The sequence below is a fragment of the Paenibacillus terrae genome, assembly GCF_000943545.1.
GTDB classification, from domain to species: domain Bacteria; phylum Bacillota; class Bacilli; order Paenibacillales; family Paenibacillaceae; genus Paenibacillus; species Paenibacillus terrae_A.
Genome location: NZ_JTHP01000046.1, coordinates 1 through 54,463 on the forward strand (window position 1 = coordinate 1; position 54,463 = coordinate 54,463).

49 protein-coding genes and 4 pseudogenes are annotated in these 54,463 nt (G+C 46.7%); 43 read left to right on the forward strand and 10 right to left on the reverse strand.

What is annotated here, in order from left to right:
* From QD47_RS32190 to QD47_RS19965, 13 genes and pseudogenes are all read left to right on the forward strand, one after another.
* Positions 1-704: pseudogene (locus QD47_RS32190) on the forward strand (non-ribosomal peptide synthetase); the annotation flags it as partial.
* 12 nt (positions 705-716) lie between these two features.
* Positions 717-1,982 carry an MFS transporter gene (locus tag QD47_RS19910; RefSeq protein WP_044647763.1) on the forward strand — a complete coding sequence of 422 codons (1,266 nt, stop codon included), beginning with the start codon at positions 717-719 and terminating at the stop codon, positions 1,980-1,982.
* A 380-nt stretch (positions 1,983-2,362) separates the two neighbouring features.
* Positions 2,363-3,844, forward strand: coding sequence for an L-arabinose isomerase (gene araA, locus QD47_RS19915; protein WP_044647764.1), 1,482 nt, complete (start codon positions 2,363-2,365; stop codon positions 3,842-3,844).
* 210 nt (positions 3,845-4,054) lie between these two features.
* On the forward strand, positions 4,055-4,513 hold the full coding sequence (locus QD47_RS19920; protein ID WP_044647765.1) for a flavodoxin: 459 nt from the start codon (positions 4,055-4,057) through the stop codon (positions 4,511-4,513).
* A 20-nt stretch (positions 4,514-4,533) separates the two neighbouring features.
* Complete coding sequence (locus QD47_RS19925; RefSeq protein ID WP_044647766.1) at positions 4,534-5,352, forward strand: hypothetical protein; 819 nt, start codon at positions 4,534-4,536, stop codon at positions 5,350-5,352.
* Positions 5,353-5,713: 361 nt separating this feature from the next.
* The gene (locus QD47_RS19930) at positions 5,714-6,367 is read left to right on the forward strand and encodes an HlyD family efflux transporter periplasmic adaptor subunit (RefSeq protein WP_044647767.1); all 654 of its coding nucleotides are present in this window, start codon (positions 5,714-5,716) and stop codon (positions 6,365-6,367) included.
* A gap of 15 nt (positions 6,368-6,382) precedes the next feature.
* Positions 6,383-7,903 carry a DHA2 family efflux MFS transporter permease subunit gene (locus tag QD47_RS19935; RefSeq protein WP_044647768.1) on the forward strand — a complete coding sequence of 507 codons (1,521 nt, stop codon included), beginning with the start codon at positions 6,383-6,385 and terminating at the stop codon, positions 7,901-7,903.
* A gap of 65 nt (positions 7,904-7,968) precedes the next feature.
* Positions 7,969-9,435: an efflux RND transporter periplasmic adaptor subunit gene (locus QD47_RS19940; protein ID WP_044647769.1), complete on the forward strand. Its 1,467-nt coding sequence runs from the start codon at positions 7,969-7,971 to the stop codon at positions 9,433-9,435.
* Positions 9,436-9,684: 249 nt separating this feature from the next.
* Positions 9,685-10,527, forward strand: coding sequence for an STM4015 family protein (locus tag QD47_RS19945; RefSeq protein WP_044647770.1), 843 nt, complete (start codon positions 9,685-9,687; stop codon positions 10,525-10,527).
* An 18-nt stretch (positions 10,528-10,545) separates the two neighbouring features.
* Positions 10,546-11,883 carry an STM4014 family protein gene (locus QD47_RS19950; RefSeq protein ID WP_044647771.1) on the forward strand — a complete coding sequence of 446 codons (1,338 nt, stop codon included), beginning with the start codon at positions 10,546-10,548 and terminating at the stop codon, positions 11,881-11,883.
* Positions 11,880-12,662 carry an STM4013/SEN3800 family hydrolase gene (locus tag QD47_RS19955; protein ID WP_044647772.1) on the forward strand — a complete coding sequence of 261 codons (783 nt, stop codon included), beginning with the start codon at positions 11,880-11,882 and terminating at the stop codon, positions 12,660-12,662. Before QD47_RS19950 ends, QD47_RS19955 begins: the two co-directional genes overlap by 4 nt.
* A gap of 68 nt (positions 12,663-12,730) precedes the next feature.
* Positions 12,731-14,155: an STM4012 family radical SAM protein gene (locus QD47_RS19960; protein ID WP_044647773.1), complete on the forward strand. Its 1,425-nt coding sequence runs from the start codon at positions 12,731-12,733 to the stop codon at positions 14,153-14,155.
* The gene (locus QD47_RS19965; RefSeq protein WP_044647774.1) at positions 14,152-15,006 is read left to right on the forward strand and encodes an STM4011 family radical SAM protein; all 855 of its coding nucleotides are present in this window, start codon (positions 14,152-14,154) and stop codon (positions 15,004-15,006) included. The genes QD47_RS19960 and QD47_RS19965 overlap by 4 nt, the downstream gene beginning before the upstream one ends.
* A gap of 156 nt (positions 15,007-15,162) precedes the next feature.
* Here QD47_RS19965 and QD47_RS19970 read toward each other — a convergent pair whose 3' ends face one another.
* The 6 genes from QD47_RS19970 to QD47_RS19995 form a co-directional block, all read right to left on the reverse strand.
* Positions 15,163-15,984: an N-acyl homoserine lactonase family protein gene (locus QD47_RS19970; protein ID WP_044647803.1), complete on the reverse strand. Its 822-nt coding sequence runs from the start codon at positions 15,982-15,984 to the stop codon at positions 15,163-15,165.
* A gap of 84 nt (positions 15,985-16,068) precedes the next feature.
* A complete protein-coding gene (locus tag QD47_RS30145) occupies positions 16,069-16,698 on the reverse strand; it encodes a TetR/AcrR family transcriptional regulator (RefSeq protein ID WP_052646820.1) in 630 nt (209 codons plus the stop codon).
* Positions 16,699-16,973: 275 nt separating this feature from the next.
* The gene (locus QD47_RS19980; protein WP_044647775.1) at positions 16,974-17,252 is read right to left on the reverse strand and encodes a YxcD family protein; all 279 of its coding nucleotides are present in this window, start codon (positions 17,250-17,252) and stop codon (positions 16,974-16,976) included.
* Between the two features lie 3 nt (positions 17,253-17,255).
* Complete coding sequence (locus tag QD47_RS19985) at positions 17,256-17,711, reverse strand: hypothetical protein (protein WP_044647776.1); 456 nt, start codon at positions 17,709-17,711, stop codon at positions 17,256-17,258.
* A gap of 156 nt (positions 17,712-17,867) precedes the next feature.
* On the reverse strand, positions 17,868-18,434 hold the full coding sequence (locus QD47_RS19990) for a PadR family transcriptional regulator (protein ID WP_044647777.1): 567 nt from the start codon (positions 18,432-18,434) through the stop codon (positions 17,868-17,870).
* A 249-nt stretch (positions 18,435-18,683) separates the two neighbouring features.
* On the reverse strand, positions 18,684-19,247 hold the full coding sequence (locus QD47_RS19995) for a beta-class carbonic anhydrase (RefSeq protein ID WP_044647778.1): 564 nt from the start codon (positions 19,245-19,247) through the stop codon (positions 18,684-18,686).
* Between the two features lie 257 nt (positions 19,248-19,504).
* Here QD47_RS19995 and QD47_RS20000 point away from each other — a divergent pair, with 257 nt between their 5' ends.
* From QD47_RS20000 to QD47_RS20020, 5 genes are all read left to right on the forward strand, one after another.
* Positions 19,505-21,022: a carboxypeptidase M32 gene (locus tag QD47_RS20000; protein ID WP_044647779.1), complete on the forward strand. Its 1,518-nt coding sequence runs from the start codon at positions 19,505-19,507 to the stop codon at positions 21,020-21,022.
* Positions 21,023-21,167: 145 nt separating this feature from the next.
* On the forward strand, positions 21,168-22,256 hold the full coding sequence (locus QD47_RS20005; protein ID WP_044647780.1) for an ABC transporter substrate-binding protein: 1,089 nt from the start codon (positions 21,168-21,170) through the stop codon (positions 22,254-22,256).
* On the forward strand, positions 22,253-23,065 hold the full coding sequence (locus tag QD47_RS20010) for an ABC transporter ATP-binding protein (protein ID WP_044647781.1): 813 nt from the start codon (positions 22,253-22,255) through the stop codon (positions 23,063-23,065). The genes QD47_RS20005 and QD47_RS20010 overlap by 4 nt, the downstream gene beginning before the upstream one ends.
* 8 nt (positions 23,066-23,073) lie before the next feature.
* Positions 23,074-23,907 (forward strand): ABC transporter permease, encoded by an 834-nt coding sequence (locus QD47_RS20015; RefSeq protein ID WP_044647782.1) that lies wholly within the window; start codon positions 23,074-23,076, stop codon positions 23,905-23,907.
* Between the two features lie 136 nt (positions 23,908-24,043).
* Positions 24,044-25,000, forward strand: coding sequence for an aromatic acid exporter family protein (locus QD47_RS20020; protein WP_044647783.1), 957 nt, complete (start codon positions 24,044-24,046; stop codon positions 24,998-25,000).
* Between the two features lie 29 nt (positions 25,001-25,029).
* Here QD47_RS20020 and QD47_RS20025 read toward each other — a convergent pair whose 3' ends face one another.
* A complete protein-coding gene (locus QD47_RS20025; protein WP_044647784.1) occupies positions 25,030-26,340 on the reverse strand; it encodes an amino acid permease in 1,311 nt (436 codons plus the stop codon).
* 115 nt (positions 26,341-26,455) lie between these two features.
* Here QD47_RS20025 and QD47_RS20030 point away from each other — a divergent pair, with 115 nt between their 5' ends.
* The 16 genes from QD47_RS20030 (at position 26,456) to glnA (ending at position 46,718) form a co-directional block, all read left to right on the forward strand.
* On the forward strand, positions 26,456-27,352 hold the full coding sequence (locus QD47_RS20030; protein WP_044647805.1) for a LysR family transcriptional regulator: 897 nt from the start codon (positions 26,456-26,458) through the stop codon (positions 27,350-27,352).
* A gap of 126 nt (positions 27,353-27,478) precedes the next feature.
* Positions 27,479-28,036 carry an outer spore coat protein CotE gene (locus tag QD47_RS20035; RefSeq protein WP_014281435.1) on the forward strand — a complete coding sequence of 186 codons (558 nt, stop codon included), beginning with the start codon at positions 27,479-27,481 and terminating at the stop codon, positions 28,034-28,036.
* A 134-nt stretch (positions 28,037-28,170) separates the two neighbouring features.
* Positions 28,171-29,406 (forward strand): putative amidoligase domain-containing protein, encoded by a 1,236-nt coding sequence (locus tag QD47_RS20040; RefSeq protein WP_044647785.1) that lies wholly within the window; start codon positions 28,171-28,173, stop codon positions 29,404-29,406.
* A 108-nt stretch (positions 29,407-29,514) separates the two neighbouring features.
* The gene (gene mutS / locus QD47_RS20045) at positions 29,515-32,331 is read left to right on the forward strand and encodes a DNA mismatch repair protein MutS (RefSeq protein WP_044647786.1); all 2,817 of its coding nucleotides are present in this window, start codon (positions 29,515-29,517) and stop codon (positions 32,329-32,331) included.
* A gap of 73 nt (positions 32,332-32,404) precedes the next feature.
* A complete protein-coding gene (gene mutL, locus QD47_RS20050; RefSeq protein ID WP_044647787.1) occupies positions 32,405-34,516 on the forward strand; it encodes a DNA mismatch repair endonuclease MutL in 2,112 nt (703 codons plus the stop codon).
* A gap of 12 nt (positions 34,517-34,528) precedes the next feature.
* Positions 34,529-35,380, forward strand: a complete 852-nt coding sequence (locus QD47_RS20055; RefSeq protein WP_044647788.1) for a class I SAM-dependent methyltransferase — start codon at positions 34,529-34,531, stop codon at positions 35,378-35,380.
* Positions 35,364-36,344: a tRNA (adenosine(37)-N6)-dimethylallyltransferase MiaA gene (gene miaA, locus QD47_RS20060; RefSeq protein ID WP_044647789.1), complete on the forward strand. Its 981-nt coding sequence runs from the start codon at positions 35,364-35,366 to the stop codon at positions 36,342-36,344. The genes QD47_RS20055 and miaA overlap by 17 nt, the downstream gene beginning before the upstream one ends.
* Positions 36,345-36,364: 20 nt before the next feature.
* Positions 36,365-36,610: an RNA chaperone Hfq gene (gene hfq, locus QD47_RS20065; RefSeq protein WP_044647790.1), complete on the forward strand. Its 246-nt coding sequence runs from the start codon at positions 36,365-36,367 to the stop codon at positions 36,608-36,610.
* A gap of 188 nt (positions 36,611-36,798) precedes the next feature.
* Positions 36,799-39,459, forward strand: coding sequence for a PBP1A family penicillin-binding protein (locus QD47_RS20070; protein ID WP_044647791.1), 2,661 nt, complete (start codon positions 36,799-36,801; stop codon positions 39,457-39,459).
* A gap of 166 nt (positions 39,460-39,625) precedes the next feature.
* Positions 39,626-40,183 carry a ribonuclease FAU-1 family protein gene (locus QD47_RS20075; RefSeq protein WP_044647792.1) on the forward strand — a complete coding sequence of 186 codons (558 nt, stop codon included), beginning with the start codon at positions 39,626-39,628 and terminating at the stop codon, positions 40,181-40,183.
* Positions 40,180-40,875: a YdcF family protein gene (locus QD47_RS20080; RefSeq protein WP_200893477.1), complete on the forward strand. Its 696-nt coding sequence runs from the start codon at positions 40,180-40,182 to the stop codon at positions 40,873-40,875. Before QD47_RS20075 ends, QD47_RS20080 begins: the two co-directional genes overlap by 4 nt.
* 149 nt (positions 40,876-41,024) lie before the next feature.
* Complete coding sequence (locus QD47_RS20085) at positions 41,025-42,008, forward strand: AAA family ATPase (RefSeq protein WP_044647793.1); 984 nt, start codon at positions 41,025-41,027, stop codon at positions 42,006-42,008.
* 114 nt (positions 42,009-42,122) lie between these two features.
* On the forward strand, positions 42,123-43,409 hold the full coding sequence (hflX, locus tag QD47_RS20090; RefSeq protein ID WP_044647794.1) for a GTPase HflX: 1,287 nt from the start codon (positions 42,123-42,125) through the stop codon (positions 43,407-43,409).
* Positions 43,410-43,522: 113 nt separating this feature from the next.
* Complete coding sequence (locus tag QD47_RS20095) at positions 43,523-44,776, forward strand: methionine gamma-lyase family protein (RefSeq protein WP_044647795.1); 1,254 nt, start codon at positions 43,523-43,525, stop codon at positions 44,774-44,776.
* Between the two features lie 83 nt (positions 44,777-44,859).
* A complete protein-coding gene (locus tag QD47_RS20100; protein WP_007430683.1) occupies positions 44,860-45,273 on the forward strand; it encodes a MerR family transcriptional regulator in 414 nt (137 codons plus the stop codon).
* Between the two features lie 116 nt (positions 45,274-45,389).
* Positions 45,390-46,718: a type I glutamate--ammonia ligase gene (glnA, locus tag QD47_RS20105; RefSeq protein WP_044647796.1), complete on the forward strand. Its 1,329-nt coding sequence runs from the start codon at positions 45,390-45,392 to the stop codon at positions 46,716-46,718.
* Between the two features lie 110 nt (positions 46,719-46,828).
* Here the strand turns inward: glnA and QD47_RS31000 are convergent.
* The 3 genes and pseudogenes from QD47_RS31000 to QD47_RS20115 all read right to left on the reverse strand — a co-directional run.
* Positions 46,829-47,200: pseudogene (locus tag QD47_RS31000) on the reverse strand (tyrosine-type recombinase/integrase); the annotation flags it as partial.
* A 63-nt stretch (positions 47,201-47,263) separates the two neighbouring features.
* A pseudogene (locus QD47_RS20110) lies at positions 47,264-48,484 on the reverse strand (IS256 family transposase).
* A 225-nt stretch (positions 48,485-48,709) separates the two neighbouring features.
* Positions 48,710-49,132, reverse strand: coding sequence for a MerR family transcriptional regulator (locus QD47_RS20115; protein WP_044647797.1), 423 nt, complete (start codon positions 49,130-49,132; stop codon positions 48,710-48,712).
* A gap of 171 nt (positions 49,133-49,303) precedes the next feature.
* Between QD47_RS20115 and QD47_RS20120 the strand changes: the two genes are divergently transcribed.
* The 9 genes and pseudogenes from QD47_RS20120 to QD47_RS20150 all read left to right on the forward strand — a co-directional run bounded on the left by QD47_RS20120 (position 49,304) and on the right by QD47_RS20150 (position 54,260).
* Entirely contained in the window at positions 49,304-50,425 is a 1,122-nt protein-coding gene (locus tag QD47_RS20120) for an NADH-dependent flavin oxidoreductase (RefSeq protein ID WP_044647798.1), read from the forward strand.
* Positions 50,426-50,790: 365 nt separating this feature from the next.
* On the forward strand, positions 50,791-51,417 hold the full coding sequence (locus QD47_RS20125) for a hypothetical protein (RefSeq protein ID WP_235332310.1): 627 nt from the start codon (positions 50,791-50,793) through the stop codon (positions 51,415-51,417).
* Between the two features lie 14 nt (positions 51,418-51,431).
* On the forward strand, positions 51,432-51,815 hold the full coding sequence (locus QD47_RS32605; protein WP_044647800.1) for a hypothetical protein: 384 nt from the start codon (positions 51,432-51,434) through the stop codon (positions 51,813-51,815).
* Between the two features lie 81 nt (positions 51,816-51,896).
* The gene (locus QD47_RS34205; protein ID WP_082067250.1) at positions 51,897-51,941 is read left to right on the forward strand and encodes an excalibur calcium-binding domain-containing protein; all 45 of its coding nucleotides are present in this window, start codon (positions 51,897-51,899) and stop codon (positions 51,939-51,941) included.
* Between the two features lie 158 nt (positions 51,942-52,099).
* Positions 52,100-52,359: pseudogene (locus QD47_RS20135) on the forward strand (group-specific protein).
* Between the two features lie 152 nt (positions 52,360-52,511).
* Positions 52,512-53,225 (forward strand): hypothetical protein, encoded by a 714-nt coding sequence (locus QD47_RS20140; RefSeq protein ID WP_044647801.1) that lies wholly within the window; start codon positions 52,512-52,514, stop codon positions 53,223-53,225.
* Positions 53,176-53,724: an accessory gene regulator ArgB-like protein gene (locus tag QD47_RS20145; protein ID WP_044647802.1), complete on the forward strand. Its 549-nt coding sequence runs from the start codon at positions 53,176-53,178 to the stop codon at positions 53,722-53,724. Before QD47_RS20140 ends, QD47_RS20145 begins: the two co-directional genes overlap by 50 nt.
* Positions 53,697-53,843: a hypothetical protein gene (locus QD47_RS32610; RefSeq protein WP_200893479.1), complete on the forward strand. Its 147-nt coding sequence runs from the start codon at positions 53,697-53,699 to the stop codon at positions 53,841-53,843. Before QD47_RS20145 ends, QD47_RS32610 begins: the two co-directional genes overlap by 28 nt.
* A gap of 3 nt (positions 53,844-53,846) precedes the next feature.
* Positions 53,847-54,260, forward strand: coding sequence for a hypothetical protein (locus QD47_RS20150; protein WP_235332311.1), 414 nt, complete (start codon positions 53,847-53,849; stop codon positions 54,258-54,260).
* Positions 54,261-54,463: the final 203 nt, after the last annotated feature.

Below are 54,463 nucleotides of genomic sequence, written 5' to 3' on the forward strand. Positions count from 1 at the left end.
AAATTGTTGAGCAATATAAGCTCCAGTCATTTGTTGAGAGTACAAGTCAAATTTATAAGCTGACCCGGGAATTCAAATATGGACAAATGACAACGTATCAATGGGATATAGCACTACCGAGTATTTCAATGCAGAATGATTCTGTAAACCTATGGGATATTTCGCTACAAATGGCATTCCAATTTTTTGGTGTTTATTTCCGAAAATCCGAAATTCCGTTATGGTTAACGCAGTATGGAAGACAGTATGGGGATCGGAATTACTTTGAATCCGTGGGAGAATACATTGATCATATTCCCGTGTTACTCCATAAGGAAGAAATGCTATCTTATCATGCGGTGATCAAAAAACAATTAAGCGTTGCTGCAAATCATCATTTAAACTTCTTTAATTTAATTTTTAATGAAGAAATGGAGCCTATGTATCCACAAGCAAGCAGTATGCTAAAAAAGGGACTTGGACAATTACCGATCGTGTTCAATTACCTGGGAGAAATGCAAGAGGCCTCGAAGATGTTGAGCACCTTAAACAGAAGTACAACCTTAGTTGACGGAGAAGAAGTAATTTTCTTTGAAGCAGCCCATACTGGAGCAGTACTTCAAATATTCCTGCGCCTACCATATGAAGAGAAACATGAGGATATCTATCGAATATTGCAAGCTGCTAACGATAAGATTATTTCTGACCTAGCCATACGGCAGTAGGGAGCTGAAAACGTGAATCATTTGTTCAAAGACCATCGGTTTGTCCGCTTTTTTGCTTCACGTACCGTGGCAAATATAGCGGATAGCATTTATTCCATTGTGTTGTTATATTTTGTTCAGCAATCGACGCAGTCAGTGGCATTTACCAGCTTCACGTATGCGGCGGTATCTACAGCATCTATTTTCAGCTTTTTTGTTGGGCCACTCGTAGATCGTTATTCACCCGCACGCTTGGCCAGCATTGCTTTGTTTGCGCAGGCGATTCTAATTTCGATTGTCCCGTTTCTTATTCGAGACGGGATGACCAATTTGATAATTATCCTCGCGATCGTTTTTATAGCGTCTTGCTTCTCCATGCTGTTCTATCCGGCTAACAGTAAAATGCTGCCTCAACTTGTTCGTGCACCAGATTTAATTATTAGGGCGAACTCTATGATTTCATCGTCGGACCAGATCATTAATATCGCTGGTTATCTGGCTGGAGCTTCGCTCATTATCGCTATGGGCATGCAAAACACCTTTTTACTGGCTAGCGGTATGCTGTTCCTTGCAGGTGTCGTATATATTAGACTCAGCAAACAGCTCGACACTCATTCAACGGAAGGGACACATATCGAGGGCTCGCTAACATTAGGGCACTATTGGAGAGAACTGAAAGAAGGATATACCTTTGTAAAACGCCACACCTTTTTGCGAATTATGTTGCCATTCTTTGCTCTTGCTAACTTTTCAATGGCTTTTCTGATTATTACTATGCCCTCCATAGCTGTCGATTACGGTTCGCCAATCTATTACAGTTTGCTGTATATTTCTTATTTCATCGGCATTTTTGTAGGTTCTTTTCTGGTAAATGTGCTTAAAAGGAACGGTCTTACTATTGCAGCTGCATGGGTAGCTACAGGACTTGCCATTTTCCTGTTTTCCGTGATGCCCCAGATGTGGATGAAACTACTGGCGACTCTCCTAATAGGTGCTTTTACAGGCATAATTAATGTATTGCAAATGTCTTTGATCCAAATTATTACTCCCTTACCGCTGTTAGGACGTGTGATCGCCTTTACGAATACCCTCTCGAATGCGGCCCTTCCGCTGGGAGCTCTGATTGGCGGCGCGTTAGCTTTGCGATTCTCACTGCCTGAGGTCTTGTTTTTCAGCGCCCTGACTACCGTATTGTCTGGATTAATCATGTTCTTTATCAAGACAGTTCGTCAGTTTGAAATTCCATTAGAGAAGGCAGGTGGGTTGGAGCATCCTCATGCAACAAATGAAGTAAGTTAAAAGTTTTAATGCCTGTTTTTCATGTAAAATAGATGATCAACTTTGTGTGGAAGTTTCCTCACAACAATGCCAAGTCCTACTTATAGGGCTTGGCATTGTTTGATATGTCATGACTATTAGGGCTTACGTGCTTGTTTACCAGGATGCTTAGGACATTAACCTAGGAGAAGTGCTCAGTTTCCAGATGAAAAATATTTTTTGCCGAATACACTTGTAATTAGAGCGCTTCCATATTAAAATGAAGTCAATCCAACTTGTACGTACAACTAATCATTTTTCATCATAATATTGAGAAAAATATTAGATTGTACGTACATAATATTTTACCTATGAATACAGCTGCAACTATACTTATTTCCTGACAGGAGGAATTTTTAATTATGAAACCGTTTAAATTTTGGTTTGCTACAGGAAGTCAGCATTTGTATGGACCCGAGACGCTTGATCAGGTACAAGAGCATTCTCGTCAAATTGTAGAGGGATTGAACCGAAGTGGTCATTTACCATTTGAAGTGGTATTAAAGCCGGTTCTGACAAATTCTGACGCGATTCGCCGTCTTATTATTGATGCGAACGGGGATGACCTGTGCGCAGGGATTATTACCTGGATGCATACATTTTCTCCGGCGAAAATGTGGATTGCTGGCTTGACGCGTTTGGCAAAGCCTTTATTGCACCTGCATACTCAATTTAACCGTGATATCCCTTGGGATAGTATTGATATGGACTTTATGAACCTGAACCAATCCGCGCATGGTGACCGTGAATTTGGCTTTATCGGTGCCCGTCTGGGTGTAACTCGCAAAGTCGTCGTAGGCTATTGGGAGGAAGAAGGCGTTCAGAAACGCATCGGCGGTTGGATGTCCACGGCTGCTGCTTATAGCGAAAGCCAAAATCTCAAAGTAGCCCGTTTTGGTGACAATATGCGTGAAGTAGCTGTAACCGACGGCAACAAAGTATCTGCTCAGGCCCAGTTGGGCTGGTCGATCAACGGCTATGGTGTGGGTGATCTGGTTGAGGTCGTTAATAGCGTGTCAGAGGGGGATATCAACTCTCTGTTCGAGGAGTATAACGACCTGTATGAGTTGTCCGCAGAAGCCAAGCAACCGGGTACAGTACGTGATTCCATTTTGGAGCAGGCCCGTATTGAGCTGGGCTTGAAAAAGTTTTTACAGGACGGAGAATTCGGAGCCTTTACGACAACGTTTGAAGACCTGCATGGTCTGAAACAACTGCCTGGTTTGGCTGTTCAGCGATTGATGGCTCAAGGCTACGGATTCGGTGGCGAGGGTGACTGGAAAACGGCAGCGTTGACGCGCCTGATGAAGCTGATGGCGAATAATGTGGATACTTCCTTTATGGAAGATTACACATATCATTTGGAGCCGGGCAATGAACTGAATTTGGGTTCTCATATGCTGGAGGTATGTCCGACGATTGCTGTGAACAAACCGCGTATTGATGTTCAACCGTTGGGTATTGGCGGCAAAGCCGATCCGGCTCGTCTTATTTTTGAAGGCAAACCGGGTAAAGCGCTCGTAGCATCCATCATTGAGCTGGGAGGACGTTACCGTCTGATCATTAACCAAATCCATGCTGTGGAAAATAAAAACCAAATGCCGAAACTGCCTGTAGCCAGCGTTTTGTGGAAACCAGAGCCTTCGCTGGAAGTGTCCGCAGAAGCATGGATTCATGCGGGTGGAGCGCATCATACGGTGTTGTCCTATGCTGTAACCACTGAGCAATTGCTGGATTACGCAGAGCTGACAGGCATAGAAGCCGTCGTCATTGACAACAACACGAACATCCGTCAGTTCCGTCAGGAGCTGCAATGGAATGAACTGTACTGGCGTAATAAATAATGGATGCAATAAATAAACAAGCTGCTTGTTGAAGCAGCTTACTCATAGGGTTTATCAGCGAACAGCCGCATGCTATGCGGCTGTTTTGCGTATGTTGCACCATGTGTAAAACACTTATTTGAAATTAATATTTGACAATGAGAATCATTATCAAATATTATTTGAGTAATAGGGAATGAATGCATTCCATATGTCAAACAAAAGTGAGGGATGAACTTGGGTAAAATCATGATTGCTTATGCCAGTATGACTGGTAATACAGAGGAAATCGCAGAATTGATCGCCGAAGGCGTCCGCCAGGCAGGACATGAGGCGGAGTTGAAGGCTTCGTATGATTGCAGCGCGCAGGAACTGCTCGGTTATGACGGGTTCCTGTTGGGTGTATATACATGGGGAGATGGTGAGCTTCCTGATGAATTTTTAGATTTTTACGAGGAACTGGATGAGCTTGATCTATCCGGTAAAAAGACCGCTGTATTTGGCAGCGGAGATACATCCTATACACTATTCTGCGGCGCGGTTGACCTGGTAGAGGAAAAAGTCAAAGAACGCGGCGCAACTGTTATTCAGGAGAGCTTGAAGATCGAATTCAACCCACTGGATGATGAGAAGGAAAATTGCCGGGCTTACGGAAGACAATTTGCACAGGCTGGTATTGGGGTGTCCTGAGAAGAGAGCGAGGGATAGGTATGCGCAACAGCGATAGCTTAAGCGGCTTTCCTCTTCTGCACGACTATCAGCTTGAGGAGATGTGGAGAACTCCGCAGTCTACCCGTCAATCGCAGGGAAAACGCGGGCGTGAAGGCTGGAATTGGAGGCAGCGGGTTCAATATGCGGTAGGGCATGCGCTAAATGAATACTTTGGAATGGAAGTAGAGGTGCGGCGGGAAATCCCCGTCCAGTATGTGCTGGAGAAATGGTGGCCCACACAGCCAACCGGCTTCGAATCGTTGTTCCATTACTGGGATGTCAAAAATAAAGTGTCAGGCGAGCTGTCTAAAATTTGTGCGTTAAATAGGGACTTGTCAGTGCCAGTGATGTTGTACGAGCAATTTTGCACGCCGGTCCCTGAGCTTGAGGTCGACATTTCGCTTATTGTGCAGGCTGCCTGGCAACTGTCAGCTGGAGCCGATTCCTTACTGATTCAGAAGTACATCGTGGATTATAATCCCAACGTAATTCATACATTTCAACATTTGACGAATGTTTTTTGTTATTATGCATTTGGCGCTCTTCCGCAGCTTATTGAGGTCTACTGTTTGCTGGAAGGCAAAAAAGTCCGCTTTATCCCGGGTCCTGCTTCTTTACAGCAATCTCTGGATTACGTTCGGTTATTGCGGGACTCCAGAGAGGATGTACACGCGACAACAGAACGATGTCGTTGCGGAGCCTGCATAAGGGAACAACGATCACAGGGCAATAGCAACAGGATGGATAAGAACAAAAAAGAGCAGCAGGAGGCCAAAAACCGTAAAGAACGGTTATTGGGACCTTTGCTTTTCTCATAGTACATTTTTTAAACCCTTTAAATGTAAGTAATACCTTTTCGTTGAAAGAGCCTTGTTTCCCAAGGCTCTTTTTTATGAAATTTTTTTTGAAAAACTGAAAATTTATATTGCCTGAATAGATAAATGTAACTATAATATTTCAATGTACGATATTTATATGAAAATATTTAAATATAAAAGGAGACGGTGTGTGAGCATAGACAAGGATTGCCTATGTACATAGATAATGTTCTTTCTTTTTGCATGGTATGCTGCCATGTGCTTATTTTACGTTCTCGGTTTGGTTTGATGGCCTAATATTTCGAAATTAAAATATTAGCGTTGAATAATAAAAATTTTTTGGACAACAGGGGTGGAAGAAGTGAGTAAGAAAACCGTACTGCCAATTCTCATCATACTGCTTATTCTGAGCGGCGGAACCATTGGCTACTATTATTGGTATCAGGCAACACACTTTGTTAAGAGTGAAGATGCGCGTATTCAAGCGGATCAATATAAGGTAATGCCGCAAATTTCCGGAGAGATTACACACATTGATGTGGAGGAAGGCGATGTTCTTCAGCGCAATGAACCGATTGCCGAGCAGGATGTATCGGGGCTGGATTCCAGCATGATCAGCAAGTCCGTACTGCGTGCGCCGATCAATGGTACCGTTATTAAGATTTATTCGAAGGAGCATGAAATCGGTTCTCCGGGCAGTGCTGTTGCGACCATGGTTGATATGAACAGTCTGTATGTCTCCACGAATATTGAAGAAACCGATATTGACCGCATTAAACCGGGACAGCTTGTTGACATTACGCTTGATGCAGCAGGTGACAAGACGATTCAAGGCAAAGTGCGTAAAGTGGGCGAAGCCTCAAATGCGGTGTTCTCGCTCATTCCTGCGGTAAACACAAGCGGTAACTTTAACAAGGTGACCCAGCGTGTGCCTGTAGAAATTGCTATTAACAAGCCGAAGGATATGAAGCTCATTCCAGGAACGAACGTGGAAGTTAAAATCCATACACCTTAAAAAGGAGGGGTCCATGTGGCTGCCAATGAAACTGCTGCTGCTCCTTCGACAGATTCTTCCAAAGAACGCTGGCTTGCTTTTTTTGCCATCGTTTTAGGCGCCTTTGTCGCCATTTTGAACAACAGTCTGATCAATGTCGCCATTCCTCGATTGACGACGGACTTAGGATCAACGACGACACGTATTCAGTGGGTTATTACAGGTTACACGCTTGCATCTGGTGTAATCGTCCCGATTACCGGATATATGGAGCAGCGCATCGGATACAAAAAGTTTTTAATACTTGCGCTCAGCGTGTTCTCGCTGGGAACGGGAATATGTATTTTTGCATGGAGTGATTCTTCCCTGATCGCAGCACGGGTGCTGGCTGGTCTGGGAGGCGGTGTCATTATGCCGCTGAGTATGACGATTATTTACAAAATCATGCCGCGTGAACAAATCGGTATGTCCCTCGGGATATGGGGGATCGCCGCAATGGCGGCTCCAGCCGTTGGACCTACACTGAGTGGCTATTTAATTGAATGGTTTAACTGGCGTTTCTTGTTTATTGTCAGTGTGCCGGTAGCTTTATTTGCAATTTTAATGGTTATTCTTCTGATCAAGGAGCCGCCTAAAGCAACACCGAAGCCGTTTGATTTGCCAGGTTTTTTGCTGGCCGCAACTTGCGCAGGAACACTCTTGTACGCACTGACAAACGGTCAGCATGATGGCTGGACTTCTTTTAAAATTGTATCTCTACTGTTCGTCGCCTTCTGGGCGCTTGTCTTTCTTATTTATGTGGAAAGCGGAAAAGACAATGCTGTAATTGAAATTTCATTATTTAAAAACTCAAAATATACGATTAGTGTCATTGCCTCCAGTCTGGTCATGATGGGGATGTATGGAGGAACGTTTTTGACACCGTTATTTTTGCAAAATATTCAGCATGTGTCACCGATTGATACCGGAATCATCCTCATTCCACAGGCGATTGCAATGGCGGCTATGATGCCGATTGCGGGGCGGTTATTTGATAAGTTCGGCATTGTGCCCCTGGGACTTGTTGGCCTGACGCTGACCAGCTTCATGACATATCATTTGCATCAACTTACGCCAGACACACCGCATATTTGGCTGGAAACCGTAATGGCATTTCGGGGCCTGGGAATCGGTATTTGTATGATGCCATTGTCTACCGTTGGTATGAACGCTGTTCATCCGAGCAAGGTAGCGAATGCGTCTACAGCATCCAATCTGGTGCGTACCGTTGCAGCATCTATGGCCATAGCAGTGTTGACAGCGATTATGCAAAGCCGTTCGGCAGCTCATGCCCAACAAATTTCGGAGACTGTTACACCGGACGCGGCTCATGCGCTGCAAGCGACGTTGGGCAGCTCTTGGGTGTCATCTATAAGTGGTTTAATCACGCTGGATGCCACATCGAGAGGAATTGCGGATACGTTCCTCATTTCATCCATACCGCTGTTTTGCACGATTCCACTAATCTTTTTGTTTATTCAGAGGAAGAAAGCAAAGACACAGCCGGAAGCTTTATAAAGAACTACAAAATATCGACTGGATGGCTTACATTATTTCCACGGACAGAAAGAAAGGAAATTATCATGAAAATATTGAGAGTAGAAAGTACATTAGCGGCCTTAGTGCTCGGCGGCGCAGTGCTGGCAGGCTGCTCCAGTAATAGCGGAGCGGCGCAGGATATGGTCGTTCCTGTCAAGATCAGCCAAGCGCAGCAGGGTATCATTGGGCAAGGGAACATTTATACAGGAACGGTAACTCCTTCGGAAACAGTGAATATCGTTCCAAAAGTGGGCGGTAAAGTAGTTGAACTGCCTGTGGATATTGGCTCAGAGGTCAAAAAAGGTCAAGTGCTGTTCAAGCTTGATGACAAGGACATGCGGAATAATGTAGCGAAGGCCCGCGCCGCAGCAGGTGCGGCGGCAGCAGGAGTGAGTTCTGCTCAGGCATCCCATGAATCGACGATGGTTCAAGCCAACTCGGGCGTAGTACAATCCAAAAGCGGCGTGATTCAATCCCAAAGCGCAATCAATCAGGCGCAGGGAGCCATTAATCAGGCTACTACAGCCGTAGAACAGGCGACACATGGCGTCTCCTCGGCGGCCAATACGGTGAAGCAAACGCGGCAAGCGCTGGCGGATTCTCAGAAAAATGTAACGCGTACTCAAAGCCTGTTTGATGCGGGTGCAAGTACTCAAGCACAATTGGAACAAGCAAAAACAGCCGTTGTGAACGCAGAAGCGGCATACAACAATGCGCAGAACGCACAGGCTAATGCCCAGGACCAACTGGTGGCTGCTCAGAAGGCGCTCACTACGGCCCGTAACAGCTACGATTCAGCAAAAAACAGCTATAGTAATGCTAACAGCGGCTACAGCAATGCGCAAAATCAACTGAAGGTATCTCAAAATACAGCGATTATCGAGTCCAGCCAACAGTCTCTCAAGCAGGCTCAGCTAAATGTGAACATCGCTCAGGATGCACTCGACGATACAGTGATTACATCACCGATTAACGGTATTGTAGGTACGAAAAATGCAGAAGTAGGCGAAATGGTATCCGCTCAGGCGCCTGCGCTGGTCATTGCCAACCTGAGTACAGTTAATACACTGATCTATGTACCGGCTGAGCAGATCAACAATGTAAAAGCAGGCGACAAGGTACAGGTACGTGTAGCAGCTTCCAATATTGTGACAACAGGTACAGTTAAAAATGTAAGCCCGTTAGACGCAAGTGGAAAAGGATATCCTGTGAAAATTTCGGTGGCTAATCCGGACGTGAAACTGAAATCCGGTATGCTGGCTGATATCAGCTTTGTCGCTGCGAATGCACAAGAAGGTATTGTCGTTCCTGCCGCAGCGATCCAAAAGGATCAAGGTAAGCAATATGTATACGTTGTGAATGGTGACCATGCGAAACGCAAGGAAGTGAAGACGGTTCAGACGACAGGCTCCCAAACACTGGTTACCAGTGGATTGAGCAACGAAGAGAATGTAATCGTGAATAATCTGGCGTTGCTGTCTGATAACTCGCCGATCACCATTAGCCAATAATTGGGCTTCAAAATCTATTGTATTATATAGTAGAGATTTATTAGTTAGTATAAGTGCAGGGCAGACTGGAGTAATTTTACCGGGCTGCCCTGCTTTAATTTCATTGCGCACATTTTACATAGGATTGATGTCGTTAGGGGTCTATTTTTGACGAACATTGGTGTGATAGGATAGACTAAACTGGAAATAGATAGTTTGCGAGATAGGGATTTATTACATTTTTAGATGAGTGATCGGAGGTATTACGAGATGGAAGTAAAGCTGGTAGTGGATTATGAAGCTTATGAGAAGGGTCAAACGATGGCTAATTCTATTGAAGAACTGGCAGTCAAGCCAGAGAGCGCAGAAATAACGGATTTGATTATTGGAGACTGGGGCGGAGCCTATGAACAATCGCCTGAGGATTTTATACCAGTGCTGGTAAAGCACAAAGATCAATTTCCGAAGCTGCGTAAGCTGTTTATCGGGGATATGGAATATGATGAGTGTGAGGTTTCGTGGATTAACCAGACGAATCTGTCTCCGCTGTTGGAGGCGTTTCCAGCTTTGGAATCCTTTTATGTCAAAGGAAGTCAGGACCTGAGCCTGGAGCCGTTACGGCATAAAAACCTTCAGGAATTGGTTATTATTTGCGGAGGTTTACCTGCGAGTGTCCTTCAGGAAATTCGTAATGCAGAGCTGCCTGAGCTGCGCAAGCTGGAGTTGTATTTGGGCGTGGATCAATACGGCTTTGACGGTGGTCTGGAGGATGTATTACCGTTCCTGAACGACAATCTTTTTCCCAAGCTTACCTATTTGGGGCTGAAGGATAGTGAAATACAGGATGAAATCGCGATTGCTGCGGCAAACGCACCTGTGATTGGACAACTGGAGGTACTGGATCTGTCTCAAGGCACGTTGTCCGATAAAGGGGCAGAGGCACTACTGGCTAGCGAAAGCATCAAAGGGCTGAAGCACCTGGATTTGAGCTATCATTATATGTCTGATGAAATGATGAAACGTTGGAAAAACTCAGGACTATCTGTAAATGTGGAGGATCAGCAGCAAGCGGACGAGGAAGATGATTGGCGTTATCCATCGTTGACTGAGTAAGTGAGGTGAGGCGGCTTTATGGTTGGGATATCAGACAGCAATGTCAGCGAGCCGTTTATTTTGTTCGGCAATCCGGAGAATCGGCGGACCACAGGACTACAGGAGGCGCGAAGCAGATTGAAGCTGCCGCCCGCTGTTGAGATTTCCTATAAAAATGTGCTGGAAGCCATCCGGGAGAAGCAAAGTCTGGGGGAGTTGTTGGCCCGAATAGCTGCACAGGCTGCGCCAGACAGCGTAAATGCTAGTGTTTATGTGCAAGAGAGCATTCGCCAGTTACAGACGGGAAGGGCGGACATTAGTCCGCTGCTTCGTCTGGATGCACCGGGTGAAAGCTTTGAGGTAGAGCGTGAATTGATTGCTTTGGGAGCCCCGGATACGGAGGGAGACGATTCTTTGTTGCCGTGGGCGGAATTAGCACATAGCCCAGGTATATTGGCGTCAGAAGCGCGAGGCCTGCTGGAGCAGCACGGTCGTATTTGGCACCCGGCACAATGGTTCCGGGGCTATTGCCGTCTGCTGGCGTGGCTACGGCAAGAAGCGGCCCTGCTATGGCCCTCATCGCGCTGGATGAATGATCCGGAGGAAGTGGCTGTGATGTTCGACAAACGGCGTTGCAGCGCCGTATTGAACAAGGCGGGCATAAGGGTTCCGCCTGTGCTCACACCACCAGACGGTACCTTTCGTGATGTTGCTGATCTGCACGCAGCGATAATGGAGAGCGGGGTTCACCGTCTGTTTGTGAAAATATTTTGCGGGTCCGGTGCTTCCGGTGTAATGGCCTATCAGGTGCATCCGCGGACACGAGCAGAGCTGGCGGTAACCACCGTTGGAACGGAAATCGTACACGGACAGCGTGTGTATTACAATGCCGGACGCTTGCGCCGTTATACGGACAAGCAGGACATTCATGCCATCCTGGGCTGGCTATGCTCGGAAGGGGTGCATGTGGAGCGCTGGATACCTAAAGCGAGTCTGAGCGGACGTGTTTACGATGTACGCCAGCTCGTTTGTGGATCAGAGGCTTGTCATGCCGTTTTACGTTTAAGCCGAAGCCCAATTACGAATCTGCATTTGCGCAATGAACGGCTGTTGCTGGAGGACGCCGGATTGCCGCAGGATACGGTAGAATCGGTGCAGCAGACTGCGGAAGCCGCAATGAGCGCTTTTCCGGCCTCTATGGTTGCTGGGCTGGATGTGCTGGTTCCGGCGCATGGTGGTCGTCCATACATGCTGGATGTAAATCCGTTCGGAGACCTGCTATACCGGGTAAAACATCAGGGCTGGAATCCTTATGAATGGGAAATGCTGCATCTCGCCAATGGGACTGCAACTTTGGAAAGGAAAGACTCGTTATGACCGATATGAACCAGATTGTCGGTTCTCATGATATTGTCATGATTACGCTCGACACGCTGCGTTACGATGTAGCCAAGCTGGAGGAGGAGAACTGTCCGAATCTGTGCGAGTCTGGACCATGGGAAAAACGCCATACGCCGGGCAGCTTTACCTATGCTGCACATCATGCGTTTTTTGGTGGATTTTTGCCTACACCAGCCAATACGGATAAGGCCTCTCACATACGGCTGTTTCATACAAAAGATACGGGATTGCGAACGCATCCGCATACGTGGCTGTTTGATGCACCGGATATTGTATCCGGGCTGGCGGGTGAGGGCTACCGGACTATTTGCATTGGTGGCGTTATTTTTTTTACGAAAAAAAACAAGCTTGCCAAGGTGTTGCCGGGGTATTTTCAGGAAAGCTACTGGCGTATGACCTTCGGCGTTACGAATCCCCGTTCGACGGAGCATCAGGTGAATCATACCCTAAAGCTGCTGGAGAAGGCGGACCCGGCGCAGCGGCTGTTTTTGTTCCTGAATGTATCAGCTATTCATGGCCCTAATCACTATTTTCTGGGGGGCTCAGCCAAGGATTCGGTGGAGTCCCAACGCGCAGCCTTGCGTTATGTGGATGGGCAGCTTGGACGTTTGTTCGACGCATTACGAGAACGGGGAAAGACGTTTTGCTTGGCCTTTTCCGATCATGGTACGGCTTATGGGGAAGATGGCTACGAAGGGCATCGTCTAGCTCATGAGGTAGTATGGAATGTGCCTTACCGCGAATTTGTGTTGTAGGGCACAAGAAATTTTAGATTGCACTGGTAAAATGTAAAGAATCAATCCAGCGCGAGGAGGGAGCAGAAATGAAAGCCATGAATCTGAATCACTCGCTTCTAACGGGAGCAGGAGCCAATCCCCCTGCGGGGCTGGACACAGGCTCAACATCAAGGTCTCTATGGCCTGAGAACCCTGTTGAATGGGCACGCACGATCCGTGAAGCTCCCTACCGCTCCTATTTGTACTCTTACCCGCATAAAACGGCCTATCGGCCTTTTGATACACCGCTCTCACTGCAAGAGTTGTGGGAGAAGGAGGAGCTGGAGAGCTATTTTTTGTATATGCATATTCCGTTTTGCGCGGCTCGTTGTGGATTCTGTAACCTGTTCACTTTGCCTGACAAGCGGCTGGATGTGCATAAGGAGTATGTGGATGCGCTTGAAAGACAAGCCCGACAATGGGCGCCAATCATGGGCAGACGGCCGTTTTCACGCTTTGCCATCGGCGGCGGTACGCCAACCTTGCTGGAGGCTCCTTTGGTCGAACGATTGTTTGACATTGCGGAAAATCTGATGGGTTTAGACCCGGAGCATGCTTCCATTTCGGTGGAGACGTCGCCGGATACGGTAACCGAAGATCGGCTGGAGGTGCTCAAGCGCCGCCGAACGGACCGTGTCAGCATGGGGATTCAGAGCTTTGTGGAGTCGGAGAGTGCGGCCATATACCGCCCTCAGAAGCCCAAGCTTGTGCGTGAAGCGCTTGCGCGGCTGGTAGAGTACGATTTTCCGCTGTTGAACGTAGATCTAATCTATGGTCTCCCCGGTCAAACGGCGGAAACGTGGCTGTATTCTCTGGAAGAGGCATTATCTTACGCACCGGGTGAAATTTTTATTTACCCATTATACATTCGGGAAAATACGATTTTAAAGCCAGGCTATACCGGGCTGGATCATGATATTCGTCTCAGCTTGTACGAAGTAGCACGTGAAAGACTCAAACAGGCGGGATATGTACAATATTCCATGCGCCGTTTTGCCAAAAATGATGATGCACCCGGCAAGGAGCTGCTGCCATACAGCTGTCAGGAGGAAGGCATGACCGGTCTGGGCTGCGGTGCGCGCTCCTATACGCGTAATGTCCACTATGCCAGCCGATACGGTGTTAGTGCAGCCGCAACGCGCGGTATTATTGCTGATTATGTCGCCGCCGAGCGTCATGATCTGGCTGATTACGGCTTTATTTTAAATGTGGAGGAGAGCAAGCGGCGTTTTATTCTGAAGGCACTTCTCCATCGTGAAGGTCTGGAGCTATCTGCTTACGCCGCGCGCTTCGATGCGTCTCTGGCGGATGATTTTGCAGGAATGTCCTTGCTATTGGAATCTGGTATGGCGGTGGTTGTAGACGACACACTGCAACTGACCGAGGAAGGAATGGCTTATTCCGATGCGATTGGCGACTGGATGATATCCACGGCAGTACGGGAGCGGATGGAAGGCTACGTAGGCGCATGAGAGCAACCCTATATTATCGTGGTTCGTTGACTTCGTGCAACTATGCTTGCCCTTACTGCCCGTTCAGCAAAAACGTGGATAGCCGTGAAACATTGAACAAGGATCGGGCGCAGCTGGAGCGTTTTGCCGATTGGGTACGGGAACAGGGAACTTTGGGGCATCGACTATCCATATTTTTTAATCCGTATGGAGAAGCTCTCATTCATTCCTGGTACCGCAAGGCCATGATTGAGTTTTCCCATATGGCGCATGTGGATAAAGTGGCTGTACAGACGAATCTGTCCACTAAGCTGGATTGGGCCAAGGAACTGAATCCGAGGACGGCTGCGCTGTGGGCGACGTATCATCCGGGAGAGACGAAGGAGCCGGCTTTTATATCTCAAGGTATGAAGCTATATGAACTTGGTATTTCCTACAGTGTCGGCACCGTGGGATTGAGACAGGCCTTTCCCGCTATTCATTCCTTGCGATCGCGGCTTCCGAAGGATGTATATTTGTGGGTCAACGCTTACAAGGATCGGCCACATTATTATACCGAAGCCGAGATTGCTGAATTAACGGCTATAGATCCCTATTTTCAATGGAATTTGCAGGATTACAGTAGCCAGGGGCGGGCGTGTCGCGCTGGGGAGGATGTATTTTATGTCCAGGGCGACGGACGAGTAAAGCATTGCTATCAGGATCGACGTGTGATTGGGCACCTGTACAGGGATGGTCTGGAAGGTCTGAGCGCCAATCGCCCGTGCCGGATGAAGGAATGCGGCTGCTATATCGGCTATATCCATATGGAGGAGCAGCCGTTTCGGGAAATGTACGGTCGCGGCTTGCTCGAAAGGGTGCCGCAAAGGTAGATGAATTCAAACTTCTAATGGTAGCTAAAATACTGTAGTGTGGTATACCGATTTGACTAATGCAAATGAGCCCATCACCGATTGCTTGGAAGTTGATTTATTTCCAATTGGCATCGGGATGGGCTTTTGCTTAACGCCCCCCAAAGATATGACTCATCATAACACAATCGTATGCGGCTTAATGTCTGGGTCATGATTAGCGATCACTTCTATACAGTTAGGTTCATTACTCATATGTTTGACCCACTTCAACGATTCAATGGCCTGTTGTTTATTAACAAGTACACCCTGAAGAATCATTTCCTCCCAAGACTTTTTTGCATATCCTGTATCACTAGTTAAGAGAACAAATTTCCCGTTATTTTTTACAATAGTAGCTGACAAACCATGGGAATGACCAGGAGTGTGCACAAAAATTAAAGATTCATCACCAAATAAGTCAAATGACTGATGTTGTGGACCATATTCTGATGGTTTAAAAGAGAAGGTCCTGATCGGTACTCCTTCCCACATATGTTGTAAGTAGCGATGTTTGCTTTTGGGCGCGGCTTCCCATTCAATGTCACTAGTCAAAATATTCTTAGCTTTGCTTACCAGTTTAATACCGCTCGCATGATCAATATCGAGATGGCTTAAAATGACATAATCTAAATTCTTTATTTTCACACCCAAATTCTGAAGTTGTTCATCAATTGCCTGACCTTCTGGAAGAATAGCTTTATTAATTTGGTAATGAATTCTACCCATGTATTTGCGCTGATCTTTACGTACATCGGTGTGCCAACCGGTATCAATTAATACGAGGCCCTTAGGATGTTCGATTAAATAAGCGGAAACAGGCAGCTTATTCTGATATTTTTTTGACCTGAAAATCCCTGTAAAAGCAATAGGGTTGAGTGTGTTTTGGTTAAATGGCAGAGCCATGTCGGTTTGAACTTGGCCGCAGTGCAGTACATGAATTTTAATCGTTTCAGACATTATAATAACCTCAGCTTTCGTCAGCAATTTAAATTTCATTAACCGGTTGTTGAATTTAATTTCCTATTAAACCCCTTGACACGATTATGATGTCAAGGGGTTCCATAAATCGAGCATATGATCAATAATTTGTTCCCTGGTAATATCTCTGGAAAGGTCGCTTAATAATTCAATATTGATCAATTTGCTTACAATATCCTGTATACTCATAGACATGAACTGTTTAGCTGCGATTTCAAAGTTCATTTTACGTACTTCGCCTTTTTCATATCTTCTCTGCAAAAAACCTGCGAACCATTGGAGCCGCTCATGAAGTAAATTTGAAAGGTGAATGGTTTCAGAAAGCTCCATCACATCACTTTCTCTGAACAAAATACGCATGAGTTCTATGTCCCCCGTAAACAATTCATTTCCCAATTCATATGTCTTTTTCAATGCTTCCTTTAATGGAAGGGATTCTAAATCTGAATTAGATGAATTAAGTTTTCCTAGTTGTTCTTCGAATCCTTCTTGAATAAGAACAGTCAGCAATTCTCTTTTCCCACCAGGAAAATAATGATACAAAATGCCATCTGCCATATTTAATGCTCTATGAATGCTTCTTACTGTAGTTTTATGATAGCCTTCCCTAAAAAACAGTATTTTAGCTTGTTGCAGAATTTTTCGACGTGTTTCTGCAGCTTGGATCTGTCGAGAGTTTTTTGGAGTATGCACTACATACATCATCTTCTTTCATATTCATTAACCGTCCGTTGAATGAAATATATAATAATTAAATTAAAGTGTCAACCGCATTAAGTGCCTGATCAATAAATAAGGATGTGGCTGGGCCTTTACTGGAGCTACGTACTTCACACTATATTTCCACATTTCGAAGAAGCTATAACAAGAAACGGTGTCAAAAAAAGAACCGACCCTTGCATCAAGCAAAGGTCGGTTCTGATGTTGTATAGCGTGCTTAGCACGACTAATCTATGCGAAATGCAGAGTTAGTTCTGGACAATGGCTGTAATTTCTTCGTCCAGATCCAGTCTGACCTGCTCGCGATAGGCACGGATATTGTACTCGGAATGCAGGTATCTCAGGATGGCCTCAATCATGTTGGCTTCCACCAGATACTGGCTGCGGCCCTGTACATGGACTTCTGCCGAATATCCTGTATCCTCTTCCCAGCTTAATTCTACAGTCACATCAGTGGGCTGGACGCCTTTGCGTTCAGCCATATGCAGACAGATGGCATTTACAATTTCATCCATACTTAAAATCATAACTTAGTAACGTCCTCCACGGGAATCGTCAGGTCTGCGACGATTTTTAATAGCACGGTAGATACCTACTCCAACCATGATCAGGACGTATATAGCGAGAACGTTGACCGCTAGGCCAAGCAAGCTGCCCAGTGCGCCCATATTACCGAACAGTCCGCCGAAGAGCATACCTGCCAAACCACCTAGCATCATGCCTTTCAGGAATCCGCCGCCACCGCCAAGGAATCCACCCGTTCTGCTTGTATTACCCGCAGTTGCACTGGATTTGGTGCCACTATCGGACTTATTGACGCCGTTGCTGTTAGTGGCCTTGCTCGGTGTAGATTGGTACGTTTTTTGCCCGGATTTAAATCCGCCGCCTCGCCTCGCGTCGGCTGTAGATGGTGCGACCATAACAATCAGCAGGGTAAAGGCCATCATCAGCATCATCATATTTTTCAAAGTAAATGTTTTTTTCATGTAAATATAATCCCCCTTGGTATGTTGGTTTGATATAGGTCAAACAGCCGCTTACCAGTAATACGAAACGGATAGAAAAGGGTTTCAAAAAATTTAAAACATTCAAATTTTATTGATATATAAAGCCTATGCATGATTGGACTAAAGCATTCAGTCTTATGGTTTAAGTGAAAATGGATTAGTGTCAGCTCTTACATCTCCGGCAAGCAACATACGCAGTACCATTTGGCACCACTCCAGACCCGCTTTGGCATTCATAAGCCCTTTTTGCACGAGAATGTAATCACCGAAGTTTTTGCTGCCAAAATGCAGATCCTCGTCGGGAATGTCGTTCAGAATGTCCTCAAGGTGCCGTATTCGCTGAATAAAATGACGCTTGCGTTCCTCCAGCATACGGTTGGCACTGCTTTTGTCCGTCAGCCAGAGACAGAACAGCCGCAGACTTAATTCGTCCCGTGTGACCGGAGCGGCCAGTGATTCCTGGGACCATTGCTGAAGCATATGAATTCCCTTGTCTGTAATGGTATACATTTTTTTATCAGGTTTGTCGGACTGCTGAATCCAGCGGGAAGCAAGCAATTCCTTGCTTTCCATACGCGCTAGCAGTGGATAGATCTGACTGTGCTTGGCCTGCCAAAAAGGCTGAATACGCAGCATCAGATCATAGCCGGAGGATTCTTCTCTGGCGAGAAGGCCCAACAGACCATACGATAGTAAATTCATAGATTTTATCTCCTTCATCCATCTTAGTAACGGTTATAGCGGCTCTACGGCAGGTGTTCTGCCGCTTCATGAAAAGTGTACACTGAAACTGTATGGTTTGACAACTTTCAGATAGGCCGTTCACAGGTTAGCCAAAATTAGATCCGGTCGACATACACTCATATGTGCTTATTTTCATAAAAAAGAGGGTATCTTTAGGTCGTAAAATACGGCCTAAAGATACCCTCTTAAATGTTAATTATAGGATTTTCACTGCTTATTTCCATCAACAACCAGCGTTAGCTCCCCGGTGTCCGGATGGATGACCATACCGTGAACAGGCGCATTAGGCGGGAGCAAGGGGTGATTCTTAATAAGCTTTACGGTACTTCTAACCCCTTCCTCGATGTTGTCAAAACCTTTCAGCCATTTGTTTAGTTTAATTCCTGAATTTTCCAAAGTGCTTAGTACCTCTTGAGAAATCCCACGCTCCAGCATTTCATTGACCATGTGGTCGGCATTCAGCGCGGCCATACCGCATTCGTAATGGCCTATGACGAGCACTTCATCCGCTTCCAGCTCATACAGGGCAACGAGCACACTACGCATAACGCTTCCAAAAGGCTGGGAGATGATCGCACCCGCATTTTTAATAATTTTGACATCACCGTTGCGCAGATTCATGGCTTTGGGCAGCAGTTCGGTCAGACGCGTATCCATACAGGTAATGATGACCATTCTTTTATTGGGGAACTTGCCTGTACGATAGGCTTCGTATTCTTTGTTTTCCACGAAAACGCGGTTGTATTCCAAAATCTCTTTGATGTGATCCACGATTGTTCCCTCCGTATGCTATTTAATGTTGAACTATTTTTTGTAGCAGACCAGCATGGAAAAAGCCTAATCCAGGTTTTAGCAGGCCGGAAATCAGGCTTTACCCCTTGACAAATATGTACTATCTGACGGTTTTTCAAAGCCTTCAGGAGCTGGTCGCAAATGTTGTGTGTTGATTATACTTTTTAATATAAGTATCATCAAGTATAAGAAGTATAAAGTTTTATCCATTTTTAGATAAAGAGGTGACCTCGATTATGGTGCAACAGACGTTGGATCAATTGGCAGCTTTAAAAGAATTAGCACACAAAATCAAAAGTTATGGCGAGGCCGTGGGCTTGATGCACTGGGACTTACGGACAGGTGCTCCGCGCAAGGGCGTTGATATTCGTTCGGAAACGTTGGGTATGTTGTCCACTGAGATGTTCAAGCTGATTATTTCGGATGAAATGGGACAATTGCTGCAATTTTTTACCGCAGAAGACAAACTGGAGCAACTGGAGGACAATGATCGCAGACTGGTGGAGGAATGCCGCAAAAATTATGAGCTGAACCGTTCGGTTCCGGCTGACCGTTACCGGGAATACAGCGTACTCGCTGCTCAGGCGGAGAGCAAGTGGGAGGATGCCAAGGAACATAGCGATTTTGCCGGATTCGAGCCTTATTTGTCTAAAAACGTAGAGATGAAGCGAGAGTTTATCGGTTATTGGGGAGTCAAGAACACGGAATACGACACGCTTTTGGATCAATATGAACCGGATATGACGGTAGAGAAGCTGGATGCTGTGTTTGATCGTCTCAAAAAGCGTCTTGTGCCGCTATTATCTAAAATCCAGGCTTCACCAAACCAGCCGGACAAGAGCTTTCTGGATGGTGTGTTTGATGTGAAGCAGCAAGAGAAGTTCGGCCTGTTCATTTTGCGACAGATGGGCTATGACTTCGACGCAGGTCGTTTGGATGAGAGCGTGCATCCTTTTGCGACAGGATTAAATCCGGGTGATGTGCGCATAACAACACATTATTTGCAAAATGATGTGACTAGCGCGATTTTCAGCTCATTGCATGAAGGTGGTCATGCGCTGTATGAGCAAAATATTGCGCCTGAGCTGGCAGGATCGCTGCTTTCTGAAGGAACCTCCATGGGGATTCATGAATCCCAGTCTCGCTTGTGGGAAAATATGATTGGACGCAGCCGTGCTTTTTGGGATCGGTATTATGCTGACCTGCAAAAGCATTTTCCAGACTGTCTGGCGAAGGTTACAGCAGAGCAATTCTACCTGGCCGTTAACCGTGTGGAAAATTCACTGATTCGTATTGAAGCGGATGAGTTGACATATAACTTACATATCATTATCCGCTATGAAATTGAAAAAATGCTGTTTAACGAAAAACTGGATGTGAAGCGCCTTCCAGAAGTATGGAATGCAAAATATAAGGAATATCTGGGACTTCTCCCGCCGGATGACGGGCATGGCGTTTTACAGGATGTTCACTGGTCCGGTGGTGATTTTGGTTATTTTGCCTCTTACTCGCTTGGCAATATGTATGCAGCGCAAATTTTGGCGACACTGCGCAAGGAGCTGCCAAATCTGGATGAGCTGATTGCTGCGGGAGAGCTGGAGCCGATCAAGCAATGGCTGACCGAACGAATTTACCGTTACGGCAAGAGCCGGACGCCGTCCGAGCTGATTGTAGCCATTACAGGTGAGGATCTGAACCCGGATTATCTGGCTGATTATCTGGAAGAAAAATATACCTCCATTTACAAGCTGTGATTTACTAGCTGTCATATCATCATTTGTGCATCTACCCCGCGTTCCTGGGCGAACGTGGGGTTTTTGTGTGCAATTAACCATTGAGTAGGCAGCCGCATAACAATATATGAAGTCTATAATGCAAAAAGGTGGGGAGGGAACAGGGATGAACATCGGCGCTCGTTTCAAAGCTGTGGCGGCTGCGGCACTGCTCGGGTTGCTGCTGCTCGGCGGGTGCGCACCCAAAGGGGAGCAGACGATTGAGATTAGACTGGGCGAAGTAGCTCGAACGGTCTTTTATGCGCCACAGTATGTAGCCTTGAGCCAGGGGATGTTTGCTCAGGAGGGACTGAATGTCCAACTGGCGACGATTCCCGGTGGCGACAAGACGATGACGGCGTTGCTGTCCAATCAGGCGGATATTGCGCTTATCGGTGCGGAAACATCTATTTATGTGTATCAGCAAGGGGCAGAGGACCCCATCATTAATTTTGCCCAACTGACGCAGACGGACGGAACCTTTCTATTTGCCCGGCAAACGCAGGCTAGCTTTGACTGGGAAAAGCTGAAAGGGCAAAATTTTCTTGGACAGCGCAAGGGTGGAATGCCACAAATGTCGTTGGAATTTGCACTGCGCAAACACGGTATTGATCCACACAAGGATTTGAAGCTGATTCAAAATATTGATTTTGCCAATGTTGCCTCTGCTTTCGGTTCTGGTACAGGGGATTATGTGCAGTTATTCGAGCCGCAGGCGTCTATTTTCGAAAAAGAAGGCCGGGGACGGGTAGTGGCCTCCATTGGTGTGGAGAGCGGCGAGCTGCCTTATACCGTATATATGGCTAAACGAAGCTATCTGAACGAAAATGGCGAGGCCGTACAAAAATTTACGAAGGCTGTATACTGGGCACAGCAGTGGATTGCCACGCATTCACCGGAGCAGATTGCCGAAGCCATTATGCCCTATTTCAAGGACACAGATCTGGCGGTTCTGACCAGTAGTGTCAAGCGGTATAAGGAACAAGGCACCTATGCCTTGAATCCAATGATTGAGGAAAAAGAATGGAAGAATTTGCAGGATGTTATGACTTCGGCGGGCGAGCTGAAAAGTCCGGTTGCGCTGAATCAACTGGTGAACCGAAGCTTTGCAGAGAAGGCGATTGCAGCAGGCTCATTGGGGAACGCTGACCAGCCTGCAAAAGCGGGAACAAATGGAGCCGCTGATACAGGCGTAGACGCCGGGGGCTCGCCATGACAGAAGAACGGAGTTGTCTTATTTCGGATGCAACGGTCCCGGTGGTGGAGCTGAAGCAAGTAACGCATGTGTATGTAACAGACCGGGAGGCCTCGCTGGCGGTTGAGGATATCGACTTCGCTGTAGGGACAGGAGAGTTTATCAGTTTGGTTGGCCCAAGCGGCTGCGGCAAAACGACAATCCTGTCCATGATCGCCGGGTTATTGCGCCCGGCGGCGGGTCAAGTGCTGCTGCAAGGTCAGCCTGTAAACGGTCCGAGTCCCGAGGTCGGCTACATGTTGCAGCAAGATTATCTGTTTCCGTGGCGTACGATCATGGATAATGCGTTATTGGGTCTGGAACTGGGCAATCGGGTAGATGAAGCCTCGCGTGAACGGATTCGACTGCTGCTGGAAGGCATGGGGCTGGGAGGGAAGGAGCATCTGCATCCGTCCCAGTTATCCGGGGGGATGCGCCAACGTGTGGCGCTGGTACGGACGCTGGCGACTAATCCAGGGCTGCTGCTGCTGGATGAGCCGTTCTCCGCGCTGGATTATCAGACCAAGCTCCAACTGGAAGACCTGATTGCCGAAACCTTGCGTGAGCGGGGGAAGACGGCTATTTTGGTCACACACGATTTGGCCGAGGCGATTGCGGTCAGTGACCGGATTATTGTGCTGGGCCGAAATCCGGGCCACATCCGGCGTACCTTTGCAATTCCGGATGCGATCCGAGAAGTTCAGCCTTTTTATGCGCGCGAGCAGCCGGGTTTTAATGAGCTTTTTCATGAAATATGGGGTGAACTGGAGGCTTCGGGAGCAAAGGAGTGAGTCAAAGGATGAAAGGCGAAGCGGATCGGCTTGGGCAACACTGGATTCAAGGGCTGTATCAGGAGTATCGACGCAGAAGACGTTCGGAGCGGCGGTTGGTAACGGGTGTACAGACAGCTATTTTAGTGTTTTTATTCGTGTTGTGGGAAATTGCGGGTCGGATGAAATGGATTGATGTACTGCTGTTTAGCTATCCAAGCAAAGTATTTACCCAAATTGGCAAGGATGCGGTCAGCGGTGAGCTGTGGGGGCATGTCGGTGTCACGGTTGGAGAGACGTTGGTGGGTTTTTTACTGGGAACGCTGTTGGGAACACTACTGGCTGTGCTGATCTGGTGGTCGCCGTTTCTGTCGAAGGTACTGGACCCCTATATGGTTGTCTTCAACAGTATGCCCAAGGTGGCGCTGGGGCCCATTTTTATCGTCATGTTCGGAGCCGGATTTACCGCTATTCTAATGACGACCCTCTCGATTACGGTCATTATTACGACGTTAGTCGTGTATAACAGCTTTCAGGAAGTCGATTCGAATTTGATCAAGGTGGTTCGCACATTTGGTGGATCGCGGCGCGATACGTTTAGCAAGGTGATTTTGCCTGCGTCCTTTCCGGCTATCGTCTCTACACTAAAGGTGAATGTCGGCATGGCCTGGGTTGGCGTGATCGTCGGTGAATTTCTGGTAGCTAAAAACGGGTTGGGCTATTTGATCATCTACGGCTTCCAGGTGTTCAATTTCACGCTGGTGATGTCCAGTTTACTTATCATTGCGGTCGTAGCGACACTGATGTATCAGGCGGTCGTGTATGTCGAGCGTCTGCTGCTATCTGATCGTCCTCAGCGATAAGAATCAAACTTCTATACATTTCTGGATTTTTGCAAATTCCTCATTTGTGTAAAATCTGAAAATAAAGTACCATGAAAATGAAAATGATTCAAAGTTTACGAAAACAGATTTCATCCAGAGAGGACAGAATTTTTTCATGGGCTTTCGTACGATTAAAACGGCTATTGCCGCATTAATGGCCGTACTCATTGCGGATGGTTTTGGCATTCATGGAGCCACCTCGGCAGGGCTTTTGGCTATTTTGGGGGTCGATGTCACGCGCAAGAGAAGCCTCCGTACCATTTCGGCGAGATTTTTTGCATCCGTCGTGGGGCTTCTTTTTGCATGTGTTTTGTTTGTTATATTCGGATTCCATGATTGGGTACTGGCATTATATATTTTAACAGCGTTTCCGGTCATTGTACGGGTGGGCTTTAAGGAAGGAATTGTCACGGGTTCAGTCGTTGTGTTCCGTGTATTTAGCGGTGGTGTGATTGATATGCAGGTGCTGCTGACCCAACTGTGTCTGCTGGTCATCGGATTAGGGTCCGCGATGGTCGTCAATTTGGCCTACATGCCGCGCTCCGATAACACGATGCAGCAGATCCGGCAGGAGGTAGACCGGACGTTTTCCATTATATTCAGAAATATGGCCAATACATTACGCAGTCCGGCATACATATGGGATGGCAAGGAAGTTATAGAAGCGAACAGCGTCATAGCCAGAGGTGTAACCGAGGCAGGACGTTCATTGGAAAATCAGATGCTTCGTCCCCAAGAAGGTTGGAATGTGTATTTTTATATGCGCAGGGAACAGCTGGATTCTATTCAAAATATGATGCAGCTGATCTCGCAAATGTATCAGCATATGCCGCAGGCCAAACTTTTGGCCGAGCTATTCGATCAGCTCAGCAATGACGTTCTGGCCGGGCATTATACGGGACAGACGGAGAAGCTGCTGGAGCAGGTACGTGAGGAATTCAAAAAAATGGAGCTTCCCGCAACCCGGGAGGAGTTCGAAATTCGTTCGACACTGCTGCAGCTTACACATGAATTACATCAGTATTTAAAAATTGCTAAAAAGGACAAGGCCCCCACTCCAGTCAAAGCTTAGAATCGAGGCCCAATCTAAACGGCTACTGTCTAATGATGGACAGTAGCTTTTTCTTTTTCAGTGATGACGGACGGCGCAGGCAGGGTCCGTTTGTGCCGAATCCGACCTGCGATCCATAAGGCAACGGTGATCAGGCAAGGATAAAGCATGGCCCAGCCGACAAAGGGGAACACCACCGCCGTCGAGATGAATGACACCCAACTAATGGCTACGCCCCAGCGATTACCTCTTAGCAGCTTGATACCCGCAGCACACCCGCCCAGATAGGTCAGGATAAAGGTGGCGTTCGGGAACTGGATCAGGTTGGTAAGTGAAACAGTACCGCTACCGTAAAGAGACATAATGACGACGAAACAAAGGGAAAGAAACGTGATACCCCCAATTGGCGTATGAAAGCGCCGGGACAATAGACCCATCCAGCGGAAGGCGTGTCCTTGCCGGGATAAGGCATACGCGACGCGTGAAGCAGCACCTACATAAGCGATAATCGTAGCTGTACAAATAAAGATGCCCGTCAAGCCCGCGATCACTGCGCCCCACGGACCAATGGCCCGGCTAATCACCCATACGAGCGAAGCGTCTGATCCACCTGCAAGGTAGCTTTGTGTCCCGACTGTAGCCAGTGCAGTAAGAAAATAAAGCAGGCCAACGATGATGGCTGCAACGGTGACACCCTTAACAGCCGCCCGCTGAGGATTGGTGAATTCCTCCGACAAATGGGAGACGGCTTCCCAGCCGATGAAGCACCAGAACAGAATCGCGGCTGCCTGACCGACAGGAAGCCAACCGTGCGGAGCAAACGGTGTGAAGTGTACTGTTTTCATCTGAGGCAGCGCTGCGGCAATGGCGAAGATGAGGACAGCAACAATAGCAATAACAACGGCGATCTGAATACGTCCCGCAACCTTCATCCCGACCCAGTTAATGATCAGTCCAACCGCCAGCATGGCAGCGGCCAATCCCATGCGGCTTCCCTCTCCCCAACCCATGGCGGCGGTCATATAACCAGCTCCGGTGAGTGCGGCAACAGGTGCCCCAATCGGAACTGACATCAGAAAAAACCACCCGATATAAGAGCCTGCACTCGGTGAAAAAGCCAGCGTAACAAAATGCGATACCCCTCCAGCGTTCGGGAATTTGGCGGACAGCAGTCCCATGGACAGGGCCATTGGCAAGATGAGCAGAGTCATAAAGCCCCACGCCAGTAGTGATGCCGGACCCGCCATTTCGGCGGCAAGACCGGGCACAATCAATATCCCCGAACCCAGCACCGCCCCGATATATAGCGCAATGGCCTGTGGAAGACCAATGGTGGATTGAAGTTTATGTTCATTTGTCATGCAGGTAAGCCTTCTTTCTCTTGTCATTTCCTTCAGCTTATCAGATAATCAATCTATCGGAAAAACGGAATATAACGATGGCTTGCATCGAAAAAAACGATTGAAGGAGCAACTTATGGAATCACGGCATTTGTTTACGTTTTTAAATGTGGTTGAGGCAGGCAGTTTTACCCGGGCGGCGCGTATACTGGACTATGCACAATCGAGTATAACTGCTCAAATTCAGACGCTGGAGACAGAGCTGGGCACACCTCTTTTTGACCGCATAGGTAAGAAAATCATGCTCACAGATGCCGGACGACGCCTGCTGCCCTATGCGCAGGAGATTTCCAAGATGCACGCCCTTGCCAAGGATGCGCTACGTTCAGAAACGGTGCTGACGGGCACACTGAAAATCGGAGCGCCAGAGTCGCTGGCGGCTTTCCGCCTGCCGAGCCTGATCCGTGAGTACAGGGAGCGTTATCCGAAGGTGAAAATCGTGCTTAAACCCGGCGAATGCTGGGAATTGCGTGATATGACCCGTTCAGGTGAACTGGATTTGGCTTTTTTGCTTCAGCCGGAAACAGAGGATAGAGAACTGCATGTCACTACGCTCATTCACGAGCCGATGGCATTGGTCGCACCATTGGGTCATCCACTGGCTTCCTATAATAAGGTAGAGCCAGCTGACTTGAAGGACGAAACCATTTTGCACACGGAGGCGGGCTGCACCTATCGTATCCTTTTTGAGCAGTATTTGAACAGACACGGTATTTTTGCAGACCCGAGTCTGGAGTTTTGGAGTATTGAAGCGATCAAGCAATGTGTCATGGCCGGATTGGGCGTTGCGCTGCTTCCGCTGGTTACGGTGCAAAATGAGCTGCGTGAAGGGAAGATGGCGCGTTTAAGCTGGGATGACAGCGAACAGCAGGTGGCTACCCAGGTCGCCTATCACACGAAAAAGTGGAAATCCCCGGCGCTCAGCGAATTTTTACGAATTGTCGAGCAGCATGTAACACATTGGCGTGCATGAGTTCAAGCCGTTAGGGCATAAGCTTATACAAATAATATTTTTTCCTTTTCGCCTATTCACTCAACATTCGCCCACAACCTGCATACATATGTATGGAATGATTGATTGTATGGAGGAGGTTCAAGTATGGCATTAAGTCATAAAAATCGTAGAGAGATTATTACAAAAGCGATCTGCGGTAAAGGTCGCAAATTCTCTACCGTAACCCATACCGTAACTCCGCCTAATAATCCGACCAGCATTTTGGGGGCGTGGATTATTAACCACCAGTATGAGGCTGTGGCGGCTGGAGACGGCATTGAGGTCGTGGGGACGTATGATATCAATATCTGGTACTCATACGATAAAAACTCGCAGACCGATGTGGCTAAGGAAACGGTGTCGTACGTGGAAAATGTGCCGCTCTCGTATCTTGATCCGAAACACCGGGCGTCTACAGTGGAAGTATCCGCCGAGGCGACACAGGAGCCAAGCTGCGTTGAGGCCAGTGTGTCTTCAGGGGGCGGCAGCGTAATTATCCGGGTCGAGCGGGAATTTGCGGTGGAGCTGGTGGCAGAAACGAAGATTGTTGTAGAAGTATTCCCGAATGGCAGCAGTGACGATTTTGACAAGGACTATGATTTTGGAGCGGAAGAAGGGGACTATGAGGAGCTCGACCCCGACCTCATCGACGACGAGCTCTGACGGAAGTAACCCAAAAGAGGGCCGCTTTACTCTTTTGCGCCGGCTGAGACTGCGCAGGGGGGAAGGCCCTCCTTTTTGTTGTTGTAGGGAAGAAAAGTCGTTCAATCGTCCGTAATCTGGTAGGGAGGGGGAAGATGATGCAGCAGGTGGGACAGGCGCTCAGACGCTTCAGACAGATGTCGGATGATGAAAAGCAGCGCAGATTGGAACGCTCCGGCATATCGGTTCGCTGGATTGACGATAACACAGCAGATTTTGCGGTAGGCTATGCGGTGCAGATCCATCAGCTACGAATGCTGGAAATTCGAAGACGCACGATTGAAGGACACTCCAAAGTCCGCGCTTATGATCCGTCTGCGTTGGATAGCAGCTCTCAGCTGTCCGTCCGAATGGAGCGACTGGCTGTACGTACTTTGTACACACTCGGCCTCGACAGTGGCGAGGTGACGCTGACACTGCTGGGCGAGCGCAGCTGTCAGGTACGTGAAGTCGTGGCCCAGCCATGGCTTAATGATAAACGCCTAGACATGCTATATGAAGCCGCAGCTCGCGAAGAGGATGTTCAGGGACAGGGCCTTCCAGCGGTACAAGGGGATAAACAGCTGCTAATCGGAATGGACCCTGAGTTTGTACTGGTCCGCATGCCGGAAGGACGGGTTGTACCGGCTTCGCGATATTTGGGCCGCCTTGGCGTGGCGGGATGCGATGCGGTTACGCGCCGGGGTCGGACGTTGTACCCGGTTGCTGAGCTTCGACCCGCACCAAGTGGCGATCCGGCTCTTTTGCTGACCCACTTACGCCGTGCCTTTGCGGCAGCAGCCCGGCGCATTGCCGATCGTACGCTAATTTGGCAAGCAGGCGGGATGCCGCAGTCCGGTTTTCCGCTGGGAGGGCATCTGCATTTTAGCGGAATTCCGCTGAACGGGTCTCTGCTACGTGCGCTGGACAATTATTTAGCGCTGCCTTTGGCGTTGTTAGAAGACAAACGCGCAGCCCGGCGCAGACCGCATTACGGCAATTTGGGCGATTTTCGCTGCCAACCGTATGGAGGTTTTGAATACCGTACACTACCCAGCTTTCTTGTTTCGCCGCAGCTCGCGAAAGGCGTGATTGGAATGGCCTTTCTCATCGCGTCTCAATATCCGCGCTTGGAGCGTAGGCCACTGGATGAGGAAGAGGCCCATAGAGCTTTTTATGAAGGAAATCGGATTGTGCTGGGGGAATATATGGAGCCTCTTATTTTGGATATCGTTTCACTGGATGTTTATCCGCAATATAAAGCTTATGTAGGGCCTTTACTGGACAGCCTGCGTCAGGGGAAACAATGGGATGAATCGCGGGATTTGCGTCCGTTTTGGAAGCTTTCGTAAAATCTGTGGTGTTGTCTGCGATACTTGCATGTTATCGACTGTCATTTTTGCTATAATGAAAGGTAATGTAAGTTTAAACGGAACAATGTGTGGGGGTTAGTAAACGGTATGACCAAATATACACCGATGATTGAGCAATATTTATCCATAAAAGACCAGGCGCAGGATGCGTTTTTGTTTTTCCGCCTGGGAGATTTTTACGAGATGTTTTTTGATGATGCGATTCTTGCATCCAAGGAGCTGGAGATTACACTCACCGGACGCGAGGGTGGCGGCACGGAAAAAATTCCAATGTGCGGTGTGCCTTATCATTCGGCGGAAAATTACATACAGCGCCTTATTGAAAAGGGTTATAAGGTTGCCATCTGCGAACAGATGGAGGAAGCCTCGGCTACGAAGGGGATGGTACGGCGAGATATTGTCCGTGTCGTCACTCCGGGTACGGTGATGGAAGGCAAGGTACTGGGTGACAAATCCAACAACTACATGGTATGTGTCACCGAGACGGACGGGATGCTGGCACTGGCGGCCTGCGATTTGTCAACAGGTGAGCTGTATGTGACCTCTGTACCTGATTCGAAAGAATGGCTATTGGATGAAATTAATATTTATGAGCCGTCAGAAATGCTGGGGGATGGTCATCTGCTCGATTTCGTAACCTCCCGAATGTCACCCGTTGGGCGTCGTGTTGTATACACAGCCTGGGACAAGTCTAAGGATGATCTTGTGCGTGGTCAATTTGGTGAAGCAACGTGGGCAAGGCTCAACGAGGAACGTAGGCAGTGTGTATCGCGTCTGATTGCTTATTTGAATGAAACGCAAAAAAGATCGTTAGGCCAGTTGACCCAGATTTCCGTTTATGAGCCAAACCATTATATGATTCTTGATCCATTTACCCGCCGTAATCTGGAACTGGTGGAGACGGTTCGTGAGCGCTCCAAGAAGGGATCGCTGCTGTGGTTGCTGGATCGGACGGAGACGTCGATGGGAGCGCGGTTGCTGCGACGCTGGATCGACAAGCCGCTGCTTAGCAGCCATCTGATCGAGGAACGGCTGGAGGCGGTGGACAAGCTGTACCACCAGTTTATTTTTCGTGAGGATGTGCGTGCACAGCTTAAAGAAATTTACGACCTGGAGCGCTTGGTTGGGCGAATTGCCTTTGGCAGCGCCAATGCACGCGACCTGATTGCACTCAAGCTGTCATTGACCCGAATTCCGGCTTTACGTGAGCTATGCGCAGAATCGGAATCGGAGACACTTCGCCGAGTTGCCCAGACGCTGGATAGCTGTACAGACTTGTGCGCGTTAATTGAGGAAGCCGTGGCGGACGAGCCGCCTATTTCTGTAAGGGACGGGGGTCTCATTAAGGAAGGCTACCATCAGCGTCTGGACGAACTGCGGGAGGCGAGTGTGAACGGCAAGCGCTGGATCGCAGAGCTGGAGGCCAAGGAACGTGTAGCGACTGGCATTCGGTCGCTCAAAATCGGGTACAACAAAGTATTTGGCTATTATATCGAGGTAACCAAATCCAATCTGGCTTCATTGCCGGAAGGACGATATGAACGCAAGCAAACGCTGGCGAATGCGGAACGATATATTACACCGGAGCTGAAGGAAAAGGAATCTCTGATTTTGGAAGCCGAGGATAAGATGGTAGATCTGGAGTACTCTCTCTTCACTGAGCTTCGCAGTAAACTAAATACTGAAATTCCTCGTCTGCAAAAGCTGGCAGAGCGGGTGGCTGAAATTGATGTGTACCAGTCCCTGGCATCGGTCAGCGCAGAGCGTGGCTTCGTGAAGCCTGAGTTGACAACGGGATATGATTTCGTGGTGGAGCAGGGGCGGCATCCCGTTGTGGAAGCTGTGATGAAGGATGGCAGCTTTATCGCCAATGGTACGGCGCTGGAGGAAGCAGATGCACATATTTTGCTAATCACCGGTCCGAATATGGCCGGGAAAAGTACGTATATGCGTCAGGTTGCACTGATCGCAATTATGGCGCAGATCGGTTGCTTCGTTCCGGCTGCACATGCGAAAGTGCCGATGCTGGATCGCATTTTCACGCGCATCGGTGCGGCGGATGACCTGATCGGCGGGCAGAGTACGTTCATGGTGGAAATGGCTGATATTCAGGTCATGACAGACAAAGCGACTCCGCGAAGCCTGATCATTATTGACGAGTTGGGACGCGGTACGTCCACCAGTGAGGGGATGGCGATTGCTCAAGCTGTGATTGAATTTGTCCATGACACGATCGGCTGTAAGGCGCTGGTGTCTACGCATTTTCATGAGCTGGCTCATTTGGAGCAAAGCCTGTCCTCGCTGCGGAACTACTCCATGGCGGTACAGGAAAGCGGCGACAAGGTGAATTTCCTGCGTAAGCTCATACCGGGCGCGGCCAGCAGCAGTTACGGTATCTATTGTGCCCGTCTTGCGGGTTTGCCGGATAATATCATTGAACGTGCAAACGGGCTGTTGCATGGCTTTGAGCACGCGGCTGCCCAAGTGACGGCAGGCACCGAGGCTGTTGCAGTAGCGAAGGAAAATGTTGTTCACCGCACAGTTTCAGGAGCTGGAGCTTCTTCTTCGGACGGCACCCATTCAGACCAGACGCTACGGGAAAGCAGGGAAGTGGCGTTGCAGGCTCCACTTATGTCACAGCAAGCCAACGTTGTAAAAGAAAACATTCAGCAGGCGGTGGAAGACTCCAGTGTGCTGGACCATACGGCTACCGGGGTCGTACAGCTGTCCATTTTCGGAGAGCAAGAGCTTGCTCCTGCTAAGCCACAGTTGGAGACGGCCGAGGTTAATCCGATTGTGCGCCAGATTTTACGCAAGGTGAAAAACGCTGATGTCATGAATATGACACCTTTGCAGGCGATGCAGTTGTTAAATGAACTGAAAAACAAGGCCAACGGCCTGTAGTACCGATATCTGTAGTTAACGATATTATAATTCTATTTTCATCACACTTTGAAGTTAGGGGGAGGTTAAAAGGATGTCTAAAATTCGGGTACTGGATGAGCATATTGCCAACCAGATTGCTGCTGGTGAGGTTGTAGAACGTCCAGCCTCCGTCGTGAAGGAACTGGTGGAAAATGCGATTGATGCGGGCGGTACGCGTGTCGACGTATGGGTAGAGGAAGGCGGACTGCAAAGCATCCGGGTGACGGATAACGGTAGTGGCATTGAGCCTGAAGATGTCGAAACGGCGTTCTATCGGCATGCGACCAGCAAAATCGGGCATGGACGCGATCTGTTCCAGATCACGAGCCTGGGCTTCCGGGGAGAAGCGCTGCCGAGTATTGCGGCTGTATCGAAAGTGGAGTTGCTGACAGCAGCCGGAGATGACGGACGTGCCCGCAAATTGGTTATTGAGGGCGGCAAGCTGGTGCTGCATGAGGATGCAGCCGCGAGACAAGGGACGGATTTTACCGTCCGGGAGTTGTTTTATAACACGCCTGCAAGGCTGAAATATATGAAAACGATCCAGACGGAGCTGGGGCACATTTCGGATGTACTTTACCGAATGGCGCTTTCACACTCCGAAGTTGCCTTCACATTGCGGCATAACGGGAATACACTGCTTCAAACGCTGGGTAATGGTGATTTGCTTCAAGTGATTGCCGCTGTTTATGGAACCTCAGCAGCGAAATCCATGCTGCTGTTGGAAGGAGAGAGTCTGGATTACCGCATTAGCGGCTATGTCAGCCGTCCGGAGTGGACCAGGTCGAATCGGAATGCCATCTCAACGGTGGTGAACGGACGCTTTGTGCGCAGCTATGGGCTAAATCAGGCGTTGCTCAAAGCGTATCATACCTTGCTGCCGATCAATCGTTTTCCACTGGCTGTGATCCAACTGGAAATGCATCCTTCACTGGTGGATGTTAACGTTCATCCTTCCAAGTTGGAGGTACGTTTCAGCAAAGAAGCCGAGCTGTTTCAATTGGTTGAGGATTCAGTAAAAGCTGTTCTAGGACAGCAGGTGCTGATTCCGAAGGCAGTCAAGCGCGAAATCGGCGGCAAGGATAGCGGCTCGTTCGTGCAGGAGCAGTTTCATTTCTCGAAGGGAAGCGGTATGGAAGGAAATTCTTCTGCTGGCGAGAGCCGAGGAGAGGCACAGCCGCTTGCCGGACCTTTCTCGGAGGGTCGTGACCCGCGCCAATCCATTCGCTTGGACGGAAATGAGGAGCACAAGCTTGGCACGGAGTGTGTGCAACGCCAGGATAGGGAGAGGTTCCTTGTCTCTGGTCGGGGGAACCCGTCTTCTGGGCAACGTGTCAGTGACGAGGAACTGGATGCAGATTTTGTGGATGGAAACGATGGGAATAAAGGCGAATCCGGTTCATCCCCTTTGTACAGCGGCAGAGTACAGGAAGCGGCTGCTTATGTGGCTTATCGGTCTTCTGCTTCACCGGATGCAGGAAACGCTGTGGATTCCCGCTATTTCACGGATCAGAAGCCACGTCAGTCACGGCTGAATGCAGAGCAGTTGGCGGTGGTATCGGGTGAGGCTCCCGAGCTGCCCGCTTTTCCTGAGCTAAATTTGATCGGTCAGCACCATGGAACCTATCTGATTGCGCAGAACGATCAGGGGCTGTATTTAATTGACCAGCATGCTGCGCATGAACGGGTTAACTACGAATTTTATTATGAAAAATTCGGCAATCCCGAGGCGGTATCGCAGGAGCTACTCCTGCCGATTACATTAGAATTTACGCCCTCGGAGACGGAAAAGCTGAAAACAAGGCTGCATTGGTTTGAGCAGGCGGGAGTGTATTTGGAGCATTTTGGTGGTCAAACCTTCCGTGTTAGCTCTTATCCTTACTGGCTTCCTCAAGGGCAAGAAGCGGATGTTATTGAGGAAATGGCAGGATGGGTACTGGATGAAAAAGCAATTGATCTTGCAAAGCTGCGGGAAGCAGCCTCGATCATGTGCTCCTGCCGGGCTTCGATTAAAGCGAACCAGAAGCTGACTGACCGACAGGCTGTCGTACTGCTGGAGCGTTTGGCGGCGTGCAGACAGCCGTACACCTGCCCGCATGGGCGGCCCATCGTTGTGTCCTTTTCCACATATGATTTGGAGAAGCTGTTTAAGAGAGTAATGTAAGGGAGTTTATATATGTTGCAGGATCGGGAAAACCGTGAAGAAGAAAAGCAGGCAAGGCTCCGGGAGGAACAAGCCCATTTATTGGTGACGACAGGGGATTCTCCCTCTGCTGAGGTCGTGCAGCGGGCGGAACTGCTTGCAGCCGAGCTGGGGGTGCTGTATGCTCCCCGTCGTGGTATATCGGTAGCAAGGCTGACTGCTGCTCATAGAGTTCGTCAGGCGCTGGTGCTCGTACAGGGTGGGGTGAGGCTGATTAGCCCGGAGCAACCGCCGATGACTTTTCACCCGAGCATGGGCTTCATCCGCGCCAAGCGGGTGTTGAAGGGCGAGCCTGATCCGATGCTGACCGCCGCTCGGCTCGTTCCGGGGGACACCGTGCTGGATTGTACCGCAGGACTCGGAACGGATTCCCTCCTGTTTTCAATTGGAACAGGAAGTTCTGGACAAGTAACTGCTGTGGAAAGTTCTTTTCCTGTTTATGCTTTAATCAAGGATGGAATGAGGCATTACCGTTCCGGCAACGCTGCGGTAGATGAGGCATTTTCCGGCATTGACGTCCGCTTTGGTCATCATTTGGATTATTTGCAAAGCTTGCCGGATCGCAGTGTGGATATTATCTATTTTGACCCGATGTTCCGTGATCCGTTGCTCGATTCCAGTGCAATCGGTCCATTGAGAGGGTTGGCTAACCCGGATGCGCTGGATGAGGAAAGTATTGCTCAGGCAAAACGGATTGCAAGGAAAACAATTGTATTGAAGGAAAAACGGGGCAGCGGGGAATTTGCCCGCCTCGGCTTCCGTGTGGAGCAACGGGGCACAACGAAAACAGTGTACGGAGTGATTGATATTGACAGCGGCATCTAAGCCTAAACTACTTGTTCTTGTTGGCCCGACAGCGGTCGGCAAGACAAAATTAAGCATCGAGATGGCACGGCAATTTGGCGGGGAAATTATTTCCGGAGATTCCATGCAGGTGTACCGTCATATGGATATTGGAACTGCCAAAATTTCCGAACAGGAAATGGAAGGAATCAAGCACCATTTGATTGATATTCATGAGCCGGAATACCCATATTCGGTAGCTGCATTTCAGGAAGATTGCCGTCGTCTCATACCGGATATTCATGCCAGAGCGAAACTGCCGTTTATCGTAGGTGGGACAGGTTTATATGTGGAGTCTGTCTGCTATGAATACCAGTTTTCCGAGGTGGGAGCTGATGAAGCTTTTCGTCAGGAACAGCTTGATTATGCCGAACAATTTGGAGCCGAGGCGCTTCATGCGCGACTCCAGGCGGTTGATCCCGAAAGTGCACGTCGTCTGCATCCCAATGACCGGCGCCGAGTCGTTCGAGCGTTGGAAATTTATCATGTTAGCGGAACGACGCTCAGCTCGCAATTAGCCAGTCAAAAAAAGGAATCTCCCTATCAGCTCTGCATCGTAGGTTTGACAATGGATAGGCAAATGCTATATAAACGTATTGAAGACCGAATTGACGGGATGCTCGACCAAGGGCTTGTTGCTGAGGTAATCTCCTTAATGGAACGGGGAGTGCGAAGCGATGCCATCTCCATGCAAGGTCTAGGCTATAAAGAGATATCCTCCTACCTGCGAGGAGAGGTGTCTTTGGAAGAGGCGGTGACTTGGCTGAAACGGGATACGCGTCATTTTGCGAAGCGGCAGCTCTCGTGGTTTCGCCATATGAAGGATATCCAGTGGGTAGATGTCACCGATTTCGGAAATTTTTCTGCTCATGCAGCCCGAATACACGAAATTATAGCAGGAAAGTTCCGGACAGACCTTGAATATACTTCAAAACAATCCAAATGATTATTGGGGGTACGGCTAAAATGAACAAGTCCATTAATATCCAAGATACGTTTCTGAATCAATTGCGCAAGGATTCTATACCGGTAACGGTATACCTTATCAATGGATTTCAGGTGCGGGGAACCATTAAAGCATTTGACAACTTCACAATTGTTATCGACTCGGATGGAAAGCAACAGCTGATCTACAAGCATGCTATTTCCACCTTTACACCGCAACGCAATGTGTCGCTTGTACAGCAGCAGGATAACGTCAGCGATAACTGATTACGGCTTGACGGTCGCCCGGGTTGTTGAAACTTTTTAAGCGACCGTCTCGTCTAACCGTATAGGAATGAGACCCGGAGCAACCTGAACAGGGTTGTTCTTTTCATTCCGTTTGCTTTCATGCTGCCGACAGCAAGCTATATATACGTTCGGCAACATGTGATTATTCGCGAAAGGGAGTCAGGGGAATGCCAAACGATTCATTGTCCAGATCCGGCAATCGCAATAGAAACACACCTAAAGAGAAGCCGAAGGGCAAGAAAAAGAAGATTACAGGTAAGCAAGTTGGATGGACGCTGTTTATTACGGCGGCGTTAGCTATATTTTGCGCGCTTGGTGGATATTTGTTTGTCATGGTAAATGGCGAACAAATTTACAAAGCCAACAAGGATAAAATTACAGTGAACGAGACATCAAAGGTTTACGATCGTAACGGTGTGCTTATGGGCGAGCTGTCCGTACAAAAAAGCGATCCCGTCAAAAGTGAAGAAATTCCGCCATTGCTCAAAAAAGCTTTTATAGCAACAGAGGATAAGCGATTTATGGAGCACCAGGGGGTTGATATTTGGTCTATCGGGCGGGCGGCTGTAAAAGATATCGTAGCCCGTTCGGCAGTGGAGGGCGGCAGTACGCTGACCCAGCAGTTGGCCAAAAACCTGTTTTTGTCGCGTGACAAGACCTTTTTCCGTAAAGCGACCGAGGTATCTATTGCAATGGCGCTAGAACGGAATTTGACTAAAGATGAGATTATTACGTTGTATTTGAACCGAATTTGGTTTGGACGTTCATATTCAGGAATCAAGGCAGCTTCGGTGGGGTACTTTGGGCAATCTAACTTAAAAGAATTAAAGCTTTGGCAGATCGCCACGTTAGCAGCTATTCCAAAAGGGCCTTCCAAATATAATCCAATTAGTAATCCGGAAAACTCAAAGGAACGACGTGCTGTGGTTCTCCAGCTGATGTTTGAGCAGGGAATGATTGGCAAGCAGGAAATGGAAGAGGCCAAGGCTGTAGATTATGATTACAAGCAGCCGGAAAAAGTTCAAAAGTATCAAAATTTTATGGAGTATGTGATGAATGAGGCGGAGGATGCTTTGCCGGGAGTCAGCGGAAACGATCTGATCGTTGGCGGCTACAAAATTCATACGACGATGGATGCTCAGGCCCAAAATGCGCTGGATCAGGCTATGGCAGATGATAGCATGTTCGAAAAGAGCCCGGATGATCAGCCTGTTCAAGGCTCCATGGTCATTATTAATAACCAGACGGGCGGAATTGCCGCGATGGCACCCGGACGGGATTACAAAAAGGGAACCTTTAACCGCGCGACGCAAAGCCGCAGGCAGCCAGGTTCGGCCTTTAAACCTATTGCGGCGTATGCGCCGGCTCTCGAATCCGGCAAATTTACAATGGATACACCTTTGAGTAATGAGCGACAGAGTTTTAACGGGTATAGCCCGAAAAACTTGCACGGTTACTCTTCGACCATCAGTATGATCGATGCGATTACAAAGTCTGAAAATATCCCGCCAGTATGGTTGCTCAACCAGATCGGTGTGGAAAGAGGGGTCCAATTCGCGGAAAGCTTAGGCATCCCGATGGACAAAAATGATCACTCGCTCGCTATCGCATTGGGTGGATTAAGTAAAGGAACGAACACGCTTGAAATGGCACAGGCATACAGTGCTTTTGCCAATAATGGACAGTTCCAAAAAGCTTACTCCATCAAGCAAATTAACGATAGTGATGACAAAACAGTTTACACTCACAAAGAAGAATTTAAAACCGTAATGAGCGAGAAAACAGCTTATGAAATGACGCAGATGATGCAAAATGTAGTCAATAGCGGTACGGGCCGCAAAGCCCGTATTGATTGGCCTGTAGCGGGTAAAACGGGTACAACCCAGAGTGGCATTAGCGGGAACAGTGGCAACCGTGATATCTGGTTTGTCGGTTATACGCCGGAATATACTGGTGCGGTATGGATGGGCTATGACAAGCCGGACAGCAAACATATGCTGAGAAACTACAGTGGGCAGTCGGCAGCCTTTTTCGGAAGGGTCATGGGTGAAGCCCTCAAGGGGCACCCGGTTACGCAATTCAGCCAGCCAAAAGGATATGAACCACCAGTTGAGCAGAAGCCAGACGTGCCGGTTCAGGCTACCGCTCCAAGCGGACTGAGCGGGTCTTATAGTCAGGATACCCAAATTGTATCGTTGTCCTGGACTGCGGCGGCGGGAGATAATGTGCAATACCGCGTGTATCGCAAAGAGGCTTCCGAAGGGGGCTTTACGGTGATTATGGAGGCGATGAAAGGCACGAGTGGTGAAGATACGTCTCCAGTAGCCGGAGCCGCGTATGAATATTATGTAACGGCTTATGGAGCGGATAGTAAGGAATCTGATCCATCCAATACAATCCGTGTGGAAATTCCGGCAGAGACCACTCCGGTAGATCCACAGCAGGGAACTGATCCGAATCAGGATGGAACATTACCGGATAACAGCGGGACTACAGACGGTCAGAACGGCACCGATCAGGGGAATACAGTCCCTGGAGGTACCGATAATAGCACCAGCCCAGGGCAGGTTCCGACGATTCCTGGAGACACTAGCGGAAATGGCACTGGCAGTACAGGCAATCATAGTGGCAGCTCCGGCACTGGTAGTGACACGAATCAGGGGAATGGCCAGACAACAACACCGGATGCAGGTACCTTCAATAGTGATACCACGGTAAATCCAGTTACCACGGATCCATCTACCACAGGAACCACACCGGATGGAAGTCAGGAAACCAACTCCAACGGTCAGTCGAACTCCAATCGTGGACATCGCAACCGAGATTAGAAGACATATGCTGTGTGTGATTTGAATTTGTTTTAAACCAAAGGTATTTTTGGACCATTTTATGGTCTGGGAATACCTTTTTTGTTGTGATAAAGGGTGTTATTTTTGAGTGTACAGTTTAAATATGGTAAGCTGGTTTTACCAATGTTGGAGAGGAACATCATTTATGAAGCGCAAATTCGGAGACCGGGCCAACTGGCGCAGAATAACGAACCGCAAGTTTGCTTGCCGGTATGTGGAAAGTGACGTGTTTACAGGATATGTGACCTTGTATACCATTTTGAGTCTCAAAGAGCCGTTATGGAAAAGCTACGGCGGTCATACGTTTTGCATAGCGGACAAAGGGTATTCCTGGTTGCAATATTATCCGAAGGGCGAGCATTATGTAGTAACTGCTATGTTCGACAATCGGGAGCAGATTGTGGAATGGTATATTGATACCTGCCGAAATCAGGGAGTGACCGATCAGGGAGTGCCCTGGTTTGACGATTTGTATTTGGATGTTGTCGTACTTAAAAATGGCGAAATCTTTTTAGTGGATGAGGATGAGCTGGAGGATGCGTTACAGCGCGGGCATATCTCGACACAGGAGGCAGAACTGGCTAACCGTACAGCGGCTGAGGTTTTACGACGGATAGATGCCCATATATTCCCCTATTTTAAAATGTCGCTGAAACACCGGGCAGAATGGTTTCACAACGGTGATTTTAAGAGGGATCGGTGAAGGTTTTGCAGAGGATTAGAAGCACTGGGCCAAAAGATTCTGAATCAAAAAGCAGGCTGAGCGGCCCAGAGAAAAAGTTTTCAGCAGCCAAGCGTCTTATGCTTTGTCTGCTGGTTATCATTATGATCGGTTTGGTATGGGTAGGTATTCGATTTTGGAATATGAATAACGCAGCCTCTACCACTCCGCTTCAGCAAGCACAGGTAGGAATTGTACTTGGGGCTTCCATGTGGGGAGCAGAGCCAAGTCCGGGGCTAAAGGAGAGGCTGAACGAGGCCCTGCAGCTATACCGCAACGGTACAGTAAAGCGTCTGATTGTAAGCGGAGGGCTGGACAAACCAACTTACCCGTATACAGAGGCTGAGGGGATGCAACGCTATTTGGTTGACAGAGGTATTCCAGCGCAGCATATTGTGTTGGAAAACCATGCGACCAGCACCTACGAAAATCTGCTGTATAGTCAGCGTATCATGCAGGAGTATGGTTGGACCTCGACTGTGATTATCACACATAGTTATCATGGCCCACGGGCGCTCGAGATTGCCCGATTTTTGAATTTGGAGCACCCCCAGATGGCTCTGGCGGAATCTAAAGTACTGAATATGCCGCTTCATCAATCAAGAGAGGTACTGGCTTACGCCAAATGGACGCTGCAAAAGTGGTGGCTCAGTGCCCAAACCTGGGTGTCCTGAAACGTACAACGTTTTCTCATAAAGGCATCTTCTCTATAAACAAAATGCATTGCACAAGCTCCTGTTGCTTTTATGCTAATAAGGACATGCTGGGCCGAATACATTAATAGGGTAAGCTGTGCCTGAAGAAATGTTGAGGTGATGGATGCATGAACGGACGGGGAATCGCCGCGGGCAAGCGGACGGAGGAGAGACCTTCCAGACAAATCAATGTCGTGCTGCGTAGCCCGGAGCCGATAGCTTCGGTAAATGTTGATGAGACGGATGCAGCAACTTCGACCAAGTCGCAGGCGTTACCGCAGTATCTTAGTCTCTATCAGGAAATTCAGAAGGAACTCGATCATCTCGTCGGCTTGGATAACATCAAAGACCTGGTATTTGAAGTATATGCTTTTTTGCAAATTGCCCATATGCGTACTGATGCGGGGCTGTTGAGTAACGCGCACGTATATCACATGATTTTCAAAGGGAACCCTGGTACGGGGAAAACAACGGTAGCCCGCATTATCGCTAAAATGCTGCAAAAAATGGGGGTACTGAGCAAAGGCCATCTGATTGAGGTGGAAAGGGCTGATTTGGTAGGCGAGTATATTGGGCATACAGCGCAAAAAACGCGGGATCTGGTCAAGAAGTCTCTGGGTGGAGTGTTGTTTATTGATGAGGCATACAGTTTGGCGCGGGGAGGGGAAAAGGATTTTGGAAAGGAAGCTATTGATACCTTAGTAAAATCCATGGAGGATCAGAAAAATCAATTTATTTTGATCCTTGCCGGATACTCGGGTGAGATGGACTTCTTTTTGCGTACAAATCCAGGCTTGCCTTCTCGTTTTCCCATCCAGCTGGATTTTCCGGACTATACCGTAGATCAGCTTATCCAAATTTCCGAAATGATGGCCAAAGAACGCGATTATATTCTCATGCCTCAGTCCATACTCAAAATGAAAGAGTATTTGTTGAATGAACGCAACGACAGTCTCCATGCATTCAGCAACGCGCGTTATGTCCGCAATGTGATCGAAAAAGCGATTCGACATCAGGCTGTCAGGTTGCTCAATCAGTACAGGAGCGGGCAGCCGGGAAAGCAGGAACTGATGACGCTGCGTCCTGAGGATTTGAAAATGGACAAAAGATAGGCGATAATAGAAATCTGAATCACATCGAATTGCATAACATCAAACGGGGGCCGGCCTGAATATCAGGTCGGTCTCTGTGCGAGAGTTAATATGGAAAATAAAGGAGAAAACAATATGGCGAACTCCACTTATGATACACAAACCGAAATGCAGGATAAGGCGGTACTGGTCAGTCTGATCACGGATGAAGTCAAGCGTTCTGGCATCAATACAGAATACTCTCTGAATGAACTTGTGAAGCTGGCTGAGACGGCTGGTGTTGAAGTGCTTAGCGTTTTGACCCAGAACAAGGAAGTAAAGGATTCCAAATGGTTTATCGGCAAAGGTAAGGTAGAGGAACTGCGCGCAGCTGCCGAGGAATTGGGAGCGAATACGGCTATTTTTGATCAGGAGCTGTCGGGGGCTCAGGTGCGTAATCTGGAAGAAAGTCTGGATCTCAAAATTATCGACCGTACGCAGCTCATTCTGGACATCTTTGCCCAGCGAGCGAAAACACGAGAAGGTATTATTCAGGTTGAGCTGGCGCAGCTGTCCTATTTGTTGCCCCGTTTGTCTGGACACGGCAAAAATCTGTCACGACTCGGTGGAGGTATCGGAACACGTGGTCCCGGTGAAAGCAAGCTGGAGACAGATCGTCGTCACATCCGTGATCGTATCAGTGATTTGAAACGTCAGTTGGAGGAAGTGACCCGTCATCGGTATTTACATAGAGAGCGCAGACAAAAGAGTGGTATTGTGCAGGTAGCGCTTGTCGGCTACACCAATGCGGGGAAATCAACGCTGTTAAAGCAACTGACGGCGGCTGATGTATATATTGAGAACCAACTGTTTGCGACGCTGGACCCTACCTCCAGAACGATGGAGCTGCCGAGCGGCAAAGAGATTATTCTTACAGATACCGTTGGTTTTATTCAAAATCTGCCCCATGATTTGATTGCTTCTTTCCGCGCTACTCTGGAGGAAGCTAATGAGGCTCATCTTATTTTGCATGTGGTAGACGCTTCTTCGGATATGCGTGACGAACAGATGAAGGTCGTGGAAACGATTTTGGAGCAATTAGGAGCAGCGGACAAGCCACAGATCGTATTGTTTAATAAAAAAGACGCTTGTACTCCTGAGCAAATGGAAATGCTTCCTTCTGGCGAGGGCTATTTGAAAATGAGCTCATTCGACGAAAGTGATCTGCTGCGTCTTCGTGAGCTGATTCAGGAGCATCTGAGCGGAGATACGCTGAGATTCCGTATTCCGGCAGAACGTGGGGACTTGACATCGGTGCTTTACCGGATTGGGGATGTACTTCTGACCGAGTATGATGGTAATGATGTCATTTATGAGGTAGAAGTTCAGCGAGGTGAGTATGAAAAATATGGTCATGCCCTCAGGGACTTCACAGAAGGTTAACATCTGATGGCGTTTTTAGGTCAATTCAATGATAATGCACATCATTCCGAGGAAATGATGTTATAACAACAATAGCCTAAGGCTGCGTAAAGAGAGAGGGTCATGAAGGTAAAATGGTAGTTTTTAGTCCAGAAATCCAACAAATACAGGAAACAGCAGAACGCAAAATACAGGAACGGCTACAGCGCATAGATCATATTGTAGATGCAAATCAGTGGAAGGTTATTCAGGCATTCCAGCGGAAGCAAGTGAGCGATTTTCATTTTGCCGGCTCTACGGGATATGCGTACAATGACCGAGGGCGTGAGGTACTGGAGGAGGTATACGCCGATGTGTTCGGTGCGGAGGCGGCATTGGTCCGCCCGCATTTTGCCTCGGGAACTCATACGATTTCCACTGCTTTATTCGGCGTTCTGCGTCCAGGTGATGAGCTGTTGTATATTACGGGGCAACCGTATGATACGCTTCACAAAGTGATCGGCAAGCCCGGCGATGGGACCGGGTCATTGCAGGATTTTGGCATTACTTATGGAGAAACGGCGCTGACAACAGAAGGTAAAGTAGATTGGAAAGCAGTGGAGGGTGCAATCCATGCCAATACGAAGGTGATCGGCATCCAGCGTTCACGCGGCTATGATTGGAGAGCTTCCTTTAGTGTGGCAGATATCGAGGAAATGACAGCCCGTGTAAAGGCGATTAAACCTGACGTTATTGTCTTTGTGGACAATTGTTATGGTGAATTTACCGAAAAGCTGGAGCCTACTCAGGTCGGTGTCGATTTGATGGCAGGTTCACTGATTAAAAATCCTGGCGGCGGCATTGCCGAAACGGGAGGATATATTTGCGGTAAACAGGAGTATGTTGAGCTGGCAGCCTACCGCTTAACTGCGCCTGGAATCGGTGGTGAGGTAGGGGCCATGTTAGGTACCACGAGAGGTATCTTTCAGGGCTTATTTCTTGCTCCAACACTGGTTGGGCAAGCGGTTAAAGGAAGTATATTCGCAGCTGCGGTCTTTGAAGACATGGGATTTGAAACGAAACCTGCCTGGCATGAGGAACGCACCGATTTGATTCAGGCCATTTCTTTTAGCGGACCGGAGCATTTAATTGCTTTTGTCCAAGGAATTCAGCGTGCTGCCGCTGTGGATAGTCATGTGGTACCGGAGCCGTGGGATATGCCGGGCTACGAGCATCCAGTTATTATGGCTGCAGGCACTTTTATACAAGGAGGAAGTCTGGAATTATCTGCAGATGCTCCGATTCGTGAACCCTATATTGGTTACATGCAAGGGGGCTTAACCTACTCTCATGTGAAATATGGAGTGCTGATGGCCCTGCAAACAATGAAAGAACGTAAATTATTGTGAGTTTTTCTAACATGTCATTGACACTTTGCATCAGCTAAATGTACAATAAGGTGAATAATAGATCACTGGAAGGTTGATGACAAATGGGCGACGAAATTCGCAGAAACATGGCCTTATTTCCAATAGGTATTGTCATGAAGCTAACGGACTTGTCAGCACGTCAGATTCGTTATTATGAACAGCATAACTTGATAGTACCTGCCCGTACGTCGGGTAACCAACGTCTTTTTTCTTTTAATGATGTAGAGCGTTTGCTTGAAATCAAGGCGTTGATTGAGAAGGGTGTTAACATTGCGGGTATTAAACAAGTCATGAATCCGGTCACGAAGGAATCGGAAGAAGCTACAGTTATTACTGCAGATACGGAAGTCAAACGTCGTGAAATGTCCGATACCCAGCTTCACCGCTTGCTGAAACAACAGCTTGTGGCAGGTAAAAGACCAGGACAGGTATCCCTGATCCAAGGTGAATTATCACGTTTTTTCAATAAGAGATAATGTATAGCCTGCATTTTGGCATACTACCGCTTTACTTGCAGACCAGGCCTCATTATTTAAAAGGATTATGGAACAGCTGATTTGTATATAGTCGTTACAGAAAGGGAGAGGTTAGTGTGAGTTATACCAGAGAAGATATTCTTCGGATTGCCGAAGAAGAAAATGTTCGTTTTATTCGTTTGCAGTTTACAGATTTGCTTGGTACGATCAAGAACGTAGAAATTCCGGTTAGTCAACTACCAAAAGCGCTGGATAACAAAATGATGTTCGACGGTTCTTCCATTGAAGGTTATGTACGCATTGAAGAATCTGACATGTACTTATACCCTGATCTGGATACATGGGTAGTTTTCCCTTGGGTAACCTCGGATCGTGTAGCTCGTCTGATCTGCGATATTTATAAGCCGGACGGAGTTCCATTTGCCGGCGACCCGCGCGGTATCTTGAAACGTGTACTCAAGGAAGCAGAAGAAATGGGTTATACTTCGATGAATGTCGGACCGGAGCCTGAATTCTTTCTGTTCAAAACCGATGAAAAAGGCGAACCGACTACAGAATTGAATGACCAAGGTGGATATTTTGACTTGGCACCGATGGATCTGGGTGAAAACTGCCGTCGGGAAATTGTTCTAAAGCTTGAAGAGATGGGCTTTGAAATTGAAGCGTCTCATCATGAAGTTGCACCTGGACAGCATGAGATTGACTTTAAATATGCGGATGCAATCAAAGCAGCCGATCAGATCCAAACGTTCAAGCTCGTTGTTAAGACGATTGCACGTCAGCATGGTCTGCATGCCACCTTTATGCCAAAACCTTTGTTTGGCGTGAATGGCTCCGGTATGCACTGTAACCAATCGTTGTTCAAGGACAATGAAAACGTATTTTATGATGAATCAGACGAACTCGGATTGAGCCAGACGGCCCGCCATTATATGGCTGGTATTCTCAAGCATGCACGTGCGATGGCAGCAATCACGAATCCAACGGTGAATTCATACAAACGTCTTGTACCAGGTTATGAAGCTCCTTGTTATGTTGCCTGGTCTGCCAGTAACCGTAGTCCGATGATTCGAATTCCGGCATCTCGTGGTTTGAGTACTCGCGTCGAAGTTCGTAATCCTGACCCGGCTGCGAATCCTTATTTGGCACTGGCTGTGATGCTGAGAGCCGGTTTGGATGGTATCAAACGTCAAATGGCTCTGCCAGCTCCGATTGATCGTAACATCTATGTTATGTCTGAGGAAGAGCGGATTGAAGAAGGGATTCCAAGCCTGCCTGCAGACTTGAAAGAAGCTTTGTCCGAGCTTATTCGGAGCGAAGTTATCTCTGACGCTCTGGGTGACCATGCGCTGGCTTACTTCTACGAGCTTAAGGAAATTGAATGGGATATGTACCGGACCCAAGTGCATCAATGGGAACGTGATCAATATCTGACGCTTTACTAAAATGTGGAATCCCTTGGCGCTCTAAGCGTTGAGGGATTTTTAGTTTTGCGGGGAATCTAATGTGATTTTTATGTAGTTGATATCACCCACAAATCACCCACAAAAAATTATTATTGAAATATTTTTTGAGTGAACGATTCGTATTTGTCCATACTGTCAGATTCGATTTTTTTAGATATGTGGGCATAAACATCGGCGGTAATTCTCATGCTTCCGTGTCCAAGCCGTTCCTGTACATACTTCATTTGGACACCTGTCTCTAAAAGCAAGACCGCATGAGTATGACGTAGAGAATGAATAGGTAAGGGTGGTAAACCAGCGCGCTTTAAGATGCGCGAAAAAGCATTGAATAAAGATGATTTTGGAATCGGGTTTCCATCGGTTCGGCACATCACCAAATTTAAGTTGTGTTTATATCCGTCTCCCAAGGCGAGTTTGTTTTGATTATGAACATTCAAGTGATGTTTCAAAGCAGATATCAAACGGGTCTGTCAATAATTTTGTGTAAACTCATTTGGAATACGTTACCAGTGGGGGGATACCCCTTATCGCAAGTGCTGACCTACACGGTCTGGAAAGAAAATAGACAATTGAAGCAGCATTTGTCCCCAGTTTTGAACCCAACCTGTCCATTTGCGAACGACGTCCATTGTAGCCAGATAAAGCATTTTGAGCAGAGCTTCATCGCTCGGAAAAATACGCTTGCCCTTCGTGACTTTTCGAAGCTGGCGATGGTAACTCTCGATGATGTTCGTGGTATACATGAGCTTGCGAAGCTCCGGTGGATACTTGAAAAAGGTCGCCAGCTCATCCTAATTCTTGCGCCACGATTGAACAATGAGTGGATATTTCGTGCCCCAGGCTTCTTCAAACCGATCCAGTTCAGCCAGAGCGGCTTCTTCGGTTGTGGCTTTGTAGATGGGTTTAAGATCTGCGGTGACCTTTTTCAGATCTTTGTACGAGACATAACGGGTCGAATTGCGGATTTGATGAATGATGCACTTCTGAATTTCCGTCTGGGGATAACAAGCCGTAATCGCTTGAGAGAAGCCTGTTAGATTATCCACACACGTGATGAGCATATCTTGAACGCCCCGGTTTTTCAGCTCATTCAGGACGCTAAGCCAGAACTTGGCGGACTCAGGCTCACCGATCCACATGCCCAGTACATCCTTGTTCCCATCCAGATCGATACCAATGACCATGTACGCCGCTTTGTTCACAATGGCTCCATCTGGCTTGACTTTGAAGGGAATCGCGTCCAGAAAGACGACCGCATATACGCCTTGCAGCGGTCGATGTTGCCACTCTTGAATGAGCGGTATGATCTTGTTCGTTACATTGGAAATGAGCGTAGGCGAAACCTCAATCCCGTAGAGCTGCTGTAAATGATCTTGAATCTCCCGTGTGCTGACTCCTTTGGCATAGAGCGCAACGATCTGGTCTTCGATGCCGGTGACATTCGATTGATGTTTCTTCACGACCAGCGGCTCCAATTCACCCAACCGGTCCCGAGGGACGCTGATCTCCTGTTCGCCGTATTCACTCACCACCGTTTTCTTGCTTTTTCCGTTACGGCTGTTGCGTGTCGTTTTGGCTTGGACTTCATGTTTCTCATAGCCCAGATGGGTATCCAGCTCGGCCTCCAACATCTCTTGCAAAGTTTCAGCAAATAACTCTTTTAAAGCCTTCTGTGCATCTTGAGCCGTCACCAGCTTATTCTCATTGATGAACGCTCTCAGTTGCTGTTTCGTCCAAAGTCCCATGTGCGCTCCCCAACCTTTCTTTGATTACCATTTTAATGGTTTGGGGAGTTTACACAATCTATTTTACAGACTCACTCCACTGGAATGTAGCCTAGGTATGGAGTCCTATTTGTTTTATTTGCAATTTTCTCCTTACTTCGACATGAAGCATAGGATAGACAGAAAAATAAATCTCTAGACTGTCGCTGGTTCATTGAACTAACGTTCCCCGTTAGCTTAAGTACATTAATTCACTATCTTACTCTCCATACCGTGACATTTAAAGTTATAGTCGGGATTTTTCATAACCTCTTCTTTCTGAAGTTCATACATGGCTATTTTATAGTTTATTTCTTCCAAGTGGTTTAAACTTTTGTCAATTTTCTTCTGTAATTCCAATTTATGCAGCATCAACATTTCTTCTCTTTGTAAATAGGTAGTATTTCCTAATTCATAAAGTTCCTTGTAATCCTTTATTTTTGAAAGAGGCATGCCTGTCTCTTTGAGGCAACGAATAAAAGAAATCCAATCTATTTGTTGTTCGCTATAAACTCTACGGCCTTTTTCGTCACGAGATATATTTGGTAATATCCCTTGCTCTTCATAAAATCGAAGCGTCTTTGCAGATACATTTAAATTCTCCACTACATATGTCATTGAATACAACATCTACTTGTCCCCCTCCTTTAGTTACAGTTACTGTAACTAAATATATATCATAAAGAGAATGACAACGCAACAAATCTATATTTAATCATATAAAAATAAATACTTGACTTGCCGTAACGGCAACCAATTAAACTGAAATAGAAAAGAAAATATGAGAGCGAGGTTAATGAAATGAATCAAAAATACAGTAGGTTATTTGAATCCTTCACATTCAGAAATGGAATAACAATTAAGAATAGTATCGTTATGGCACCTATGACAACCTGGTCAAGTAATGACGATCTTACCATTTCGGATGACGAAGTAAAGTATTACAAACAAAGAGTGAATGGAGTAGGACTCGTCATTACAGGGTGTACTCATGTTACACCTAATGGGCAGGGTTTTACGAATGAATTCGCTGGGTACAATGATGAATTTACTCCAAGTTTACGAAAATTAGCTGAGGCAGCGAAAAGTGGAGGCGCTCCTGCGATCCTACAGATTTTCCATGCTGGCAATAAAGCCGTGCCTGGATTGGATGCAGTTAGTGCGAGTGCATTGCAACCCGAAGTTACTAATTTAGGTTCAACTTCAGAAACAAGAGAACTATCACATGAGGAGATCTTGTCGATTGTACGTGCTTTTGGAGACACAACAAGACGAGCAATTGAAGCCGGATTTGATGGCGTCGAAATTCATGGGGCTCATGGATTTTTAATTCAGAATTTTTGGTCGCCAGCGACAAATCAACGGACGGACCAATGGGGAGGATCACTTGAAAATCGCTTGCGTTTTCCGTTGGCAATTATTGAAGAAATCAAAAATGTCATTGAAAAACATGCTACAAAACCATTCATTATAGGATTCCGACTTTCCCCTGAAGAATCCTCCAAAGTGGGCGGATTACGTATGAAAGACACGTATGAATTAATTGATTTCCTTGTTGGACAGGATTTAGATTATATACATGCTTCATTAGATAATGTGTCTTCAAAGCCAGTAGATAGTCAAGATGAAAAAACACGACTTGAATTAATTCTTGAAAGAGCAAACGGTAAGGTACCTGTGATGGCTGCTGGTTCCATAATAACACCGGATGATGCTCTTAAAGCTATGGAATTAGGTTTGCCGCTAGTCGCCATTGGGCATGCGTTAATTATGGATCCTAATTGGGTTGAAAAGGTCGCAAATGGACGTGAAGCCGAGGTAGATTCTGAATTGAACGTTTCGAAACTCGACCAGCTTAATATTCCAGAAAAACTTTGGAATGTATTTCAAGCAATGCCAGGTTGGTTTAATATTAGTAAATAAAGAGTAGTCCTAAAGGCTACTCAGATTGACGAGAAACCCAAGTCTTTTATGAGACTTCGGGTTTCTTTTGCTGATTCTAAGGTGCTCCGTCCATCCGTAGTTCGGTAGGGCAATTCTTGCTGTTGCGGACACGCATACCGCGTATGTTTCGATCTTGAAGGCCTTTGCAAATAGGGGGCGTTAAATAACCTGAATCTAAGGCTACCGCTCCAGAATATTGTTGCGTTAATCTGCCCGTTCGTATTATGAGATCAACCAGTTCTTGAAAAATTCAATACAGTCCTCAGTTAGAACCTAAGGAAACAAGAGAAAAGGATCAGTCTGATGTCTCGCAAAAAGTACTGGAAGGCACATATAGTAAGAATATGTTAGTGTATGCTGGAAATAATACTTTTCCGTTTGAAAATCCTCTGGTAGAACTAGAAAAGGCTTGGGTGCGAGGTGTAGAACAGGTAAAAGATTCGACAGACACTGTAATACATTATCCTGATCGTAAAGCATTTACATTAGTAGCTGTTCCTATAGCTCGAAAGAAGTACGGAGACATCACAGCCAATTTACTTCAACATTCACTTGATTACAAACCAGGACATTTATACTTTAACGAGTGGTCATATGAGGCGCAGCAAATTAAAAAATCTAAAGAGCACATCGCAATAGTTAATGCCGCAGTCAAAAAAGCTAACGCTAATAAAGTTAAAAGTTTTTCATATAATGGATCTGAGGGATTAGAAAGTGATAGAGATTTATATAATGCTTTTCACAACATGTATTATAAAATAAATGGAAATTACGTTGACGGGCAATGGAAAATTACTACAACGTATTCTGATGTCTATAATTTTGAGTATAATTTTAAACAAATGTTTACTGGGGACAACAAACTTGGTTGGGCTGCAGCAAACCTAACAAATTTAATGGAATCATGGGGAACACTAAATGAGTATACGTCTCATGTAACAGTAACTGATACAAGAAAAGCTTGGAAGTGAGGAATAAATCGCAGATGAAGCGTAGATACATCATTATCTTGATTGCTATACTAGTTACAACTACTACTCTAATTTTCCTGGTGAATTCTGGGGATAATACAAAGTATAAATACCCATCAGGCAAAGATACCGTAGAATATTTTAGTGACGGGACTTTTCAAATTTTTAGAGGGGGGCCGCACTACCCTTTAATACTTTATAATCATCTTGCTGATCCACTGGAAAAAGCTGTTGATAATATTGTGTCATATAAGATAAAAAAAAATATTGTGTATTTGGTTGGTGAAAATAGCTTCATTAAATTGGATTCAAGTACCAACACATACGAGCAAAAGAAACGGATTTCCGACTTTACTTCCAAAGATAGAGAGATATTCAATAAATTAATGGAAAAATAGAGGTTATCATAAGCAAAAGTGGTTGCCAGGGAGCTTTAATTTGTTCACAAAGGTTTAAGTTAACATGCGGTTTAGTTGAGTATGAAGCTAGATCGTGATGGTGATGGAGTAGCATGTGAAAGATGATCTTTGTTAAAAACGATTCCTCGGTACATATCCGAGGAATTTTTATGCGTTCATTATGGACTATTGTCAATAAATTGGACACACTGAAACGAGAAATCCTTAGGCTGCATTTGCATACTTAATTGGCTTTGCACTCTACAAAAAAAAGGATGAGAATTTTGATTGAGATTAGTATAGATGAAAAGGAAGCGAAAATACTTATATTGAAGAAAATTTCGGAGTTGGTGGAAGTAGTTGATGCTGAATATGTATTTTGGGATACAAATGAATTAAAGAAAAAGACTTGTAGAGTTGGAATATGATACTGGGAACATTTTTCTATGATCCTAGATTTCCAAAAAGAAAAATCGGTGGTAAATGGTATTATCCAGCTCGTGAAACGAGAACATTCTTGGAGCAATGGATTTTAGAGCAATAAATCAATTACTCGTAAACGGATTAATTGATACACAACCCCAAAAATATACCTTACATGAGGACAAAAATTACCAGTTTACTAGGTTATTGCATTGCTACTAACCCGAGTAAAATATACAATTACAGCAGGCTAAATAGGAGGATGGTGTATCTGTGTTATCTGCTTTTTTGTATATTTTACTTGGGGTATTCGATGCTTTGGCCGTTGTTACTTTGGTCTTAAAGCTTTATATGCTTCCCGTTTGGGAATATCGTAGAAAAATACTATTTTACACAATTGGCATAGCTTTGTTTTCTTTTCTAATGAGAGTAGTTATAGGTGTGCCTAAATTAGATTTGCCGTTTCAGTATTTGTTTATGATTATCTTTTTTAGATTCGGTTTAGGGATCAAAACACATCTTGCGGCTTTTTCTGCAGGTTCTGGTCTGACGGCCTACATTAACCTACAGCTATTTGTATATCTATTTGCAAATTTTTTCGGAGTAGCACAACCGGGTGCTATCAATTACACTTCTGGGTTTTCTGTTTACTTTATTCAGGTATCTTCTATCATTATTGCGTACTTGATTTCTTTTGTTATGGGGAAATATAACTTTGGATTCTCGTTTATAATTCAGCCTCCACACGATTTTTTAAGAGGTGAAAATTATTTCTCATCTCTAAATAAGATGTTAATTATAGGTGCAGTAATATCAGCGGTCACTATCTCTATTACTTTATATATGCTTTATAACTCTAACACAATAGGATTACTTTCTATTTCATTGTTTACTTTCGGATTGTCATATTTCTTTTCAGAGAAAGGAGATTATGAGGATGCTAGAAGCGCTATCGAGGCACATCGCAATAGAAATAAAAAAGGCTGATCCTGATGGTCCAACAAGTGTAGAAGTGATGGAGTATGCGCTTGGTATAAAAATTACCGAAGTTTCAGCGATACTAATGGTTGCGGTTATAGGCTGGCTGACAGGACATTTTTCGGGGGCATTATTAGCATTAGGTACTATTATGTTTATGAGGAGATTTTCAGGAGGGGCACACTTCCGCAATCTTACGTTGTGTGTCTGTTTTACAACGGCAATATGTGTAACTATACCTTTCATCGCTTTGAATGTGCCAACGATTTTTATTATTAGTGCTTGTTCATTATTAGTGTTTGTCATTTATGCGCCTAATCATTTTATTTATATTAACAAAACTACTAAACATAAATATTATAAAGCGGTATGTATTTTGTTTTGTGCATTGAATTTCTTTATACAATCACACATAATATGCTTATCTTTAGCTATTCAAGCTTTCAGCATTCTTCCTTTATGGAAAGGAGGGGAACAGAAATGGATAAGAGATTGGCGAGAGCTTTAAATGTAAAACTGGGGAAATACGCTGACGAATCTACCAAAAATGAAAAAACAGTATTTGGTGCTAAACCAATACCAGAAGAGCTGAAGAAAAAAGATCAGAAGAGTAAAGAAACGAATTGATATATGGAAGATGGAAAGCGAATTCTTGCCACAAAATTGTTGAGTGACAACGCATTAGGAGAATGTTCTTTTTTTCGCGAAAATCACCTGGTGGCGATTGAATTGTGGAAACCCAAAAGCAATTATCATATCCCACTTTTTCATACGTTGTATAGAAAATTCACCGTTCCCACCACTCTCCATGAATGTTTATCTGGTCTGCCCACTTTTGCTAATTTGGATGGTTCTAATTTAGTCAATATTAGCCTTGTAGACAAAATAATCACGGGAGATTATACGGGCGGACAGGTTACCTTCAAAAACAAGAACAATAAAGAAAGTATAAACGCGTCCAATTTGTCTCGTTGGAAACAAATTTACAAAGATGCAATCAGCGCTGAACGGGAACTGCGCTACATTTTCGGAGCAGAAATTTAAAAACGGGTAAGTCAGCAGAAAATGGTTTTTTTAAAATTTCAGATATGATCAGTGTGGATATGTGGGAACAAAAGAAAAATTATTATGTCCCATGTTTCAATTCTGGCGATAAATCGTATGGTATCAGGTTAACAGTGCAAGCTTGTAAGGAAGCTTTTCCTTACTTATATCCGGCCCCTAATTAATCTCAGCTTAGTTAGCAA

What these genes read in the sequence shown, in the direction of transcription:
- QD47_RS20120 (WP_044647798.1), top strand. Translation starts at nt 49,304, where the DNA reads ATGAATCAAAAATACAGTAGGTTATTTGAATCCTTCACATTCAGAAAT.
- araA (WP_044647764.1), top strand. Translation starts at nt 2,363, where the DNA reads ATGAAACCGTTTAAATTTTGGTTTGCTACAGGAAGTCAGCATTTGTAT.
- QD47_RS20145 (WP_044647802.1), top strand. Translation starts at nt 53,176, where the DNA reads ATGCTAGAAGCGCTATCGAGGCACATCGCAATAGAAATAAAAAAGGCT.
- hflX (WP_044647794.1), top strand. Translation starts at nt 42,123, where the DNA reads ATGGCGAACTCCACTTATGATACACAAACCGAAATGCAGGATAAGGCG.
- QD47_RS20040 (WP_044647785.1), top strand. Translation starts at nt 28,171, where the DNA reads ATGATGCAGCAGGTGGGACAGGCGCTCAGACGCTTCAGACAGATGTCG.
- QD47_RS19990 (WP_044647777.1), bottom strand. Translation starts at nt 18,434, where the DNA reads ATGAATTTACTATCGTATGGTCTGTTGGGCCTTCTCGCCAGAGAAGAA.
- QD47_RS20020 (WP_044647783.1), top strand. Translation starts at nt 24,044, where the DNA reads ATGGGCTTTCGTACGATTAAAACGGCTATTGCCGCATTAATGGCCGTA.
- QD47_RS20055 (WP_044647788.1), top strand. Translation starts at nt 34,529, where the DNA reads ATGTTGCAGGATCGGGAAAACCGTGAAGAAGAAAAGCAGGCAAGGCTC.
- QD47_RS20005 (WP_044647780.1), top strand. Translation starts at nt 21,168, where the DNA reads ATGAACATCGGCGCTCGTTTCAAAGCTGTGGCGGCTGCGGCACTGCTC.
- mutL (WP_044647787.1), top strand. Translation starts at nt 32,405, where the DNA reads ATGTCTAAAATTCGGGTACTGGATGAGCATATTGCCAACCAGATTGCT.
- QD47_RS19950 (WP_044647771.1), top strand. Translation starts at nt 10,546, where the DNA reads ATGGTTGGGATATCAGACAGCAATGTCAGCGAGCCGTTTATTTTGTTC.
- QD47_RS19980 (WP_044647775.1), bottom strand. Translation starts at nt 17,252, where the DNA reads ATGATTTTAAGTATGGATGAAATTGTAAATGCCATCTGTCTGCATATG.
- QD47_RS20095 (WP_044647795.1), top strand. Translation starts at nt 43,523, where the DNA reads ATGGTAGTTTTTAGTCCAGAAATCCAACAAATACAGGAAACAGCAGAA.
- QD47_RS20150 (WP_235332311.1), top strand. Translation starts at nt 53,847, where the DNA reads ATGGAAGATGGAAAGCGAATTCTTGCCACAAAATTGTTGAGTGACAAC.
- QD47_RS20075 (WP_044647792.1), top strand. Translation starts at nt 39,626, where the DNA reads ATGAAGCGCAAATTCGGAGACCGGGCCAACTGGCGCAGAATAACGAAC.
- QD47_RS20100 (WP_007430683.1), top strand. Translation starts at nt 44,860, where the DNA reads ATGGGCGACGAAATTCGCAGAAACATGGCCTTATTTCCAATAGGTATT.
- QD47_RS20015 (WP_044647782.1), top strand. Translation starts at nt 23,074, where the DNA reads ATGAAAGGCGAAGCGGATCGGCTTGGGCAACACTGGATTCAAGGGCTG.
- QD47_RS19920 (WP_044647765.1), top strand. Translation starts at nt 4,055, where the DNA reads ATGAACTTGGGTAAAATCATGATTGCTTATGCCAGTATGACTGGTAAT.
- QD47_RS19925 (WP_044647766.1), top strand. Translation starts at nt 4,534, where the DNA reads ATGCGCAACAGCGATAGCTTAAGCGGCTTTCCTCTTCTGCACGACTAT.
- QD47_RS19960 (WP_044647773.1), top strand. Translation starts at nt 12,731, where the DNA reads ATGAAAGCCATGAATCTGAATCACTCGCTTCTAACGGGAGCAGGAGCC.
- QD47_RS20030 (WP_044647805.1), top strand. Translation starts at nt 26,456, where the DNA reads ATGGAATCACGGCATTTGTTTACGTTTTTAAATGTGGTTGAGGCAGGC.
- QD47_RS19985 (WP_044647776.1), bottom strand. Translation starts at nt 17,711, where the DNA reads ATGAAAAAAACATTTACTTTGAAAAATATGATGATGCTGATGATGGCC.
- QD47_RS20010 (WP_044647781.1), top strand. Translation starts at nt 22,253, where the DNA reads ATGACAGAAGAACGGAGTTGTCTTATTTCGGATGCAACGGTCCCGGTG.
- QD47_RS20125 (WP_235332310.1), top strand. Translation starts at nt 50,791, where the DNA reads ATGTTAGTGTATGCTGGAAATAATACTTTTCCGTTTGAAAATCCTCTG.
- hfq (WP_044647790.1), top strand. Translation starts at nt 36,365, where the DNA reads ATGAACAAGTCCATTAATATCCAAGATACGTTTCTGAATCAATTGCGC.
- QD47_RS19945 (WP_044647770.1), top strand. Translation starts at nt 9,685, where the DNA reads ATGGAAGTAAAGCTGGTAGTGGATTATGAAGCTTATGAGAAGGGTCAA.
- QD47_RS32605 (WP_044647800.1), top strand. Translation starts at nt 51,432, where the DNA reads ATGAAGCGTAGATACATCATTATCTTGATTGCTATACTAGTTACAACT.
- mutS (WP_044647786.1), top strand. Translation starts at nt 29,515, where the DNA reads ATGACCAAATATACACCGATGATTGAGCAATATTTATCCATAAAAGAC.
- QD47_RS20085 (WP_044647793.1), top strand. Translation starts at nt 41,025, where the DNA reads ATGAACGGACGGGGAATCGCCGCGGGCAAGCGGACGGAGGAGAGACCT.
- QD47_RS20000 (WP_044647779.1), top strand. Translation starts at nt 19,505, where the DNA reads ATGGTGCAACAGACGTTGGATCAATTGGCAGCTTTAAAAGAATTAGCA.
- QD47_RS20070 (WP_044647791.1), top strand. Translation starts at nt 36,799, where the DNA reads ATGCCAAACGATTCATTGTCCAGATCCGGCAATCGCAATAGAAACACA.
- QD47_RS19965 (WP_044647774.1), top strand. Translation starts at nt 14,152, where the DNA reads ATGAGAGCAACCCTATATTATCGTGGTTCGTTGACTTCGTGCAACTAT.
- QD47_RS20025 (WP_044647784.1), bottom strand. Translation starts at nt 26,340, where the DNA reads ATGACAAATGAACATAAACTTCAATCCACCATTGGTCTTCCACAGGCC.
- QD47_RS20035 (WP_014281435.1), top strand. Translation starts at nt 27,479, where the DNA reads ATGGCATTAAGTCATAAAAATCGTAGAGAGATTATTACAAAAGCGATC.
- QD47_RS20115 (WP_044647797.1), bottom strand. Translation starts at nt 49,132, where the DNA reads ATGTTGTATTCAATGACATATGTAGTGGAGAATTTAAATGTATCTGCA.
- QD47_RS19970 (WP_044647803.1), bottom strand. Translation starts at nt 15,984, where the DNA reads ATGTCTGAAACGATTAAAATTCATGTACTGCACTGCGGCCAAGTTCAA.
- QD47_RS19955 (WP_044647772.1), top strand. Translation starts at nt 11,880, where the DNA reads ATGACCGATATGAACCAGATTGTCGGTTCTCATGATATTGTCATGATT.
- QD47_RS32610 (WP_200893479.1), top strand. Translation starts at nt 53,697, where the DNA reads ATGGATAAGAGATTGGCGAGAGCTTTAAATGTAAAACTGGGGAAATAC.
- QD47_RS19940 (WP_044647769.1), top strand. Translation starts at nt 7,969, where the DNA reads ATGAAAATATTGAGAGTAGAAAGTACATTAGCGGCCTTAGTGCTCGGC.